Origin of the sequence: Rickettsia endosymbiont of Halotydeus destructor, from assembly GCF_049278075.1 — a bacterium.
In the GTDB taxonomy this organism is placed as follows: domain Bacteria; phylum Pseudomonadota; class Alphaproteobacteria; order Rickettsiales; family Rickettsiaceae; genus Rickettsia.
On sequence record NZ_JAPNPB010000004.1, the window covers coordinates 1 to 57,671 of the forward strand.

Consider the following 57,671-nt stretch of genomic DNA (forward strand, 5'->3'; position numbering starts at 1 on the left):
CTGCAAATTATAAGATTTTTTTGAAATATGAATAACTATTCCTGTAAAAATCTTATTAATTTTTGTATAAAAACACCTTAAAATATAAATAATTTTAATTTTGTTCACAGAACTTAGTTTTTCCTTTAAATTAAAATAGAAAGCTTCAAAAATGACATAAATTGGGCAAAAAATTTCTTTTTTATAAAATTTGTTCGATTTTTGTTGAATTAGTAGAAGTTATTTGCTATGAATTTCCTTGGATAGGTGGCCGAGCGGTTTAAGGCACTAGTCTTGAAAACTGGCGTGCGGGCAACCGTACCGTGGGTTCGAATCCCACCCTATCCGCCAACTTAGTTTAGGTTATTAGGCTCTTTTATTTTCTTTAGATAATGCGTATATTTATCTAATAAAACCCTAATCATTTTTTGATAAGGAACATGTGCGGTAGCCGCCTGATCTTTAAAAGCTTCTATACTTTCCTTGCTTAAAAATAGTTATTTTTACTGAATCATTCTTTAATAATAACTCTTTAGGGTGCAAAAAAATCTCCTATTATTTTTACTTCTTCTATTTCCTATTAATGTATTTTATTTTCTTGCTCATAAATCCTCGTGTATTTACGCCAATATCCTTTTTGAAGAGTTTGGAGTTAATCACAATTATAGTTATAAATGATATATAGGTTTAATATCATTCCTGCGCGGGCAAGAATCCTTACAAAAAACGCTGTCATTGCGAGCGAAGCGAAGCAAGCTAGCTATTTTTTCCTAGATTGTCACGTCGGCATAAATACCTCCTCGCAATGAAGGTTTTTTTTAATTGCTAGATTCTTCTTTTTCGTCTTCCTTGACTAATTTAGTAACGGCAGAAAGAGCTTTTTTTAGTACGTTCATTGCTTCGTCTACTTCTTCCAAAGCTTCTAGTGCTTCGGACTTACGATATAATACTGCAATATCGTCAGGATTAATCTTTAATTTTTCATCGCAATATTCTAATACTTCATTCATTCTGCTTAAATCATTTGTCTCTATTATTGTATCATAATAACTTGTATCGACTTTACCTTTGCTGGTCATGTTTAACTCACTATATAATATTATTAATAAATTTTTAAGTTATTTTGCAATAATGGAGTTTAAACATCATTAACAAAGTGCATGCTAGCAAAATAATAAAAATAAGCAAGAAAATTTAGTTGTTATTGAAGATAAAAATATAATTATTAGTAGTACAGCGTCATTTATAAAGCTTGATACAAGGGCATTTTTCTGGATTCGCTGTGCTTACATATTATTAACGGCTAGTGCAAGGTTCACTATTAAATTCACCTTGTCTAAATCTTTCTAAATTTAGCTGTATATGTTACTCTTAATAAAAATATTATATATTGTTGCCAAATTATAGGGGGGTGAATATATTAGGTATGTTTGAAGGCTAGCATCATAATTACGGCGCATTAATTTAGTAATCTTATAAAATAATTTTAATATGTTTAAAACCCTAACACAAAATTTAACAAAAATTTTTGACCGTATTAGAAGTTCCGGTACTTTATCGGAAGTTCAAATAGACGAAGCTATGAGAGATATAAGAGTTGCTCTTCTTGAATCGGATGTAGCATTGCCGGTAGTAAAAGATTTTATAGCGGAAGTAAAACGAAAAGCTTTAGGGCACGAAGTTATAAAATCTGTCTCACCCGGGCAGATGATAGTTAAAATCATTCATGAAGAAATGATAAATCTTCTCTCATCTGACTTAAATGAAGCAAAATTACAGTTAAATTCAAAACCGCCAGTAAATATCTTAGCCGTGGGCTTACAAGGTAGCGGTAAAACTACGGCAAGTAGCAAACTCGCCTTACGTCTTAAAAACCAGAATAAAAAAGTTTTGCTAGTATCGCTTGATGTTTATCGCCCTGCGGCGCAAGAACAATTAGCCATACTTGCAAAATCGATAGAAGTTGATTCGCTCCCTATTATACCGAACGAGAAGCCTCTTACTATTGCGAAAAGAGCGCTTGTCGAAGCAAAAATCTCTGCTTATGACGTTGTGATATATGATACGGCTGGTAGGTTACAGATCGATAACGAGATGATGGAAGAGGCATTAGCTATAAAAAGCTTAGTTGAGCCTACAGAAACGTTATTAGTAATTGATAGTATGACTGGACAAGACGCGGTAGTAACTGCTAATAGCTTTAATCAAAAATTAGAAATTTCAGGATTAATTTTATCACGTATTGATGGTGATTCTAAAGGGGGGGCCGCCTTAAGCGTTAAATATATTACCAAAAAACCGATAAAATTTCTGAGTAGCGGTGAGAAACTAACCGATCTAGAAGAATTTGATGCTGAACGTATAGCTTCAAGAATATTAGACATGGGAGATATACTTTCTTTTGTTGAAAAGGCAGCGGGTATAGTAGATAGAGAAGAAGCAGAAAAAACAGCCGCCAAGATAAAAAAAGGTAAGTTTGATTTAAATGATTATCTTCAACAAATGAAAAGTATAAAAAAACTCGGTGGTTTTGGTAGTATAGTTAGTATGCTGCCCGGAGCCGGTAAAATTATGGATCAAATTGATCAATCTAAATTAAGCGGTAAACTAATTGAGCATCAGGAAGCTATTATTTTATCGATGACGCCTAAAGAAAGAAAAAATCCTGATATACTCAATGCTTCACGGCGAAAGCGTATTGCCCAAGGCGCCGGAACAAGCGTACAGAAAGTAAATATATTGCTGAAACAATTTAAACAAATAAGCGATATGATGAAAAAAGCAAGTAATATGAATCCAAAAAGCTTAATGCGCCATGGGATAGGTAAGTTATTTTCTTAAGTTTATCGATACTCACACAACTCTCTTTTTTTAATTAAATGAATTCAATCATTTTGATATCTCCATGAATTTTTCGGAAACGGCGAATGGTGGGGGATAGTATACGATTTGCTAACCACCGCTATAAAAAGTCAGTGTATAAATGATGCTTTTATTATGCTACAGATTTATAACAGTATAAAAAATTTAAGGGGCGTGGAAATTACCCCTTTCTTTAGGTTCTGTGAACAAAATTTAAGTTATTTATATTTTAAGATATAATTTGCAGCAAAAAAGAACTAAAATAGATTAATTTAAATTTTGTTCACAGAACCTAAGTAAGAAAATCAGGATGATCTTGAGTTAATGTACCTATTAAATTCGGATCAATATTTTCTATATTTGAAATATGAGGCACAAAGTTAGGATAATTTTTTACCATCTCAAAAATTTTTTTATTTCTAATTGTCGGAAGATCATCTTCGTAAATTTTTCCTTTATATTCATTTAATAAAAAGTTTGCCCCAGCAATATTCCCGGTTTTACTCAAATGACCAATTACTCCTCCAATCTTATAACTTGCCAAAATATCTGGTAGATACGATAATAGTAATTTTATTAGTTCCGGCTGATCTATTGTCTTTATAAGTTGAGAATCATAAATATCATGTTTATATTTATTTAATAATAGTTCTAAGTTTTTGCTATTACCGGACTCAATAGCTTTATTTATATGGACTTCCTCAACTGATGCCGGTGAAGAAGATAATAATTTTTCTAGTTTTTGATTATCTTGTTCTTCTATGACTTTAGAAATTTCGTTACGAATTAACTTTTTATCTTGATTATCTTTCCAATTTTTCCACTCTTCCCAACCTTGTACGTACATTTCTCGATGTTTAATTAAAAAAGCTAAATTTTCTGAAGAAATATACTTAAATTCTAATCCTTCTTTTATATTATGTATTAATCTTATATATGGTTCTGGATAGCCCGACTGAATAAGTAATTGTTCTACTTTTTCTTTATTAGAATGTAGAAAATCTAAAATAAATTTTCTTTGCTTAAAGCCAGTTTTGAATTCAGCAAATTCTGAAGCGTTTGCGAAATTATCACCGTTTTCATAATTTTCTTCTAATATTTGTTTAAGTTCTGAATTAACGCTATTAAATAATTCAAATAAGAATGCCTCAATCAGATCCACAGGATGCATAGTAGCATCTATTTTTATCAGATTTTTGTCTTCAAAGTAAGCCGCGCCAGTAGGAACATCTCTATCCTTATTGTGCGTAAACTCTATAGTAGTAAGCCCTTCTGTGATTGCTTGGTCTAAAAGAGAAATAAAAGGAGAATAGTTATTAAATAATTCTTCCATTAATGACCAAGTATATTCCACTATTGATTTTTTTCCTTCACTAAGGTTATCCCTGAAAAAAACAGCCAAGTCTTTTATTCTTTTCATAATTTCTTCCCATTTTATTTAATTAAAAAATAAATTAAAACTTTATGTTGTATATATGTCTTTATGAAAAAATTATTATAAAAGAAATTTCTTAAAATGTCAATCAAATATTAATTTCTTAATAATATATTAATTTGATTAGGGAATGTGATACAGTAAAAAGCATTATGATATTGATTGAATTTAAAAATGAGCTTGAAGAGCGTATAATTAATACGTGAATATAAGCGAATCTTACAGAATTTGGTATCAAGGTCTTAATGATTGAAGCTGTAATAAAAAAGGAGTACGAAAATATATAATAGCGATTGGAGTTAGGAGAAAGAGTAAGAATTAAAAAATAGTCATGTATTAACAATAAATACGATAATTCAAGCGTGCTTTATAGGTTTAAGAGATTTAAATATATTCTGATTTAACAAAACCAGTTACAAGCTTCTAAAAAAAATATAATTTAAGGATGAAGAATGGTAGGCGGTAGTGGACTCGAACCACCGACCTTTACGATGTCAACGTAATGCTCTAACCAACTGAGCTAACCGCCCTTATAATTTTAAACTCTATATTTATTGTATTATAGACTAGATTTCAAGCTTTATTTGCGCTATTTATAATATTATTATTCCCTAAGCTATATAATATTCCAAAAATGACTTTAAAATCTAAAGCTTTTGATGTTACTCAAAATTTTGTAATTGCTCTTGATGGTCCTGCTGCTTCTGGTAAGGGTACGATCGGTCAAATGCTTGCTGAAAAATTTACCCTTATATATTTTCAATCAAGTCTTGTTTATAGAAATCTCGCTTTTAATTGTATTAAGCAAAGAATAGATATTGAGGATATTAAGACCATTATTTCTTTATCAAAATCTTTGGAAATCAACGAGAATATTGATTTAGAAGATGAATATATAGGAAATATTGCCTCACAAATCGCAGCAATAGCAGAAGTTAGGAATAACTTAAATAAATATTTAATAAATTTGATTAGCTCTACTCCTAGAATTATTATGGAGGGTAGGGATATTGGTACCGTTATTGCCCCAAAGGCCGATTTAAAAATTTTTATTACTGCAAGTGCTGAACTTCGGGCTCAAAGACGATATAATCAGTTGCAAAAAAAGGGAAAAGCTTGTATACTTACAGAAATTTTACACCAAATAAAACTACGCGATAAAAGAGATGAAGAACGCAAAACCGGACCGTTATTGCCGGCAATTGATGCTTTAGTAATCGATACTTCCGGTCTTACGCCCGGGGAAATTACAGAAAGAATAACAAAATTTATTTTTTCTGGCTTGGAATCATTACAAAAATCGTCATTGCGAGGAGATTCGTAGAATCGACGTGACAATCTAAACAACAAATAACTACGTGCACAGAGCCTAGATTGCTTCACTTTGCTTGCAATGACGAAGTTATTATTATAGTCTAGATTGCCGCGTCGCCTAGCGGCTCCTCGCAATGACGCTTAGGGTATCTACGCAATAACATCGGTGAGCCATAACATGTGGAGTGTCTACATGATGGATTTTTTAAGTAAAATAACTTGAAGTTTTAAAATTAATTATTTAAAGCTTTAGAGTGCTAAGTTATTTTACTTAATTTTATTAACTTATAAAAATTTTTATTAGTTTAGCACTGACTAATATTAATCGAGAAGAATATGTCGAAATTTAAGAAAAGATTTGTTCCCCAACTTGCAGAAATTAGCAATGATTTTAATAATGATTTTGCCGAGATGCTTGAAGAAATTTCTACAAGCATTAGTGAAGGCGGTGTAGTTAAGGCTCAAGTAATAGCTATTAAAGATGAAGTTATTATTGTTGATGCCGGAGGAAAATCTGAGGGTAGAATTCCAAAAAGTGAATTTGCAAACGCAATACCTGAAGTCGGTGATGTGGTAGATGTCTATATTGAGAAAATTGAAGGTCGGGGTGGTAAAACTATCCTGAGTCGTGAAAAAGCTCTTAGAGAAGAGTTATGGGGCCAATTAGAAATTGCGTGTAGTAAAGGAGACTTTGTTGACGGTGTAATTTTCGGCCGTGTTAAAGGCGGGTTTACTGTAGATTTATCAGGGGTAATTGCGTTCTTGCCAGGCAGTCAAGTAGATGTCAGGCCCGTTAAAGATATTTCTGCGTTGATGGATATAAGACAACCTTTCCAAATTTTAAAAATGGATAAGAAACTTGGTAATATAGTAGTTTCAAGAAGAGCTATCTTAGAAGAATCAAGATCGGAAGCCAGAGATGAGATGCTATCTAAAATCAAAGAAGGAATGGTATTAGAAGGAGCTGTAAAAAATATAACCGATTATGGTGCATTTATTGATTTAGGGAGTGTTGATGGTTTATTACATCTAACGGATATCTCCTGGAGTAGAGTTAACCATCCTTCAGAAGTTCTAACACTCGGTCAAAAAGTTAAAGTGATGGTCATTAAATTTAATGAAGATACCAAAAGAATATCTTTAGGTATGAAGCAACTTGATGATGATCCGTGGCAAAATATTAAGAAAGAATTTCCAATCGGTAAAAAAATGATTGGCAAAGTAACAAATATTGCCGATTACGGTGTATTTGTCGAACTAAAATATGGAGTTGAGGGACTCGTTCACTCAAGTGAAATTAGCTGGTTAAAATCTAATCAATATCCTAAGAAAATGCTTACTATCGGTCAAGAAATAGAATTTGTAGTTTTAGAAGTTGACACAGATAAGCATAGAGTCTCTTTAAGTATTAAACAATGTCAGGATAATCCTTTAATAAAATTTGCCGAAACGAATCCAATAGGAACTGTGCTTAAGGCGCCTGTTAGAAACGTTACTGATTTCGGCATATTTGTGGCTCTTGGTGATAATCTTGATGGGATGATCCATGAGGGAGATATAAGCTGGGAAGGTAACGGTGTTGAATTACTAAAGTCATTCAAAAAAAATGATGAGATAGAATGTAAAGTTTTATCAGTTGATATAGAAAAAGAACGTATTAGCCTTGGTATAAAACAACTTGGTGAAAATTCTATAGATGATTCTTCTGAAGGTTATAAAAAGAACATGGTAGTAAAAGCTGTTATAAAAGCAATTAAAGATGATGGGCTGGAAGTAATGATAGATAATGAAGCTCACGGTTTTATTAAAAAGTCAGAATTATCAGAGGAAAAAACTGAGCAAAAACCTGATATGTTTTCTTTAGAAGAAGAAATAGAAGCAAAAATTATCTCTATTGATAAATCAAATAAACTTTTATTATCAATAAAAGCACTTAAAATAGCAGAGCGCCAGAAAGCAGTTAAAGAACATGGTTCTAGTGATAATACTATGAATATCGGTGATATAATTGCTGGGGCTTTGGATAAGTAGTAAGAGGCGGTGTTGTTGTAAGGTGTCATGTGCTGTGGAGGCAGCATTTGCTGCCTGGGTCGGAAAACGCACGTGCTGTCATTCCCGCGCAGGCGGGAATCCAGAAAAACATAGTCATCCTGAATTTATTTCAGGATCTACTAAAAAAGATGCTGAAACGAGTTCAGCATGAAATAAGTAAGTCTGGATTCCTGCTTTTGCAGGAATGACATAAAACGAGCTATGCAACAACGCGCCGTTTTCACGGAAATAACATCAAAAGTGCTTTTCTACCTACTCGGGCAACGCCTTGTAAAAATAACCTCAAATGCAAAGTTTTAAATATCAGGAGAAAAATTAAATGTCGTATGTACCGATAGTGATTGAGCAAACCTCAAGAGGCGAGAGAGCTTATGATATATATTCAAGGCTATTGAAAGAGCGCATAATTTTTGTGTGCGGTCCTGTTGAGGATTATATGGCGAATGTCATAGTAGCGCAGTTGCTTTTTCTTGAGGCGGAAGATCCAAAAAAAGATATATATATGTATATAAATTCGCCCGGCGGTGTGGTTACGGCCGGCCTTGCTATTTATGATACTATGCAATATATAAAACCTAAAATTGCCACTTTTTGTATAGGGCAAGCTTGTTCTATGGGATCTCTATTATTATGTGCAGGCGAAAAAGAAATGCGTTATTCATTACCACATAGTCGTATAATGATTCATCAGCCTTCAGGAGGTTATCAAGGACAGGCGACCGATATACAAATTCATGCTCAAGAAACTTTGAAAATTAAAAGGTTGCTTAACGAGATATATAGTAAACACACCGGTCATGATATAAAACATATCGAAAAAAATATGGAACGTGATAATTTCATGTCACCGGAAGAAGCAAAAAAATTCGGTTTGGTAGATAAAATTATTTCCACGATGGATATTAAGTTGATAAAAAATAAAGATTGATTTATATTAATATTAGTGTATTTATAAAGATATAATTAATATTTATAGAGAGAGAGTATATGCCAAAAAAAGGTGGGCTTTTTCGAAACCCTAAAAAAGCAACAGGAGCTTTTTTTCATGATCCTAAAAAGGCTGTTGGTAATGATTTAAGTAAAATCTTTGGAGGGAATAACCAAGCTCAGGCGAATGCAGCAGCTCAAGCATTAGCAGCAGAACAGGCTCAAGCTCAAGCACTAGCAGCAGAACAGGCTCAAGCTCAGGCATTAGCAGCAGAACAGGCTCAAGCTCAGGCAGATGCAGCAGCTCAAGCATTAGCAGCAGAACAGGCTCAAGCTCAGGCAGATGCAGCAGCTCAAGCATTAGCAGCAGAACAGGCTCAAGCTCAGGCATTAGCAGCAGAACAGGCTCAAGCTCAGGCAGATGCAGCAGCTCAAGCTCAGACGGAAACTTTAGAAACAACAGCAGAGCCTATAAAAGAGGTGAATAAAGAAACTTTAATTTCTCAAGTTAGTTCATCTAATAATAATGCGTCTGTAAAGTCAGGGGAGTTAACTTCAAAAGACCAAGCTTGCGCAAAATTAATAATACAACGTTTGGAAAAAAAGGAAGACCCCGCGTCTATTTTTGATAAAGTAGAGAATAAAGAAGCAGTATTAAAGTTTCTTTTAGAAAATTCTGCTAAAATAAAAGATTATATAAATGAAGTAAAGGAATTAACTGAAGCAGGAATGAGTAAGGAAGATGCTTTAAGTGTTATCCCGCAGGAATTTAAAGAGTTAGTAAGTCAGTTCATAGAAAACGCATCTTCTCAAACATCTTATCAGAATGATAATACTGACATTAATGTAGGTATAAGGCATTATGATACTCAAGCAGAGGTGCCGGATGCTCTTAAATGTAGCGGTGAGAGTGGTGATACTAGCGGGGACCACATACAGGGTTAACAGTTTTCTAGGGTTTTCCTTTAGAAAAGTATTGTTTGTGGTTTGAAATCGTTACAAAAAACACCGTTATTGTGAGCGATCAAAGAGAGCGCAGCAACCTAGAACACCTTATGCGTCATTGCGAGGAGACATTGTTGTGTGGATACCAAAATCGTCATTGCATAACGCAATTTTTTATTGTCATTGCGAGAAGGCACAAAGTGCCGACGTGGCAATCCAAAGACAATAGATAGATTGCTTCGCTTTGCTCGCAATGACGGCGAGAGTCTTAAATTGCCGTGCTTCTTTTAGTCGCTTAGCTCAGGCGGTGTTTTGTATTTTTTTCCAAACAACTCCCAAGCTGAAAACTAAAAGGCTTACCATGGTACCGATAAAAACACCTTTAAAATAAAAATACTGCAAAGAAAAATGTTCCCACAATAAGAATGCAACTGCGCCGCTAATAGATGATAAAACCATCATTCTTGTCGATATAACAATACCGAATAAAGCCATTATTAACGGTATCAATATTACAGGGCCCCAAAAACCGGTAATGAATACTACCAGATCAATAACATTATTAAATTTTAAAGCTATAATTATAGCAAAACTACCGATTACAAAATTAGTAATTCTAGCAATAAGCAACAATTTTTGTTGGTTTTGAACCTTAAAAATAGGATTTAATATATCTTTTACTAAAGCTATAGAAGTAACGTTTAAATCGGAGTCTGCTGTAGACATAACGGCTGCAAGCAAACCTGTTATTACTATACCTTGCACAACGGAGGGTATTAATTGATTAATTAAATAAGGTAATACTAGATTTGCAGGCTGCAGTGGGTAAAGATTATAAGCAATTAAACCGTTTAAAGTGACGCATATTAAAAAAATTATGTAAATAACAGATTTTGCATATATTGCTTTAGTCGTTTGAGCAGGGTTTTTATTAATCAGGGCACGCTGAATAAAATTAGGATAAAGATTCATCACGCAAAAACTTAAAGCAGCGGCAATTGTTAAAGGAAGTAGGTTAGTTTTATCAAAATTTGTTTGTATACTAGATAATTGACTAAAGAAACTTACAGTACCTATTTTATTTAAGCCTACAAAGGTTATAATCGGTATAGCAATTATCATAGCAAAAAACTGTAATAAATTAGTAAATACAATTGATTGTAGCCCGCCGACAGTAGTATAGATAAGGACAATGCCATAGCTTAAAATTACGCCTTCAATATAATTTATCTCTAAAATATACTGAAAAATATAACCGCTGACACTAATTTGTGCGGCTAAAAATCCCATGGATACTATAATGGAGCTAATTCCGCTAATAAAACGACCAACGCTTCCATAATATTTACTCATTATATCTCCGACGCTCTCGGCTCCATAATGCGCAGCAATACGCGGTACTACGTAAATAGCGATTAATATATCTATAGGTAGCGTAAGCATTAGAGCGTAACCGTAATAGACATAACCGGAAAATGCTTTTTCCGTAATACCGAAAGTAGTAGCGCCGCCGACAGAGCTAGCAAATATTGTGGCTATTAAAAGCAATCTACTATTTTTAGCATTCCCTCCGACGTTAGCATAATTTTTAAAACTACTATGTTTAGCTCGATAATATATACCGATCAGTAAAATCGATATCAGATAGATGAAGACTATAATATTGTCAATTGAAATGCTAAACATCGGTTAAGTTTTTAAATTCTACATCAAATTTAAGTATAAGCTATTAGGTTCTATGAACAAGATTTAAATTAATATATTTCCGCTCTTTTTGTATTTCTTCCAATTATAAGATTTTTTTTTGAAATATTATTACTGGTTAATAAAATATGGCTTTATTACATCTATCTTAAAAAATATTAAGTAATTAATTAATATTTTTTAACTAACTAGTGTTTTTTATAATTAACTCTTTAGCCTTACTTATATAGATTTTTATTCTATAAAATTAATAAAAAAAATTTTTAAAGGAGGACTCATATGCCGAATGAAAAAAATAATAAAGTAACATTAACTACTTTTTGGGAAGAGACTAATAATTCATATTGGCGTTCTTGTAAATTTGTATTAAAAAATTTAGGAAATACTATTTTAATAAATCCAAGAATAGAATTTACAATATCCCCTGAAGCAATATATCAAAAAAATACTGGTTTTGATTTTACTCGAAATGGAAATATGATTGTAGGATATTTGGAGGATTATTTAAATATTCTTCAACCAAAAGAGAAAATAATTTTTAATATTGACGTTAGTTTTCCTGAAGGGACGCTAAAGCATTTACTTCCCACAAATTTTAAGGTTAATTATATAGATGCAGTTGAATCTACTATTGATCCGGAACCGCCAGTAAAAGATACAGAGGCACCTAGCATACCGGAAGGAATAGAATTGATTAAAGCAGGCACAACTTCAATTGAAGTCAAATGGTCACCATCTACTGATAATGTAGGAGTAAAGGGCTATACAATTATTTATAACTATGATGGGGTAGACGTTGAACTCTTTGTAAAAGTTAATAAAAATTTTGTTACTTTAGAAAACCTTAAACCTAATACCAAATGTGCACTTCAAATTTCTGCTTTTGACGAAGCAGGGAATGAATCCGATTTTTCTTATCCTCCGTTTGAGGTAGAGACTAAAGCTGAATATCTGGTAGAAAAACAAAATTTTACTAGCGGAGTCTATTTTGATAGCGGGGTTTACCCAACATTTGATTTTCTTGAATATTCTGAATTAACTAGTTTAAAAAGTTTGACAAATGGTTTTGCTGTCGGAGTTATAGTGAAAGGTAAAGCTAAATTAGCATTTGCAAGTAAGCTAGTAATATATGATTCTATTAAAGGAAAGAGGGTTAGCGGATTAGTGAGTGATGGAGAATATCTTATTGAAGATACAAAACGTTTACAAGAGCAAGGGAAAGAAATAAATTTTTTTATTGGAGGACCAATTGGCTTACCAATAGAAGCAATTACCGACAACATATTGATAATTGTTAAGGAATATAATGATGCTATACAAGCTTACAACTTTAAATCTATAGAATTTGAAGGAGGTTTCTTAGCTAATTCAAAAGTTCTTAAGCAACATATTAAAGCGATAAAGCAAGTAGCAGAAGATAATCCGGGCTTAAAGATTACTTATACTCTTCCAGTATATATTAACGGATTAAATTACCCTGGAAAAGAATTTATTAAAATATTAAAAGAAAATGAAATTGGCCCAAAAAAAATAACACAATCTAGTTTTAATCTTATGATTGTAGCATTGAGAGAAAATAATACTATATTTGATAATTATATAGGCTCCTCTAACTCTGGTAGCAAACAAATTGCAGAAATATATGAGATAGAGGACGCAAATCCTTTTATAAAATTATGTCCAATTTTTGGAAAAAATAATAATGGAAAAATTTATAATTTAGCAACCCACATTCAATTTTTAGAATATGCCAAAGCAAAAGGGTATGCAGGTATAAATGGCTGGAGCGCTAATAAAGATATGTCTGCTGCTGCGGAAATAGGATTACCTAATCATATATATGGTGATTTTGGGCGAATCACTTCAAAGTTTGACCAATATCAAAGTAATGAATTAAAAACACCTGAAGTAAAGGCGTTAGGCGGTATTAATACTCAATATGATGCTGCATGAATTTTAATATAAATAAATAAAAATAAAATCCCAAAAGAAATTAGAATACAAATTATTCTGACTTCACCTTTCTTGACAAACTCTCTAAATATCTATAATTTCTTTTTTTATAACTATAGATTTTTTTATATGACCACTAAAGTAAAAATTCAAAAACTTGTGAATTTCACTAACTTATTGCCAAGTTATGCGACAGAACATAGCGCAGGTATGGATTTATTTGCTGCAAATATAGAGCCTGTTACCATAAAAGCAGGAGAAATATCATTAGTTCCTACCGGTATTGCTATAGCTTTGCCTACATCGTATGAAGCTCAAATAAGACCTCGCTCAGGGCTTGCTGCTAAATACGGTATTACGGTTGCTAACTCCCCCGGTACTATTGACGCCGATTATCGAGGAGAGATAAAAGTTATTTTGATTAATTTAAGTAAGCAAGATTTTGTTATTGAAAGAGGAATGAGAATTGCTCAAATGGTAATTGCTAAATATGAACAAATATCATGGGAAGAAAGCGATTTTTTAGAAGAAACCACAAGAGGAGCAGGGGGGTTCGGTTCCACTGGTCATTAAGAGCGGCATTATTACATGGTTCGTGTCATGACATGCCTTGACCAGCGTTGTTGCATGGCTCGGAAATTATACCAAATTCTCCGATGTCATTCTAGCTAAAAGCGGGAATCTAGAAAAATTATAGTCATCCTGAATTTATTTCAGGATCTACTAAAAAGATGCTGAAACAAGTTCAGCATGACAAAAAAGACTGGATTCCCGCTTTTAGCTAGAATGACATCGAGCGCTTTTAAGAGCCATGCAACAACGCTGACTTGATCACGGTATGACACCATACTTATAATAACCATAATATAGTAAATTATAAGCCATGAATCGAAAGTATTTTAAATATATAGTTTAATAATATAATTCTTTGCCCATTGGAGTTATTTAATATTTCTCTAATATTGCTAAGATATTTTCTTTTGATTATAGCCGGATCATATTCAAAATGTATACCGCTTAGGATGGCTGTTCCCTTGCCATAAGTGCATTTTATTATTGCAGCTTCAAAATTTTCGTATCTTGCTATTATTTCTGTATTTTTAACGTTTTCAGCATCAACAAAATATCCGCCGCCATTATAAAAAGCATGACAATCTTTAATACTTAACCCGCTATTTGCCTCTATTGTAATATAAGCGGCACTTGCTCCTTTATTTGAATTATAATAATAAGGAGCTAAAACGGGTCCTTTAACTAATCCTTTATATATTGCAAGGTCTCGAACGCCTATAACTTCAATTTTAGTTGATTTAGCAAATTCTAAATAATTACCGCTATAATAGCTACCGGCGCATATTCCAAGGAAGTTACCGCCATTCATTAAATAATCTTGTATTTGTTTATCGCCTTTACCCTGTAATTTTTCTACATAACATAAATCACGGCCACCAGGTAAAACCAATAAACGGGTATTTTTTTGCCAATTTCCTTCTATAATCTCTTGTGCGGTAATATATTCTATCGAATAATTTTTAGAAGCAAGAAGCTTTAGAGTATATAAGCAATGCTTAATACTTTCCTTTGAAACGCCTAAATCGTTGTAAATTCTTATTTTCATATTATAATTATTTATTGACAGCTATATTATATAATTCTATTTAGTAAGTTTGTTAAATAAATTATAAGGTAATTTTATGCAACTTAATTCAATTTCTGCTCCGCTTACTAAAAAAAGAGTTATCGAAATATTTTTAGGTGTAGCTTTACTTGCTATTTGCTCACAAATAATAATACCAATAAAGCCGATATTTATTTCCTTGCAGACAGTGGCAGTTATGTTTATCGGTCTTACATATAATAGAATTAGCGGAGCTTTAGCAATACTATCTTTTATAACTCTTGGAGCTATAGGCATGCCTATATTTGGCGAGTTTTCCAATGGCTTACGAATATTAGTAGGTCCTACTGGTGGATATCTAGCTGGCTTTTTGATTGCTGTTTATACAATGGCAAGTTTAAAAGATAAAATTTTTATTCATAATAGGCTATTAAACCAGCTTTCTTTATGTTTAATCGGTAATATTATAATAATGAGCCTTGGTTGGTTATGGCTTTCTACGCTTATCGGAGCTAGTGCTGCATTATACGGCGGTGTATTACCTTTCATTATACCGGGTATAATTAAATCATTGTTATTAATAGGGCTTATCAATATAGTAAAACCAGGAGCAAATAAGCATATTAAATAAACATGAAAATGCCACATTTTCCGGTTCCAACCTGGAAAAATAACAATAAATATAATTTCGAAAATATTACTATTTTACTCAAAGCTTTAGGTAATCCTCACTTAAAGCTTCCTCCTATTATTCATATAGCTGGTACTAATGGTAAAGGTTCAAGCGCTGCCATGCTTAAAAGCATTTTTACGGCAGCTGGTTATAAAACACATGTTTATACATCGCCGCATTTGCTGGAATTTAATGAAAGAATTGTAATAGCCGGTGAGAAAATTTCTGATAAAGAGCTGTGGGATGTTTGTGAGCAAGTTAGAATAGCAAGTATAAAAACCGGCATTGAGCCGGCTTTTTTTGAAGGTACTACAGTAGCTGCTTTTTTAGCATTTGCAAATAATAAAGCCGATATACTTATTTTAGAAACGGGACTTGGAGGCCGTTTGGATGCTACTAATATAATTACAAATCCCTTAATTACATTAATTACGCCAATTTCGTATGATCATATGGACCGGCTAGGCGAAACATTGTCTTTAATTGCCAAAGAAAAAGCCGGTATTATTAAACCTAATGTACCTTGTGTTATTAGCAGCCAAGTAGAAGAAGTTTATGAAGTGTTATTTGCTAAAGCTGCAGAATTAAATTCGCCGGTTTTTTGTTATGAATATGATTTTGGAATAAAAAAGACAATCCAAGGTTTTACTTATTTATCTCAAAACTTTACTTATGAATTTCCTGCGCCATTGTTAGCGGGAGATCATCAATTAATAAATGCAGCTGCAGTTATTGCTGCAATAAGCCTAGTTAACAAACAATTTAATGTAAGTAATAAGACTATAGAAGAAGGGCTAAAAAATACTATTTGGCCTGCAAGAATTCAAAAAATCGATCAACAAAAATATTCTAAACTATTAGGATGTAATATATACTCAAATGATTTGAAGAATTGGAACGTAAAACAAGGGGTGAGCGAGCGGAGCGTAGTTAACCTACGTGAGCACGTGAATCCTCCGCAGTTTTATGGAGCCAATTCTTTAAAGCAGAAGAGTATACAGATTTGGGTAGATGGAGCGCATAATAGTAGCGGTGCGCAGGTATTGGCCGCTTGGATGCATGATAACCTTAAACCTCCGATATATTTAATTCTCGGAATGACAAAAAACAGAAATGTAGAAGAGTTTTGTTCGTACTTTAAGGGTTTGACAATTAAGGGTTATGCTGTTAAGGTATTATCCGAACCGTTAAGTTATAGCGCAGAAACAATTAGCCAAAGAGGAGAGATCAGCGGTATTAATTTTAACCCAGCTGATTCACTTGAGGAGGCAATTAAAGAAATAAGTAAATTAAGTGATAAGGCAAATATTATAATAACCGGTTCGCTTTTCTTAGCTGCCGATTTTTTTAAGTTGATTTAATTATTATTTGATATGAAAAATATTGAACTTGCAGCAAGAGTCGCCATAAAACTTAGAGAACTTGCCAAGGAAATTAATTTACAACCTGCTGATTGAGAAGAATGGAAGAAATATAAAGATATGGGGAAGAGAGGTGTTATTGCATGGCTTGACAAAAATGGCAATACCTGTCATTGCAAGGAGGCATTGGCTTTGTTGCATGGCTCGGAAATTATACCAAATTCTCCGATGTCATTCTAGCTAAAGGCGGGAATCCAGAAAAAGGTAAAATAATTTAAGCTTTTAGTTGTAAAATTTATAGTGTTTACGCCTTTTAGTTTCTAGATTCCCGCCTTTAGCTAGAATGACATCGAGCGCTTTTAAGAGCCATGCAACAACGCTGGAGACATTGTTGCGTAGATCGAGAAATAATAAAGTTCATCTTAACCATCTACCTACAGGAATTATTGTTATATAAATTAAATAGGAGAAAAATATATGGTTTATTGTACTAAATCTAATCAAACCTCGTATCCATTTGTTTTACCGAATTTACCTTACGCAAAAGATAGTTTTAAACCGCATTTTACGGCAGAGACTTTTGATTATCATCACGGTAAGCATCATCAAACATATGTTACAAATTTAAATAATTTATTAAAAGACAACATAGAATTACAAAAAATGGATTTAGAAGAGTTAATAGTTCATTCTTCCGGTAATTCAAATTATGCGGTTTTCAATAATGCAGCGCAAATATGGAATCATAGTTTTTTTTGGCATTCAATTAAACCTAACGGTGGCGGTAATCCGAGCGGTAAAATTTCAGAGCTAATCAATAAAGATTTTGGTAGTTTCGAAAATTTTTGTGAGCAATTTAAAACTGCAGCAATAGGGCAGTTTGGTAGTGGCTGGGCATGGCTTGTGCAGCATGATAATAAATTACAAATTATAAAAACTGCTAATGCCGAAACACCGATAGTTAATGGAATGAAACCTCTAATAGCTTGTGACGTTTGGGAGCATGCATATTATATTGATTATAGAAATAAACGCCCTGATTATGTGGATATTTTTATAAAATATATGATTAATTGGGAGTTTGCTGAACATAATTTAATAAAAATATAAATAGTCATGTCTAAAATCCAGGAAATGTGGGAGGCACAGGGAGCTCCAATCAAATATATGGCTTTTGGTGGCGGCGGAGCTAAAGGTACAGGATATTCAGGTGCTTATGCCGCTGTAAAAGAAGCAGGAATATTTGATGGTGTTAAAGCTGTTGCCGGATCTTCTGCCGGGGCTATAACTGCAGCGCTTGCTGCTACCGGTACCACTCCCAAAAAATTTGAGGAAATTTCTAAAAACACTAATTTACAATCATTACTTGGAAAAAAAGGGTTTTCTGCCGGACCGATTCAATTAAATAAGGACGGCAAACCATTATATGATTTGTTAGAAACTACTATAAAAGACAATATAGGAAATTTTTTGCAAAGATCGGATATTGTAAATGTAGCAGGTGATAAAGCGCTTGATGAGCTAAGAGAAAGATACAAAAACCAAGGGAAAATATATTTTAAAGATATAGCATTACTGCGGCAATATGACCCCATACAATATAAAGATCTAGTCATTACCGCAGTTCAACAAGATACCGGCAATTTAACCATTTTTAGTAGTTTTGAAACTCCGAATGTTGAAATTGCCTTAGCATGCCGAGCTTCTGCATCTATTCCTTTAGTTTTTGAACCTGTAGAAATTGACGGTCATTTATATGTTGACGGAGGTTATAGGGATAATATTCCAACAAAATATTTTAAAGATAACGAGCCGGATTTTGACGTAAAAGACGTGACTGATGATATGGAAGAAATTACCTTAACTAAAAAGCAGGGTAGAACACTTGCTATGGCTTTCGGTAGCGGTATGGAAGCTGAAGCAAATATTGCTATATATAGTACTAAAAAATTTACAAATCCAAGTGAAGCTGTAAAATTTTTAGTTGATGTGCTTTTTAAAGCAATGGCAAGGGTTGGAGGAAAATTTAAATATACAGAATCAGAGAAAGCAACTAGTGAAGAATTACGTGAAAATGCTTTAAATACAGTGGTTTTAGATACTAAAGGAGTAGGTACTCTAGACTTTAACGACGCACAAAAATATGCCGATTATTTACATATCAAAGGATATTGCCAAACTAGAGAGTATTTAGATAATCATCAATTAGGTAAGGAAGCTGATAAAACATTTGAGCATCAAAAATTTTTATTAAATGTCTATGAAACTTATAATAATAAAAATTTAAATAAGGCTTTCGGTACAAAGTTATTAGAGATGATAATTCCTGCGGGTGAGCAGAAACCTTCAAAATGGCAAGACGGTATTATTGAAAATCAAGTAGATAAAGCAAAAATGCTATTATCTTTTTGTAAACCTTCGGCGTTACCAGAACAGGAATTGCAATCAAAGCTTAGAGATTTTGTAATAACCGCCGGCGCTACACGTAACAATAAATTACCGGAGAATACAAAAGGTATTAAGGCGTTAATTCATGTCTTAAATGATCCCACAACTCCAGATAAAATAAAAGAAGATTTTATAAAATTACTTGCTGTTGATAAAAGTAAAGATATCAGATTTGAGCAAAGCAAATCTCCGCAAGAAAATATTTCTAAGTTTAAATTTACTAAAGAAGATGTGCGCTCATTTATTGCTATAAATACAAATAAAGCGTTTAAATTTCAAGGTAAAACTGATAGAAGAAGAGGGATAGGTTTATAAATTATTGTTATTACGGGTACGGTGTCATCTAATTGCTTGATCATATTATTTTTTAAAAAACCTTAATAAAAAACTGATGCCGTCAGGGTATGATACCAAAACGCTTTGTAAAGTAATACATCAGAATAACTATTTTGTTCTTTATATAACAACAATTCTTCAAACAGTCTACTAAATCAAATGCAAAGATTAGCTAAAGCAATTAGTAATGCCGGTATATGTTCACGGCGTGATGCTGAAGAATTAATCAGTGCCGGTAAAGTAAAAGTTGACGGTTCTATAATTATATCTCCTGCTACAAATGTTAATGACGATAATCAAATTGAGGTGTCGGGAAAGTTAATAAACCAGCAACAAATCGTGCGATTATGGATTTATTACAAGCCGGTAGGTTTAATTACTACTCATAAAGACCCATTAGCTCGAAAAACGGTATTTGAGGAGTTAATAGGTTTACCGCGAGTAATTTCAGTAGGGAGATTAGATTTAAACAGTGAAGGGTTATTATTACTTACTAATAGCGGTGATCTAGCAAGGCAATTTGAATTACCGGCAAGTAAAATAAATCGAGTGTATAAGGTAAGGGCGTATGGTAACCATGAATCTTTATTAAATAGTAATTACCGCAACATAAAAATTAACGGTATTTATTATAATCCGGAATCAATAAAGCTAATTCAGAACGGCACAACTAATTCATGGTTTGAAGTAGTTTTAACTGAAGGAAAAAATCGTGAAATTAGAAAAATATTTGAATATTTTGGTTTAAAAGTTAACCGTTTAATCCGTATTCAATATGGCGAATATATTTTAGACGATTTAAAAACCGGAGAATATAGAGAAGTTAATATATTAAATTTATTAACAAAAAAAATTATTGGTAAAGATACAATCGTACAAAATAAAAATCCTCAACAGAATTTTTTAAAAACAAGAAATGCAAAAATATTAACTAAAAGAATTGATAAGGAATAAACAAATCTTGGATAAGTTAAGGAAAAATAAGTGTTAAAAATTATAGCTGGTAAGTATAAAAATCGTTTAATCCCTACTCTAGAAAAAGCAAAATATAGACCATCTACCAGTAAATTTCGTGAAGCATTATTTAGTACTTTAAACTCAGGGGAATTCATTAACTATAAATTATTTGAAAATAACATCAATGTTTTAGACTTATTTTCCGGTAGTGGTAGCCTTGCCTTTGAAGCTTTATCAAGAGGCGCCGGAACAATTACCTTAATTGATGCAAATCTTGAATGTCTTAGAGTAGCGAAAGAATTCGCTAAAACTTTAGAAGAATTTGAAAAGTGTTATTTCGTTAATATAAATGCTTTAATTTTACCCAAAGCTAATAAAGTTTTTGATCTCGTTTTTATTGATCCGCCATATTACAATAATATAGTTCCTAAAGTAATGAAGGAACTCATAAAAAATAACTGGTTAAAAAGCGGTTCTGTTATTGTTATTGAAATGTCTAAAACCGATAATTATATTTTGGATAAAGAGGTAGAAATACTTAAAGATAAAGTATATGGCAAGAGTAGATTACTTGTTTTAAGATATGCTCCTATTACTCCTGTATAGGTAATAAAAATCCGTCATTGTGAAGTGATTCGAAGAATCGATGTGGCAATCTAGAAATAATAGGCATCCTGAATTTATTTCAGGATCTTTTTATTAGATGCTGAAACAAGTTCAGCGTGACAAGAGCTAGATTGCTTCGCTTCGCTCGCAATGACGAAGTTGTTATTATTTCTAGATTGCCGCATTCACTTGCAGCAATTATTATCTATGGGTTTCTTCCTTATTTTTATTAAGTATTTTAGAAGAAGTAGGAGTAATAGTAGGAGGTGTAATAGTGTCAGATGATTTAGAATTATTTAACTTGACCTTATTTTCTAAACTTAAGACTATGTTTTTTGCTTTAACCAACATAAATGACTCCGCACTTTTTTGAAATTCATTTTTTAAGTTATTTTTTAACTCTTCATTAAAAATTTCTTTAGGTAAATAACTTCCACCAGTACCAAGGCCGGCTAAAGTATATTTAGATTTAGATTTTAAGGTAGCTTCGATATTGTTAATTAAATCTTTTTGATTTTTGGGCTCTAAAAGATTATCTACATTATTGGGGTTTTCCTTACTATAATCAGAAACTACTTGTTTTAACATCTGACGAGTCATATAAAAATCCTCACCACGATTATCTCCTTTACTGAAAAGCTGAGATATAACCTGTTCACTTATTATATTTGCTACTAAATTAGCTTTAACATCTTGATTCTTTACTATATTTTCATATAAAGGGTTAAGTACTTGCAGCGGGGAATCTATATGGTTTGTGGCATGTTTATGTTGATTTACTTTGGGACTCGATACATCCCCAACCATATTAAGAGGAACTAAATTTAATTTTTCTGTAATATAATCTTTAAGCTCAGGATTCTCTTTACATAATATTTTTATTTGCTGACCAAATTCTTTTTTATCAGGTAAATCTCGCGTGCCTTCAGATTGTGCTTGCAGCCATACTTTATCTACTGCTTTATCAATTAATTTATCTTGCTGTGCTTTAATTAATGCCGAATCTAAAATAGGAGTAGTTTTATCAAGATTATAGGTATCATTAAGTAACGTTAAATTACTTGGTAATATTGCTCCTTCAAGATTAGTATCTTTAAGATTACAATCTTTAAGTGATGTTACATTACTTAAATCTACATTTTTTAATGATATTCCTGTAAAATCAATATTAGACAAATCACCTACTAATTTAGCCCCCTCTAAATTAACTTGGTTATTTTTTACTTTATCAATCATAGTTCTAAGAGCAACGCCGTCAATGGTTTGATCTTTAAAAGCAACTTCACTGCTAAATATATCAGTGACTTTTTGAGCTGCATAGTTAAGACCTGCATCAATTACTGCTTTTGTAAGACTTGGCACCTGACCTTCAAAATAATTTGTTTTTTGAGCTAAACTATATATATTCGTAGCAATACTGCGATAATCTCCCTTTTCAACTCCATCTATAATTTTTACTAATTCATCCGGATGATTTAACATAGAAGGAAGTATATTATATAATTCTTTTTTATTAAGTTTATTTATTCCAGGTACTTCTACTAAAGTTTTATCTAAAATATTAGCAAATATTTCTTTATTATTGTTTAGATACTCCTTAATTTCAGGGTTATCTTTAGTCAAAATTATCAATTCTTTTGCTACTGCGGTATAATCACCTTTAATAAAACCGCTAAAAACTTTTTGCAATGATTCCGGTTTATCAAGTAATATAGGCATCATACTAGTAAGTTTTGTAACATCTTTTGCTTCTAGCCCATAATTTGTAAGCTGCTCTTTAATAATTTTATTTCCTTTTTCATCCTGCTCTAAAACTCCCTTTATTAAATTATCAAATAAGCCATTTTTGCTTTGTTCTACTAATATGTCTTTTAGCTTAAATGAAGGATCATTCAGAGCAGCAATTAAGTCACTTGTTACGCTCATATAATCACCCTTATTCATATCTGTAATAATAGCTTGCGCGACATCCGGTTTTGACATAACTTCGCCTACTATACTCAGCATTTGCTTGTCAAAACCGTATTCTTTGGTCATATTTTGCAAATTAGGAGTATTTTCAATAACACCTAAAGCCATATTAGGTAAAAACTCCTTATTATTAGCAAAAAAATCTTTTAATTTTTCATCTTTAGTGATCATTTCTAAAGATTTCTGAACTGCTACCATCACCCCTTGATTTGGATTATTTAGAGTGTCAAAAATTTCCTTTGCTTCCGGAATTTTACTTAATAGCGTTGGAACAGTATCTAAAACTTTAGTATCAATTTTGTAGTTTTCAAAATATTCTTTTAAAGAAGGTGCCGCTTGTTTTTCAACTTCCGTTAAAAAAGCTTCTACTGCTATTTTCTGATCAGGGTTTAAATTGAATTTGCTTAGAGCAGCAGGGTTATTTATATTTTCAGCAAGCGTTTGTTTTAAAGTTGGGTTTTTATCAAATATTTTTATAATCGTTGGATAAAGATTTTTATTTTCAGGTTTTTGTAATATATCATCAAAAGTTCTAATATAATCATCTGCAAGTATGGTATTAGCTCCGACTTTAATATAATTCTTAATACCATCACCTTTTGCACTAAAAAATTTCTGAAAATTTTTATCAGTATTTAGCATTTCTAATGTTTTAGAAGTGACTTTCGACCAATCAGGTATTTCCTTTCTTGTTTCAATAGCAATTTCCTGAAGGTTTTTAAGGGTTTCTTCGTTATTAAAACTATTTTTTAATATTTCCAATCCTTTCTGATCTAAAAAGTTACCGTCCTGAAATTCTTTAAAACCAGCTTTTGCTAATATCTGACCGATTTTCGGTAAATCATCGGCATGTTTTTTTAAAAATTCCCATATTTCAGATTTTTCGAGAAGTGATTGTTGAAATTCTTGATCAAGATATGTATCAGAAGATTTTGCAAGTTTATAAATATTCCAGGTATTTACCGGATTACTCAATATAAATTTTGCTCCTTTTAGCATGGTTTTAAAGCTTATGGAAAAGCTCTCTTTCTTTGGAGAAGCAAGATCCCTAATTAAGCTACTAACTACCTTATCAGTTTTAGAAGAAGATAAAGTTCTTTTTATAGCTTTTCTGAAATTTTCTTGTAATTTATTATTTTTAATAGTGCGCGTGGTTGCCATAACATACATACATTTATTCAAATATAAAATACCTTAAGCTATTTTTTAAATAAAAGAAATAAATTTTTAGAAATTACCGAGATATTTCAGTTTGGGTATTTGGATAAATATAGAAGCTTCATTCCTAATCGTTTGATACAAGTAAATTTTTTAGAATTTTTATACATATTATAATTACGTTTCTAATAAATGAAGAGTAGAAAAAAAGTAGAAAATATGATAATAAGAAGAAATAAAATATAGCATCATAATATGAGCAAGGAAAAAAAGCATTATATATGTTCAAATTGCGGGAATATTAGCCTTAAATGGTCAGGCCAGTGTTTTGATTGCGGGGTGTGGGGAACGATTGTCGAAGAAATAATAAATACCAATAAAGCCTCTGTTAAAATAGGAAATAAGCAAAATATAGAAAAACTTTCAAATGCAGCGACCGAGCAACTACGTATCCCAACTCCTATCCAGGAATTAAATAGAGTGCTTGGCGGCGGGCTTGTTCTTGGTTCGGCTGTTTTACTTGGCGGTGACCCGGGAATCGGTAAGTCCACACTGTTACTACAACTGGTAGCTAGTGCATTTCCTATATACTCAAATGATTTGGATAATTGGAACGTAAAACAAGAGGTGAGCACGCAGAGTTTAGACTTACTAAATGAGCATGCGAATCCTTCGCAGTTTTACGGAGCCAATTCTTCAAAGCAGAAGAGTATGAATATCAACTGCTTATACATTACAGGTGAGGAGTCTCTTGATCAGATAAAACTCCGAGCTTTAAGGTTAGAACTTGGAAATAAAGACACAAATATTTTAGCTGCAACTAATTTAGAAGATATCATTTCTACTATTGAATCAAATAAAGAGAATATTGACCTGGTAGTTATTGACTCTATCCAAACCATCTCAACAAAAGAATTATCCTCTCCGCCGGGTACTGTTTCTCAAATTCGTGCTTGCGCTCATGAGTTAGTTAATTATGCCAAACAAAATAATATTATTCTTTTACTTAGCTGTCACGTAACAAAAGACGGGCAGTTAGCAGGACCTAAAATATTAGAGCATTTAGTAGATACGGTATTATATTTTGAAGGAGATCATAATAACCATTTTCGTATTTTGCGTTCTTATAAAAATCGTTTTGGTGGGGTAGGGGAGATTGGGGTTTTTGAGATGAGTAGCACAGGTTTGATAGAAGTATCCAATCCTTCAGAATTATTTTTAATGAAACGTGATAAAAACGTAACCGGCATCGCAATTTTTGCAGGTCTTGAAGGATCAAGACCACTACTTATGGAAGTTCAAGCGTTAATTGTGCCGTCAAATATGGTTACTCCCAGACGCTCCGCAGTCGGGTGGGATTTAAATCGGTTATCGATGATACTTGCAGTGCTTAGTAGCAGGATAGGGCTTAACTTGGCTTCCCATGAAGTATATTTAAGTGTTGCAGGAGGACTTAAAATTACCGAACCGGCTTCAGACTTAGCAGTAGCAGCCGCATTAATTTCAGCTGCAACGAATATAGCAGTACCTGAACAAAGCGTATTTTTTGGAGAAATAGGTTTATCGGGAGAAATAAGAAAAACATCTCAGGCAAATGCCAGAATAAAAGAAGCAGTTAAGTTAGGATTTAATAGAATTATCTGCTCTAAGTTAGAAAATTTGCAATATGATTTTATTTCTTCTGTTACTCATTTAAGGGAGTTAAAAGAAATAATAAAATAATGTATACTATGGTTATTACAAATCCAGAAAAATATTTATTCTGTCATTGCGAGGTGATTCGCCACGCCATGGCAATCTAAAGCTCTCACCGTCATTGCGAGCGAAGCAAAACAATCTATTTTTTAGATTGCCGTGTCGAGACTATGTCTCTCCTCGCAATGACGGTGTTTTTGTAAAGAAGTTATTATGAATACTAAGCAGCCATTAGTTTATGAAATAGAAAATCTAGAGGATGCTAGAGATTTTTTATTATCTTGTGATACTCCGGTTGTATTAGCAAATACGCCCGGTACTACTAAATATTATGGGATGTTAGTAATTGACTATATGTTTAAAAAATTAACTGAGGAATTTTCGGAGAAAATTGTGAAAATTATTGTAAATGTTGAGGATAACCACCCGGCATTATTTACAGCAATTAAGCTTAACTATAAAGATATAATATATACCGGCAATTCAGCTGAAGCAATAAAAATATATGAACTTCAAAGACATAGGAATAGTAATTGCTAAAAAGCCTTTAAAAGAAAATTCTTTTATTCTTACGGTTTTTACCAAAAACCATGGGTTATATTCAGGTTTTACTAAAGAATCATCTAAAAAAACTAAAGCTATTTATCAAGAAGGAAATATTATAGATTTTTTTTGGCAAGCAAGATTACATGAGCATATCGGCATAGCAAGAGGCGAACTTATTAAAGCTTATAGCGGTCTGATATTAAGTAATAAATCTAAACTTTACGCTTTCAACTCCGTTATTTCGTTAATTAAACTTGCTTTTCATGAGCGAGAAAGCCATCCTAATTTTTTTACTTTTTTATTAGAATATTTAAGTAAATTAACTAAAGATTTTTGTTTTAATAATTATATTAATTTTGAGTTAGCAATGCTAGCCGAAGCAGGTTATGAATTAGCTCTTGATAGATGCGCCGTTAGCGAAGTAGCAAGCAATTTAAGTTATGTATCTCCTAAATCAGGGCGAGCATTATGTGAAAAAATAGGCTTACCTTATCACGATAAGCTATTGATTTTACCAAAATTTTTAACTTCGAATGCAAAAAATATTACTAAAGAAATTACTTTAGCAGAAAAAAAACAAGCTTTAACTTTAACGACTTATTTTTTTAGTAGGTATTTTTTCTATAATAACCAGCAACCTTATGCAAGACAGGCTTTTATTGAGTATATACTAGATAACACGGGAAGCTAGAGTAAGGATAATGGGTTGCTTGAGTAATATTTTTGATTCATTCCCGTGAAAAAGAGACGTTGTTGCCTGGCCCTTAAAAAGCGGTTAGTGTCATTCCTGCGAAAGCAGGAATCCAGCCTTTTCTACCTTCGTCATTGCAAGGAGGCATTTATGCGACGCAGCAATCTAATAAAATTTAAGAGCGATTGCCGCGTCGCTACGCTCCTCGCAATGACAAGTATAAGTATTTTTTGGATTCCCGCTTTCGCGGGAATGACACCAAGGGCTTCGAACCATACAATAACGCCAACGTCATTGGAGTATAGATACTAAATTAATAACTTAAATCAATGAAAATTTTAGCGTTTGATACGACAAATAATACTGCATCCGTAGCACTTTCCGAAAACGAAAATATTTTAGCCTATCAAGAAGAACTTGCATCTTCTAAACAAGCAGAAGCTATATTACCTATGATAGAGAAGGTGCTTGAAAGCGCAAAATGTAAATATGAGGATATTGATTATTTAGCAGTAACTAACGGACCAGGGAGTTTTACCGGTATTAGAATCGGTTTATCGGTTGCTAAAGCTATTTTATTTAGTACAAAAATCAAAGGGTTAGCGGTAAGTAATTTTGAATTTACATATTTTAGAGCAATAGAACAAGTTAAAAATTATAATAAAATTTATGTATTCTTAAATGCTTATAGGGGGCAGTTATATAGCCAAGTTTTTGATAAAACCGGTGCAGATAGCAAACCGGTACTTATAGATTATGAGCATGCTATTAAATTATTAACAGAAGACAGCGGTAATATAGCCTGTGCTGGCAGCGGTGTAGAATTTATTTATCCACAAATCAAGCATTTACCGAATTTAGTAATCCTTCCACGCTTTGCCAGAGTTAAAGCGTTTATTATTTGTAGATATGTTACTGATAGGCTAAATAGGGAACAATATATAAATAATTCTATAGAGCCTCTTTATATCCGCCCGCCTGATGCTAAAGTTTCTAAAAATCATTCAAACAATTTTCAATAATTTCGCCTCCGGCTTTCATTTCATCATTGTTTTTTAGGTCATTAAAAATTTTAATATCCCCATCTGTGTCAATCATTTTAGATAATCCTTCTAATCCTTGACGATCAGTATCAGGCTTTTCAAAAAACTTCATAAAATATTTTATTATAGACATAGGGCTTGAGTCTTTTTTTACATTCTCATCCCAGATTTTATTAAAAATTTTATTATAATTTTTACCAATTATTTGGTTTAATTTTTCTAATCCTTCTTGATAAGTACTGAATTTTGCATATATGTGATGCGCAAGATATTTTATTGTATTATAACTATCTAATTCAAGTAATTTTTTAAAAACATTACTTTTACTATCGTTAATTTGCTCTTTATTATAAAATATTTTTACTAAATCTGAAATAGTTTTTTCATCTAGTTTTTCACTCTTGATAACTAATAATTCTAATGTATTCTTCATTTTATTAGTAAGCGAATCTCCTATACTTTTACTTTCATTTTCTTCACGATGCTTTTTAAAAATATTATAATTTTCAGTCATTTTGATGGTGTATTGAACAAGAAGCTTTATATTATAAGAATTGTTTAAATTTATTAATTTATAATATTTTTCATATATCTCATATGCTTTTTTTTCATATATTGTTAAATCAAATCCTTTTATTTTGGAGATCAATAACTTAAAAGACTCATAATAATCAGTATCTTTAATAACATTTTCTAAATCCATTTTTTCTATTGTTGAAGTTTTTAAAAACTTATCTAGTAATTTTAAATGTTGCCCTTTTATAAGTTTACCAAGAATGACTTTATTATTATAATTTGTATTATCTATCCATATCTTTAATATATTTTCTTGTAATTGGTACTCATTTTTTAAACCTAAGACATACTCAAGGTAGTAATCTTCTTTTATATTATTAGTACTTGGAAATAAATTAATAAATATTTTGTGATTTTTATTATCCTGTTTTAAATGTTTTAAGATACATTCTTCATAAGGTTTGTTCTGTAATACTTCAGGAAATCGCGTTATTATATTTGAAGCTAATGATTTAATAAAAGATTTAGCTTCAGTATTTTTTAAATTATCTATTAAAGCTTCTTTCTGAATTTCATAACTTTCGTTTTTTTATAGGTATAGTAAAGGGGAGGAGCAGAAGCAACTACATTATCTTGTGACATAAATTTTTCTTTTTAATTTTTAAATATTTTAAACTAAATAATTCTAATTTATAAAATTTATTAGAATTGAATAAATAAATGTCAATATAAAGAAAGTTAAAAAGAAAGCAATCTAAAAGATTAACAAAACTTAACCTTTTTGATAATGAATTTTATAATATTGTAATAAAATTTTGAAAAAATGAGTGTAATATTTCTGAAATAAAATTCAAAAATTTTTTTAGATAATTACAATATCAATTTAAGGTAACAATAAATAAACTATTTGCTAAGCTCTTCATTGTTTTTAATAATTGTTGAGGGTAATTTACTATGAATTTAGATTATAAAACGTTCTATCATTTAAAATTACTTGATCTTAGGTTGTGTAAACCTCAAGAAATTATTCTAACAACGGTGAAAATCTAAAAAAATATTTAAATAATAATAAAAAATTATCATCGCGCCCTGCTGTAAGCACTCTGGAAATTAAGGTTATTTCAATGTAATAAGGAATTAATTAAAATACTAAACAAGTTTAGTATAGGACTATATTTATAATTAATTGTCACCTCGAGACTATCTCACTGCGCAAATTGTAAATATCCATGTAACAATACTTTATGGACATGAAATAAAAAAATTTGAGTCATAACGACATTATTATAAAAACAAACTCAATCACCCATATTTAATTTTAGCTTGTGCGGCAGCGATCCTGGCGATAGGTATGCGATAAGGTGAGCAGGATATATAATCTAATTTCATTTTGTGGAAAAAATCTATAGATGCAGGATTGCCCGCATGCTCTCCGCAAGCACCTAACTTTAAACTAGCTTTACTAGCCTTGCCGCGTTTTATAGATATCTCTATTAGTTCCCCGACTCCTTCTTCGTCTAAAGTAGTGAAAGGATCAAAATCAAAAATCTTTTCTTCTAGATAATAAGGGAAAAAGGAAGCTACGTCATCCCGAGAAATGCCATAAGTGGTTTGAGTTAAATCATTAGTACCGAAACTAAAATAATCTACTTCTTTGGCTATTTTATTGCTATTTAAAGCAGCTCTAGGTAATTCAATCATAGTGCCGAGTATAAAAGAAAATTTATGTTTATAACGATTTTCTAATTCATTCACTATTTCGGATATATGAGACTTTAATTTTTTTATTTCATTAACATTGCTTATTAAAGGAATCATTAATTCTAAAATGCAATCTATATTTTCTTGCCGATGTAATTCATAAATAGCAGTCAAAATCGCTTCTATTTGCATTTGATAGATCTCTGGTGCGGAGATACCTAAACGGCATCCACGATGCCCAAGCATAGGATTTACTTCATGCATTGCATATAAACGTTGATGAATTAAAGATAGAGGTAAATTTAAATTATCTGCTAAATCTTGTTTATCGACCTCAGTTGTCGGTAAAAACTCATGCAAGGGCGGATCGAGCAACCTAATATTTATCGGCTTACCTTGCATAATACGAAATAATGATTTAAAATCTTCAATTTGCAAAGGTAATAGTTTATTTATTGCGTGTTTTCTTCTTTCTATGTCCGGAGCAATAATCATCTCCCTAACTAATGGAATTTTATTCTTATCAAAAAACATATGTTCCGTACGACATAATCCTATCCCCTGAGCACCGAATCTTAAAGATACTACTGCATCCGTGACCGTTTCAGCATTTGCTCGAACTTTCAGATGACTTATTTCATCTGCCCAGGTTAAAATTAATTCCGATTCTTCAGTAAAAACTGGCTGGATTAACGGTACTTTACCTAGAAAAACTTTACCGGTTCCACCGTCTATGGTTATTGTTTCCCCTTGTTTAATAGTTATATTTCCGGCTTTCAATAATTGATTTTTTTCATCTATTATTAAATTATTCGTACCGCAAACACAGGGTTTTCCCATCCCTCTTGCAACTACTGCTGCATGGGAAGTCATGCCGCCCCTAACGGTTAAAACTCCGCTTGAAACATGCATACCATTGATGTCTTCGGGGCTGGTATCATGACGTACTAAAATTACTTTATGATGATGAGACAGTTTTTCAGCGTCATAAGGAGAGAAAACGACAATACCTGTTGCAGCTCCTGGAGATGCAGGTAGGCCTTCGGTTATAGAAATAGGGTTTTGGCTATAATCAATTCTTGTATGTAATAGTTGATTTAGTGATTCCGGATCGATTCGCATTACGGCTTGTTCTTTGGAAATCAAGCCTTCTTGCATCATTTGAACGGCAATTTTAATGCTTGCAAGGGCCGTTCTTTTTGCATTGCGAGTTTGCAAAATATATAGCTTATTATTTTCTATAGTAAATTCTATATCTTGCATATCAAGATAATGTAATTCAAGTTTTTTACATATCTCTTCTAATTCTGCAAAAATCTCCGGCATGACTGTTTGCATTGAAGGAGCAGAATTTGTACCGTTTGAAATAATAGGGAAGGGTGTACGTATACCTGATACAATATCTTCCCCTTGAGCATTTATTAAAAATTCGCCGAAAATTCCTTTTTTACCGGTAGAAGGAGAGCGAGTAAATGCTACACCGGTAGCAGAATTATCCCCTAAATTACCGAAAACCATCGATTGGATATTAATAGCGGTACCAAACGTCTCGCTAATATTATGAATTTTTCTGTATATGACCGCTCTATTACTCATCCACGATTGTAAAACAGCCTTAATTGCTGATTCTAATTGTTGGTAAGGGTCGCTAACCAATTGATTTTTATGCTTTATAATTATTTTTTTGAAATCTTCTACTGTTTTTTCTAAAATTTCTATCGTTACGTCATTGTCTCTATAAATATTGGCTTGAATTTTATGTGCCTCATATACTTGCTCAAACAAATCATTTGGCATAAATAAAACGGTCGAGCCGTACATTTCCAAAAAGCGTTTATAACTATCAAGGGCAAAGCGTTTATCATTACTAGAAATAGCTAGTGCTTCGCAAACTTCATCATTTATACCGAGGTTAAGGATAGTATCCATCATACCTGGCATAGAAACGGTTGAACCTGAACGTACCGATAATAGTAAAGGATTTTTACTATCGCCAAAAATTTTACCAGTAGTTATTTCAAGTTTTTTAATAGCGTCTTTTAAATCAGTACTAAAATTTTTAGGAAAAGTATGGTTATGTTTATAAAAATAACTACAAAGATCGGTAGTAATAGTAAACCCGTCAGGGATAGGGAGGTTTAAATTAGACATCTCCGCAAGTCCTGCGCCTTTATTACCGAGTATATTTTTCATATCGGCGTTGCCTTCGCTGCCTTTGCTACCGAAATAGTAAATTAATTTTTTCATATATAAGATAAAATGAATTTTGTAAGTATAAACAGTATAGCAAAAAGCATTAAGGTATAGACATTAAATTTCAGAGCGAGTTTGCGCAGCGTACACTTAGTACGTGAGCACAAGCGAGCCTTACAAAATTTAGTGTATAGACCTTAATGGTTGAAGCTATAACTTATAATATAGTATGAGGGTAATAGTCGCAATAATAAATTTTTTTATTATTGACTAACAAAGGAAAATTAACCATAATTAACACGGTCGTGCAGTTGCGTGTTTATTCTTCAGAATTTCACGAGGAAAGTCCGGACTCTATAGAGATATGGCGCTGGATAACGCCCAGCGAGGTAGAACACCTAAGGGATAGTGCCGCAGAAAATATACCGCCGATTTTTCGGTAAGGGTGAAAAGGTGCGGTAAGAGCGCACCGGTAGGTTGGTAACAGGCTACGCATGGAAAACCCCGCCAGGAGCAAAATCAAATAGGCGTTACAGAACTTATCAAGTTCCCGGGCATCTCTAACCGGTTGTAACGCGGGTGGATTGCTTGAGGTAAATGGTAACATTTACCCTAGATAAATAACTGCAATGGATGAAATAGCTTAACCGCTCTATAATCCATACAGAATCCGGCTTATAGACCATATGTACGGTGGTGTCATACCGTGGCTTGACCACGGTATCCAGAAAAAATCTTAACAAAAAGATAAAGATTGGATACCGTGGTCAAGCCACGGTATGACACTGCACTTTTTGCTATATATTCCCTATCAAATGAAAAGTAAGATGCCGACTAAGACTGAACAGTCATGAAATAATGAAAAAATTATATCACTATCCTATCTGCCCTTTATCAAGACAAGCAAGAATATTTTTAAAAGAACTGGACATCCAGTTTACAATGATTAAAGAAGAATACTGGCAGTTTAATAAAGAATTTTTAAAAATAAACCCTGCAAGTAATTTACCTGTTTTAGAAGAATCTTATGGGTTATTTATAAGCGGAATTTATCCTTTTATTGAATATCTTCATGAGAAATATCCAAATTTTAATTTTTTAGATGAAGATGTAAATATACGCTCGGAAACTCGGCGATTATTTTTTTGGTTTAACGATAAATTTTATCGTGAAGTAACAAAAATTATTATTGATGAAAAAGTGATTAGATCGATCTCAAAAATGAGTAGCCCAAGAACGGAATTTTTAAGGGCTGCTAAAAATAACTTAAATCATCATTTGGAATATATAACAAGGCTATTTGAACAAAGAAGCTTTATTGCCTCAGATTCTTTAAGCGCCGCAGATATTGCTGCTGCCTGCCATTTATCGGTTCTTGATTATTTCGGTGAAATTTATTGGGAAAAATGGCCTCATATTAAACACTGGTATTCGTTAATAAAATCAAGACCGTCTTTTAGGTTGTTATTACAGGATAGAATTCCCGGTTTTTCTCCTCCCCAGTGCTACGCAGACTTAGATTTTTAAGTATACTCAAACATTTCATTGCGAGCGAATATGGGCGTTATTGCATGGATCGATTTTTTAGTTGTCATTGCGAGGAGATTCATAGAATCGACGTGGCAATCTAGGCTCTGTGAACAAAATTTAAATTAATCTATTTTAGTTCTTTTTTGCTGCAAATTATAAGATTTTTTTGAAATATGAATAACTATTCCTACAAAAATCTTATTAATTTTCGCTAAAAAATATCTTAAAATATAAATAACTTAAATTTTGTTCACAGAACCTAAAAAAAAGTATTTAGATTGCTTTGCTTCGCTCACAATGACGGAGGTAGATAAAGTCTGGATCCCCGTTTTCACAGGGATGACATCGAGAGCTTTTTAAAAATTGTCAGTGCTATAAGCCGCTGTTGCTATCCTCATTAATTATTCCTAAAACCTCGGTGTTATGGGTAACAGTAATATCTGGTCCACTAAATGTTACTTGACCAGATATAAATTCTTCCTGAAAAGTAACCAGTCGCTGTAGATCATTGTTGCCCCCAATCCGGGCAGCAAGATTTTCAATATCTTTCATAACAGAAGCATCATTAATAATAAAATTACCATTTGCATCTTTTCCTACCTCTCCTTTGGATACGAGACGATATAATTCATTTAATTCGGCCTGTGTATCTGCTTTTAATTGAGCTTGTTTATTATTAGTATATTATATTTGCTCGAGATTGTAACATATAATTTTCCTTATATTAATTTAATGTAAGCGAAAATATAAACAATAATATTTAAAAAGTCAATAAAATTAATTAATTTTTTAATAATTAATTAATAACTCATATTTTTTAAGATATCTATTAATTGTAGCTGTTATTTTCTCTAAACCATTCTCACTGATTGATTCAGCTCTTGCTATGATTGCTGGTTCGGTATTTGAGCTTCGCAGCAACCACCAACCTTGTTCGGTATTTACTCGTACACCGTCTATATCGTTAAACTCTACTCCTTCTTTTAATAGCTGTTCTTTTATTTCGGCAATTATTTTAAATTTCATTGTATCGGAAACAGCAATTTTAATCTCCGGCGTACTATACGATTTCGGTAAGTTTTCTATAAACTCGTCTAACGACTTATTTGAGCGAGATAATAAATCAAGGAAACGTAAAGCTGCATAAACTGCGTCATCGTAACCATAATATTTATCGGCAAAAAATATATGTCCGCTCATTTCTCCGGCAAGTAAAGCGTTTGTTTCCTGCATTTTGCTTTTTATAAAAGGATGACCCGTACGCCATATTAAAGGTTGCCCGCCATATGATTTAATTTGATCGATCACTAATTGACTTGCTTTAACGTCAAGTATAATTGTTGCTTTTGGATATTCTTTTAAAATATCTTCTGCAAATAAACATATAATTTGATCACCGAATAATATTTGCCCCTTGCTACTAACAATACCTAATCTATCTCCGTCACCGTCAAAAGCTATACCGATATCACAATTTTCTTGCGTAACAATTTCTATTAATTGCTTGAGGTTTGAAGGTTTAGTAGGATCGGGGTGATGGCTTGGAAAATTTCCGTCAATTGTACTATTTATAACTATATTATTATTTGGTAGTCGCTTTTTCAAAGCTTCCGTAATATCTCCTGCTGCTCCATTTCCCGGATCCCAGGCTACTTTTAATTTAGGATTAATAGATATATTATCTAAAATTCGATCGAGATATTTAGATTTTATGTTATTGTTATATTCTATGCTATTACCACTGTCATTCCTGCGAAAGCAGGAATCCAGTTTATTATTTATTGTTTTCTGGATTCCTGCCTTCGCAGGAATGACATAGGGGGATGCAGGCGTGACAGTGGGGGAGGCAGGAGTGACATAAGAGGAGGTAGGAATAACATTGAAGCTGCTATCCAAAATCCTTATTAGTAAATCCTGTATTTGAGAGCCAAAAAACGATTTACTTCCTACGACCATCTTAAAGCCGTTATCATCCTTAGGATTGTGAGACCCCGTAATCATAATACTTGCTGCCGGTGATAGTTTTTTATCAGCAAAATATAGCAGCGGCGTTGGTACGACTCCTATAGAAATTACAGATGCCCCTCCGTCTATTAATCCTTTAACCAGGGAATTATAAAGGGTAGGGGAGGTAAGCCTACCGTCACGGCCGACGCAAATCTTGTTATTACTATTGCTTATGGTAATTTCGGCAAAACAAAAACCGATTTTATAAGCTACGATTTCAGTTATATCTGTAGAGCCGTTGCCTCTTATATCATAAGCTCTAAAAATTTCTTTATTAATGGGCATTGGTTTTTTAAAAATATATTTGATTGTTTTTTATTAAGAATCGTTGCGAGGAGGGACATAGTCCCGACGTGGCAATCTAGAACTCTACCCGTCATTGCGAGCAGAGTGAAGCAATCTAATCATAAGATTGCCACGTCGCCTAGCGGCTCCTCGCAATGACGGTTGTTGTATGACAGTGACATAATAATACTTTGCAAGAACAACATCCTATGCCTCATAAACCTTAGTAGCAATTTCTGCAAGTTCTTTTTCTACCTTGGGTAAATTGGCCCTTTTTGCCATTGATATATAAACATCTAAAGTTTCTTTAGCAATTCTTCTTTGTTTTTCGATTGGTTTTATATTAGTAATAGTTCTCATATTATGTAAACGATCTATAACCTTAATAGTACAGGCTTTACGTTCTATGTCAGGGAAGTTATTGATTTTATAAAAAGTTTCTTCTTTGGATAACTGATGCCCCGTAGTTAATTTAGTTACAATATCAACTATTTCGGCTATTTTTTTATTAAAAAGCAATTCAATTTGTTTCAAAGAAGAAGAAGTATCTTCAACTACATCATGTAAAATAGCGGCAATAATAGTATCAGTATCAAAAAGATAATCTGAAACCATTGAAGCAACTTCCATAGGATGGGAATAGTAAGGTTCTCCAGAATGTCTTTTTTGCTCGCCGTGAGATTTTTTTGCAAAATAAATCGCTTTTTCAATTTCAATAAGATCTATTTTACTTTTTGCAATTTCATTTTTTTTGGTAAGTTTGTTAAATAGTTCTTTAGCATAATAATTATCTGCTTCACTTTCCTCTTTCATACTAACTCTATCATAAACTAAAATTATTTCCGAGATATACTTTTTTTACCTCGTTGCTACTAGCTATTTCTTTTGAAGTGCCTTCTAATAGTACTTTGCCGTCAAAAATAACGTAAGCTCTATCCACGATATCTAAAGTATCACGTACGTTATGATCGGTAATTAAAATACCAATATTAAATTCACGTAAATAAGTAATTAGATTTTTTATATCTGCAATAGCTATGGGATCAATACCAGCAAGTGGCTCATCCAACATAATAAATTTAGGATTGATAGCTAAAGTTCTAGCAATTTCAAGCCTACGCCTTTCACCGCCTGATAATCCTACTGCAGGGAAATTTTTCAAATGAAAAATGGAAAATTTCTTTAATAAATCATCTGTTTTTTGCTCAATTATTTCTTGATCATTTTCAGAGATTTCTAATATCGCTTTAATATTATCTTTGACCGATAACCCACGAAAAATTGAAGGTTCCTGAAGAAGATAAGCAATTCCAAGTCTCGCTCTTAAATATATAGGTAAATTAGTAATATTTTTATTATTTAGTAATAATTGTCCCTTGTCAGGTTTCATTAATCCAATAATAATACTGAAACATGTGGTTTTCCCTGCGCCGTTTGGACCAAATAACCCTACTACTTCACCTTTATTTAACTTAAGAGAAATATCGCTTAATATAATCCTTTTTTTATAGGATTTTGATATATTTCTAATTTCTAATTTATCCATTAATTTATAAAATATTCTTATTTTTGGCTACGGGGATTTCATATCGATATAATAAACAAATTTATCGGTTTTTAAAATACTATCCTTATATTGTAGTATTACGTTGCCTAGCAAAATAAGTTGTTTATTATCTAAAAAATATTTAGCTGAGTCAGCAATTAATAATTCATCATGCTTTGTTTTTTTTATCGTTAATTTCGTTGGAATAATAATATACTTAACAGTTTTTTCATTCCCTTCTATATTAAAAACAATTTCTAATGTTTTTGTTTTTAATATTGCATCTTCAAAATATACTATTACATTTCCTATATATTTTATTTTTTGTTTTATTCTATCTATAATTAAACTATCAGATTCTATATATACAGCGTCATCTCGATCGCTTGATCCAAGCAATATATTACGCTGCGCAGCCTCTTTCTTCAATTCATTTTGCCTGAAGCTTTTTGAATTTAGCTGTAGGTTAGAATGCAGAGCTTCAGCTTTTTTTTTCTTTGCAGCCACTTCTGTATTAAAATTTGTTAAATCAATAACAGTAGAAACATTTCCATTAAAAATTATAAGGTTATTATCGTTTTGAGTACTAAAGTTATTTGAGGTAACCTTAGAATTTTTATAAGATAATGTGACGTAAGAGTTACTTATTATATTTTTTCTAGCTAAATCAATTTGTGCCTCATTAGTATTAAATAATATATCTTCTAAAAAAACATTTACATCATTTTGTAAGTCTAAAATATTTGATTCTTCATTTAAAAAACCGTTTTTTGCGTCAATAATAAGTAAGCTATTTTCATTTAATTTATACAATACGTTTATTTTATCTAATTTGTATTTATTATTTGAATCTTTTATAGCTTGCTCCGCTTTAATTGTATATGAATTTAAGTTTTTATTCAGCCCTTCAAAAATTGAATCTTTTAATATAATTTTATATTCTACATCATGATTAACCTTAGGGGAAGAGGAGAGGGGAGTATTTTTACTTTCATGTTTTTCAATAACATTAGAGGTATTTTTTATTAATATATATCCAATATACAAAACTCCTATTATACATAGAAAAGAAAAAACCTTTAAGAAAGCATTTTTTATTTTATAAGATAACATATTGATTTATATATATGAGGGTTGTGAGGTATTATCGCGTGTTGATGCCCACGACGTTACTATAAGTTTATTTTCAAATTATCGGACTTTTTAATTGCTGTTTTTGGTAAGCCTTAACTAACTCCATTTCTTAGTAAATCATGAATATGAATAATACCCTTTACCTTATTGTTAAAAACTACCGACATGTTAGTGATTTTCTGCTCTTTCATTAAATTTAATGCTTCTTTGGCAAAGATTAACGGTGAAACATAAGTAGGATGTTTAGTCATTATATCTGCAGCAAATTTTGCTTTTACGCTATCATTAATATGACGACGCAAATCACCATCCGTTATCATTCCTATTAAGTGTAAGTCTTTATCGACTACTAAAGCACACCCTAAGCATTTTTCATTCATTATAATTATGGCATCGGTAAAAGGCGTATCTTCATATACTAAAGGTATTTGCTCATTAACACGCATTAGATCAGCAATTTGAGTTAGATTTGCACCAATCTTGCCGCCCGGATGATATACTCGAAAATCATCTTGTGTGAAGCCTCGCTCTTCATGTACTGCAGTTATTAAAGCATCACCGAGTGATAGCATTATTAAAGAAGAAATAGTCGGTGCATCAATTAACGAAGCTTCTGCATATTTCGGCACTATTAATAAAAAATCACTTTTTTGTGCTAAATTAGAGTTAATATTCATGGTCATTGCCGCAATTTTTACTGAAAAATTTTGACAATATGCAATTATATCATCTAATTCTTTAGTTTCACCAGAATTGGATAGCATAATAACTAAATCATCAGTAGTTATCATACCTAAATCTCCATGACTTGCTTCTGCAGGATGAAGATAAAAAGCCGGCATACCGGTAGAGGAAAAGCTAGCAGCTATTTTCCTAGCAATATAACCGCTTTTACCTATACCGGTTAGAATTATTCTACCTTTAAAATGCAAAAGATAATCTATGATTTTATCAAAATCATCCGGTATATTATCGGATAATTTTTGCAACGCACTAGCTTCAGCAGAAATAACTCTTTTAGCAATAGCCGAATAACTATTATTAATGTTTTTAGTCATAGTTATATTCAAAACATGCCTTCTTTAAAAGTTCTATAATCTATATTATGGAAAATAAAATTATATCTAAAGCAAAAAGGTTATTATAAGCGACCTTCGACCTATGACGAATCTACTTATATACCTCTGCTCTAAAACCTTACTTCTCCCTTATATTTTTAGAAGATTGACTTAAGGTTTTTATACTTCTGCCGGGTTCTTCATTAATTTTACCTTTAGCCTCTGCTAAAAAATTTCTTATTTTTATATCATCTTTAACATTAACCTTATCTGTAACAACTTCTCTCCGTGATTTTTCTATACCTGAATCATCCATATTCAGTGGCTTTAGCTCTGTTTTTTCTGATGAAACTCTGGTAGCTGCAGTTTCACCTTTTAAAGTACCTTCAAATACTGCTGATCTTCTTTTATTTTGTTGTTCACTTAACTTATCTATTACACCTAAACGCTCTTCTTTAGATAAAGCTTTATTGTTAACTAATTTTTTTTCAATAAAATCTTTCTTTTCATCAAAAGTATTTTGCTTATTATATTCATCAATTATTTGTTGTGATGAATTTTTTAAGCTTATGATAGGAGCTGAACTAGAGAGAGTATTTCTTATGGCCTGCACTTTTTCATGTATTTGATTGCGTACTTGGCTAGGCGGTGGAGGTAAATCATCATCTTGCCACAAACTTTCTAAAATAAAAGGTTTTTTAGTAGGCGGAACTGAACTAGTAGATTTTTCCGGTTCTTGCTTAGGAGCTTCAGGCGATTCATCAGCAAACGGCAATTCTGAAAAAAGTTTTGCTTTAGCTTCCTTTTCTCCTTGTTCTTTATAAATTGCAGATCCTTTTAATTCATTCATCACACTTTCATGCGTGATAGGTTTACTCTCTCCTGCTTGCCCTAAAGTTATAGGCTTGGGAGGTAGAGGGGGTACCTGGTTAGTAGAAATAGGAGCAGCAGTAGGTGCAGCCTCTTCTCCCTGTCCTGAAGCCTTAGGTCTAGGAGGCAGAGGCGGCGGACTAGCAGGCGTTACTGCAGGCTCTACTTTATTATGCTGCACTCCGGAAATTTCATTCTCCTTCTTCGCCCCGATATGATAATCTTTAGATATTTCCACTATTTGAGATAAATCAACACTCTGCCCTTTATTTAAGGCAACTTCCTGTATCATTTCTTTATATTTGCCGCGTGTTACTGGCATCGTATAAATTTTTCCGCTATGTTCAACATATCCTATAGCATCTTCACCTGGCCCATTAAATTTTATTGGCATCGGTGAGCTTATCTCTTTAAGTAATGGTTTTCCTCCTGGCCCTTCTTCGTAATGAGCGGTAAAGTAAATTGCCTGATCCACGGGCGGTCTATTACCGTTTGCGTCTAATGCTCCCATCGATAAATGCATTGAACCTTTAGAATTATCATCAAATTTAGTAGGAAAATCTATTGTACGATAAGATTTAATCGTTATAGGGTTATTACTTCCATCTAAAACAGTTATAGGTTTAATTGCATGCGTTGTTTCAATTAAAGTACAAATTTCGCCACCAACGTCATTTGTAATTTTTTGAGATTGAGTAGTGGTCTTATTATTATTTTCTCCTTTAGGTCCATCCCATTCTATTATTTTAAAGTTATCCTTAAAATCTAAATGGATCTTTTGGTAGCCTTTTAGTTCAATTTCTTCAAGTTGTTTTTTAATTTTTTCATTTTTTAAAGCTTCATCAATTAGTTTTTTTTGCTCTGCATTTAAAGTACGTAAAAATTCTCTAAATTTTTCATCATTCTCTAATTGTTGCGCTAACTCAGGATTTTTATCGACCATCCCCAATCGCAATATTTTTCTTTGCTCTTCAAGGATTTGTTCTCTGATAGCTTTAGTAATAGGGTCAACGGCTTCTTCGCTACTTATAGAAGAAGATAAGGTAGAAATTTCTGGAGAAATTATTTCTTTACGAGAGGAAGCATTAACAATAATAGTATCTTGACTAACACCTAAAGAAGGCGGAGCTTTTTGGTTCAAAAATTCTTGTTCTTCTTTTTTAAGCGCTTCGTTATCAAGTATTTTGTTTGTAAGAGGATCAAATTCTTGTAATATCTCACTATTTGATACTATTGTTTCCTGCGGTTTTAAATTAGGACTCTTTTTACGATTATTATCACTTACTGTTGATTTTGTCATTTTTCCTCCTGGTTTTATTTCTTTCCCCGGTTTAACAGAGAATATTTTTTTCACCGATTGTCTGCTTTAATTCGCTTTATAGTTTGGATGCTTACTTTTTCTTCCTATTTTCTACCGATTCCTTACTTATGCTAATATTTCTATTTAATTATTTAATATCCTTTACTGCTTCAGTATATTCCTTATTCAATTCCTTTGTTGCCCAAATCCATATAGAGCAAGTAATAATAAATATTATCATCAAACACAACGAAATTGACTGATAACTTGCAGAAGGTAGAATAATAAAAACCATTGATTGTAAAAGTGCACTAGCGGATTTACCAAGTTTTGTACCTATTACGTCGGCAGCAGCTTTACCTTTTATTTTTAATTCATTTTCAAGAGGAATGTAAGACATTTCTTTTGTTGAATCAAATAAAGTATATTTACTAGATTTGCTAAGCACATTTTGAATTGCGCCAATTATAACGGCAATTAAAGCCGGATCGGTTAAAATGAAACTTGTCGCTATTATTAAAGCAAATCCTTCAAAATTATTGACGGAAAAAAATAATAATCCGGTAGTAAAAACCATTACCGGAGTAATGATAGCCGCCGTAAACCAGCCAAGTTTTCTAACAATATTGGAACCTAAAATGACAAATACTAAAGTAAATACTCCAGTGTAACTTAAATAACTACCGATAAAAGCCGCATATTCCGTAGGAGTTTTATAAATCTTTGTTGCTGCGGCTTTCCAAGGTCCCTCGACTAAATTTATCGCTACCCCGTAACAAATAAGTAAAGTAGCAATTAGCCTTATATGCCTTGACGATAAAATCATTTTAAAGCTTTCTACAATTGTCATTGATTGCTTTTTTACCTTGAATTTTAACAATGCTCTATGTTGCTTATCTAATATTTTATGATTTAGTAACCAAAAAGTTTTAATGGCAACAAAACCTAGAATTAAAACTATAGTTAATATGACTTGTATTGAAATAGTATTATAAGATGCTTGTAAAGCGAATTTATTGGTAAAATATTTATTTATATGTTCCAAATTTGTTAAAAACTGTCCTGCTAGATAGAGTCCTGTTTGTCCAAGTAAACCAAATAATGGATAAAATCTTTTTGATTCTTCAACTGTTGTAACATTATTAACAAATTGCCAGAAAAGCAAGGCAAAAACTACATTCGGCCATAATTCGGCTATAATATAAAATAAAGAAAAACTCCAATTTGATAAAAGTAGGATAAACCATTTAAAATTAGGGAAAGAATGAATTAATGATTGTGCAGTATTAGTATTTAAATGCAGTATTTCATGATTCGGAAAAATAACAAAAGCAAATAGTGCAAAGAATGCCAAAAAAATTGACATAATAAGGTAAAAAATATTCTCCCCTTTCATGTTATTAACAAGCTTAACATAAATAGCCGTGACTAAAAAAGCTGCCGGCATTACCCCCCAAAATTTAAGAAAAGAGATAGTTTCTACACCAATCATGGTATTAACTATACTATCTTTTAAAGCTCTGATTAAATTCTGAATGAATAAAATACAAAACATTAATAGAGTTATAGCCAGGAACTTAGAAAGTTCAATACGCTCTATCGGCCAAAGATAGTCTAAAAGTTTATTGATTTTGGTAGTAGATTTGTCTAGATTAGTTTCTAACGAGGAAGAAGAATTTTTTGAAATGTCCGGAATAATTGCCATCTTTTAGCCTAACCTACTATTGCTTGGTTAGGATTCTATGCTAAAGATTTTTCTTATTTAAGTCAAGAGGAAATTATTTTTTCTGAATTCCCGCCTTCGCGGGAATGACATAAAGAAGCAATATAAATAACATCAAATACTTTTTATAATCTATTAAAAATATATGAACAATATACGTGAAGTATTTCGAGAATTGAATTTTATTTCGAGGGGTGAGCAAGCGCAGCTTATACTTAATAAGTGCTAAAATATAATAACTTTAATGGGCAAATCCCTGATGAAATGAAAAAGCAATTCTTGAAAGACGAGCGGTATAATTATTGGTTAAATATCTATAAACCTAAAGGTATAAGCTCCGCAAAGGCTGTTGCTATAATAAAGCAGCTACTTGGCAAGGTAAAAATCGGTCATGCAGGTACTCTGGACGTAGAGGCAGAAGGCATTTTACCTTTAGCAGTCGGTGAAGCAACAAAGTTAATGCAAATATTAATCGATGCCAGAAAGACTTATATTTTCACTTTGCAATTTGGTGCACAAACCGATAGTGGAGATTATTCAGGAAAGATAATAAACACTACCAGTTATATACCCGCGAAAAAAGAAGCTTACGATGTTTGCTCTAAATTTACCGGTTTAATCTCACAAATTCCGCCGGCTTTTTCGGCTATTAAAGTTAACGGGGTAAGATCTTATAAGCTTGCGCGGCAAGGACTTGCTACAGAGTTAAAAGCACGAAATATAACGATTTATAATTTACACTGTATTAATTTTGATGAGGAAAAAGCAACTGCTACTTATCAAGTTGAATGTTCCAAAGGTACTTACATAAGGACTTTAGCAGAAGATATGGCATTATACTTGCAAAGTTTGGCATTTGTGATAGAATTGCGCCGTACTCAGGTTGGGCCGTTTAAAATGGAAAATGCTATTATAATGTCTAAGCCTGAAGAATCAACGCAAGAAATAACAAAAGAATTTCTTGAAGCGAATAGTATAAGAATTGAGGCAATACTGGACGACATCCTGGTTTTTGATGCTACTTTTGAGCAAGCACAACAAATTAAATACGGACAGAAATGTTATTTTAATTATGAAAAAAACGTTACCTTATTATGGGTACGTTATCAAGGTGCTTTGCTTGCTATCGGTAGTTTAAACGAGAATTGCTTTAATTCTATGCGTGTATTTAATTTATAAAATAAGGAGATTTATCGATGTCGATTACAGCTGAACGTAAACAACAATTAATTAAAGAATATGCTCTTAAAGAAGCAGATACCGGTTCTAGCGAAGTACAATGTGCTATTTTAACCGAAAGAATCAATAACTTAACGGAGCACTTTAAAACTAATCATAAAGATTTCACTTCTAGAAGAGGTTTGTTAATCTTGGTAGGTCGCCGTCGTAGGTTACTAAATTATATTAAAAAAAGAAATATCAATAATTATTTAGAACTAATAAATAAACTAGGAATCAGGAAGACACGTTAGGGATTTAATGTAGAACACTTTGCGGCGTCATTCCTAGCTAAAAGCGGGAATCCAGTCTTTTTTTTAATTATTTTCTGGATACCGTGGTCAAGCCACGGTATGACAATCCAAAGAGCTGGATTCCGCACCAGAGCAGGAACGACACTGAATTTAACGCTAACAAATAAAACCAATTATAATTGTGAGATGAAAATGTTTAATGAAATAACGAAAACGGTAGAATGGGGTGGGAAAATTCTTGAACTAAGTACCGGTAAGATTGCAAGACAAGCGGATGGTGCAGTAATGGTAAAAATGGGTAACTCCGTATTATTATGTACGGCAGTAAGTGCTAAGGAAGCAAAAGAAGGTATAGGTTTTTTCCCTTTAACTATTCATTATAGAGAAATGGCAAGTGCAGCAGGTAAAATACCGGGGGGTTTTTTTAAACGCGAAGGTAAAGGATCGGATAAAGAAGTTTTAATATCTCGCTTAATCGACAGACCAATTAGACCGTTATTTCATCCGGCTTTTGTTAATGAAACGCAAGTAGTTTGCACTGTTTTTTCATATGACCCTGATGCTTGTAGTACTGATATTCTCGCGGTTATTGGGGCTTCAGCAGCATTAGCCCTATCCCCTGCTCCATATACCGAAATAGTTGCAGCTAGTAAAGTTGGCTTTATCAACGGCGAATTTGTATTAAACCCGTCCTTTGAAGCCTTAAAATCCAGTCAACTAGAGCTAATTGTTGCAGGAACCGAAACTTCCGTAATGATGGTTGAGTCAGAAGCTAATTTGTTATCTGAAGATCAAATGCTTGCAGGCGTAAAGTTTGGATATGACGCATTTCAGCCGGTAATTCAGATAATAAAAGAACTTGCTAAAGAAGTTGGTAAACCAAAATTACAAATGAACGATTTATATCCTATAGATTTAAAAGTACAAATCGAACAACTAGTAGGAAAGGAAATAAAAGAAGCTTTTACCATAACATCAAAGCAGGAACTTAGTACTACCCTAGATGCTATCCCTGCTAAAGTTCTTGGACATTTTGCTGAGGATATTGCTAATAAAACTTATAATAACTACCAAATTGAGTCAGCACTTAAAAAAGTTGAAGCTGACATATTGCGTAGCGATATTTTACAAAACAATCATCGTATTGACGGACGTAAATCTACCGATATCAGACAAATTGCTTGCGAAGTAGGAATATTGCCAAGAACCCACGGTTCAGCTTTATTTACTAGAGGTGAAACACAAAGTTTAGTAACCGCAACTCTCGGTACTACTCAAGATGAACAAATTGTTGATAGCTTGGAAGGTGAGTATAAAGAGCGTTTTATGCTTAACTATATTTTTCCCCCTTATTGCGTTGGTCAGGCAACACCAATGAGAGCACCAGGACGTCGTGAAGTCGGACACGGTAAACTCGCATGGCGTGCTATTAATTCCGTTTTACCTACTAAAGCACAATTTCCTTACTCGATTAGAGTAGTTGCAGAAACTACTGAATCTAACGGTTCTTCTTCAATGGCAACGGTTTGCGGTACTTCACTTGCTTTAATGTCCGCAGGTGTTCCTATAAAATCTCCAATTGCCGGTATTGCAATGGGGCTCGTTAAAGAAGGGAGTAAATTTGCTGTATTATCCGATATTCTCGGTGATGAAGATTATTTAGGCGATATGGATTTTAAAGTAGCAGGTAGTAGCGAAGGAATAACCGCATTACAAATGGATATAAAAATATCCGGCGTAACTTTTGAAATAATGAAAGAAGCACTTGAGCAAGCAAAAAATGCACGCTTACACATTCTTGAGCAGATGAATAAAGTAATTACTTCTTCTAATTCGGAAATTAGCCGGTATGCACCTTGCACTCAAAGTATAAAAATCGATAAAGATAAAATCAGAGAAGTGATAGGTACCGGCGGTAAAGTAATAAAAGAAATTTGTGAAATTAGTGGTGCTAAAATCGATATTAGCGACGACGGTACAGTTTCTATTTATGCTTCAGATAAGGAAAAATTAAAAATTGCGATGGATAAAGTCAAATCAATTGCTATTGAACCTGAGATTGGCGAAATATTTAATGGCACTGTAGTAAAAGTATTAGATTCTGGAGCGTTTATTAACTATCTCGGTAGCAAAGATGGCTTTGTACATATTAGTGAAATTTCTGAAGAAAGAGTTGAATCGGTAGCTAGTGTTTTAAAATACGGTGATATAGTAAAAGTTAAACTTATCGGCTTTGATAATAAAGGTAAAGCAAAATTAACGATAAAAAATGCTGAAGCTTTAAAACAAGCAGTAAAAGTTGACACAAAGCCAAAAAGCAGTTTTAAAGAAAATTCAGAGAATGATCGTGAGATCAATAAAAAACGCCCAAAAGATGAAGAAAATATTACTGAAGACGGCAAGGTGATTAAAGAACGTAAATATTTTAATTAAGTAAATATTTTGTTGTATACAACAATGCACTTTTTGTTATCCTGAATTTATTTCAGTATTTACTATAAGAGATGCAGCAAAAACCTTGTTTAATATGACAAAATAAGGCCTAGATTTCTTACCTGGAAGCAGAGATACGTCTAAACGTTATTGCGAGGAATTGCGATAGCAACGACATGGCAATCTGAAGAAGATTACTAAATATGCTAAAAGTTTATTATTTTCTAGGCTCTGTGAACAAAATTTTAATTATTTATAATTTTAAGGTGTTTTTATCTCAACCGTCATGGCTCACGACTGAAAGGAGCGCGGCAATCTAGAAATAATAATTTCATAGCATTTTTTGCTATTTTTTCCCGGCTTTTAGCTTTATCATTAGATTGCCACGTCGCTAACGCTTCTCGCAATGACGGTAGAACACCTTGTGGCGTCATTCCCGCGAAAGCGGGAATCCAGTCTTTTTTAATTATTTTCTGGATACCGTGGTCAAGCCACGGTATGACAATCCAAAGAGCTGGATTCCGCACCAGAGCAGGATTTCGATTTACACAAACAACCTATTCTCTTGATTACGTTTTTAGTACAGCATATTTCAGATAGCTTGATACAAGCGAATTTTTTAGGTCTCGCCTGTGCTCACATACTTGTAGTACGCGTAGCTAGCTCGCCTTTAAATTCATCTTGTCTGAAGCTATCTGAAATGTGCTGTATCCAAACAATGACACCAAATTTTTGTAAAAGTTACAAATAATATAAGATTAATAAAAATTAATCTTCACGTGATATAAAAATTGCTATTTTTTTAATAAAAATAACTTTTATGTATTAATAAACAAATAAAAGAAATATTGAAATGAAAACATAGGATATATCATAATAATACCCTACCCGATAATATACCCAAAAATGATTTAGGAAATTTAGAGGGAGTAATTAGGGGCACAGAACCTAGATAAATGTTAAGAGAGCGGATAAAAATAATTGGTTCATATAACTTGATGGCAAATAGAAATCGTCTTTATAATTTTTGTACCAATCACTTTTCGGGCTCAAATTTATCTTTTGGAATTGATGATATTTGTGAGGTTAGTATAAAGTGGGAATTCGCAACAAGACGATAGCGTTTTATAGATCAATTCTGTAATATTTTCATGAGCAAATTTATTTCTTCACGTAGCTCTATATCTGTTTCCGATAATTTTTCTATCTGCTTTATAGCATGCATAACGGTTGTGTGATCTTTCTTACCGAATTTTTTACCAATATCGGCAAGACTTTTAGGGGTAAGAGCTTTACTAAGATACATGGCAATTTGCCTAGGCCTTGCCACCGAGCGTTGCCTTGTTACCGAAGACATATCGGAAAATTTAATATTATAACGGCTTGCCACCTTTTTTTGAATATCTTCAATGGTAATTATTCTTTCATTGGAACGTAACAAATCTCGCAAAATATTTTGCGTATTTTCTAAAGTTATTTCCTTGCTGACAAGATTGGAATGAGCAATAACTTTATTCAAAGCTCCTTCTAACTCTCTGACATTTGAGATTATTTTAGCAGCAAGAAATTCAATAACATTTTTTGGAATATGAATATTCATTTGTTCAAGCTTAGACTCTAAAATACCTAAGCGTAATTCATAAGTAGTACTGTGTACATCTGCAACAAGCCCCCACCCTAGACGTGATTTAATTCTATCTTCAATATTATCCAAATCTGATGGCGATCTATCGCAAGAAATAACCATTTGACGATTATTATCGATCAAAGTATTAAAAGTATGGAAAAACTCTTCTTGCGTACTATCTTTTCCGCAAATGAATTGAATGTCATCTATCATTAATACATCAACAGAGCGAAATTTTTCTTTGAAAGACATTACATCTTTATTACGCAAAGACTTAACAAATTGATACATAAATTTTTCCGCCGACATATATATAACTTTACGGTTCGGGTTATTTTGCTTTATATACCAACTAATAGCATGCATTAAATGTGTTTTTCCAAGCCCTACCCCGCCATATAAAAAAAGTGGATTCGACTCGGACACTACATTACTCGATTCGGCAACGGCTCTTGCTGCCGCATAGGCTAATTCATTAGGCGCTCCAACAACAAAATTATCGAAAGTAAAACGAACATCTAGTGTTGAAAAAATATTTTCTGAATTAAGGTCATTCGTTTCTAAACTTGCAAAAGATTTGGTAGGTAATTCTAAAGTAGTTTTTTCTAATAATGGTAATTCTTTGGTAATTATTTCTATCGATTTTATTTTTTCGTTATAATGCTGAAATAATTGTAATATAACAACAGAATATTTTGATCTTACCCAGTCTCGAATAAAATTTGTCGGTGCACAGAGTATAACATTGTTAACAGAAAATTCTATGAAATTGATTTTGCTAAACCAACTATTATAAAGTGCTTCACCATAATATTTATAAAGATCCTGAGCTACCTGCCCCCAAATATTTATAAAATTATCAGGATGATTTTCTAAAATTATCTGACTTTGATTAGTATTCACTTAAAGTTGCCATGGTAAGTTATTTTGTTTCCAGCCGATATCACGGTTATTTCCTTCAAATCCATCAATAATATTATAACAATTTTTATATCCCCCGTTTTCACAGTTTACTTGAGCTATAAAAGTTGCTGCCGAAAGTGATCTGTAGCCAGAACGACATAAAAAAAATATATTACTCTTAGTATTTTTAATAGATGAGATAAACTGCGGTTCAAAATCTTTATTTAATAACATATTAGGGGCTAATTGCCAACTTAAAAAAACTACTTTATTATTATCGCTTAAACAGGGCACACCTGTTGTTTTCCACTCTTCTTGAGTTCTAACATCTATAAGAACAGCATCTTTATCGGCCATAATTAAACTATAAGCTACTAAAGAATTTATATTTTTAACATTCATAATTATATATATTTTGATCTTTCTAATTTCAATTTTATCCCTGCAAAAGCATCGTTGCAAACGATTTGAAGGAGCATGGCAATTTACGATTAGAGCCACATCGTTTGCCATCGTAAATCCTTGCAATGACGGTGTAAAATCGTTTTACGCAACAATGCTGTACTAAAATAACATCAAGAATTATCTTGGTATTTTATAACTTTTATAATATTATTATAAAAAATTTTTGCAAGATTAGTTTATGAATAAATTAAATAAAAAAGATTTTCAAAAAAAACTTTTTTATCGAAGCAAAAATCGAGGTTGTAGGGAAACGGATTATATATTTAGCAAATTTACCGAACAATTTCTATTTAAACTAGACGAAAAAAACCTTGAGGATTTTGCTTTAATACTTGATCAGGATGATAACGATCTTTATAATTGGCTTACTGGCAAAGCTCTTGTTCCCTTTTATTTAAATATTAAAATAATAAATTTATTACGTGAATTTTCAAAAAGTTAAAAATCAATAATGTTGACGCAAAAATTTCCATCGGTGGCAAAAAGTTTTTTTGCTAATCGGTATTCTATAAGCAACCCACGTAAAAATATTATTTTACTGGCGAGTAATGAAGAAGAAGCAATAAAACTATATAAACAGGCTTTGTTTTTTTCTTCTACTGATAATATATTATATTTTCCTTCTACAGATACTCTTCCTTATGACCATATCTCGCCCAATCAAAATATTTTATCGACTAGAGCAAATATTTTAACCAGGTTAGTAACAAATGACAATAAGAATATAATTATTACTCAAGCTACTAATTTGCTAGATAAATTACCTCCCCCGGATTTTTTTGTCAAATCATCTTTAAAACTTTCTCTTAAAATGGAAATTACTACCGCTTCACTTGCCGATTTTTTAGTAAGTAATAGTTTTACCAGAAATGCCAGTGCGGTCGATAGCGGTGAGTTTGCAGTGAGAGGTGAAATTATTGATGTAATTTTATCAGGCCCTAAAGCTTACAGAATTAATTTTAGCTGGGATCATATTGAATCGATTAAGGAATTTGATATTGATAGCCAAATCTCTACTAAATCTCATACGGAATTAATGATCAGTCCCGCAAGTGAAATAATCTTAAATTCTGAAACAATCAGTAATTTTAAAGATAATTACTTACGAAATTTCGGCGTAAATCATACAAACCTTCCATTATACGAAGCAATAATGGAAGGGCGAAAATTTCCGGGTTATGAGCAGTTATTACCACTATTCTATGATTCCTGTTATAATTTAATCGATTATTTAGACAACTCAATAATTATTTTTGATAACTTATCCAAACAGGCTATTTTAGAATTTGAACATAGCTATAATGATTTCTATCAGGCAAGAATAGAATCTAATAAGCTTAAATTTAATAATTTCTACCCTGCTCCTGAACCTTCACAATTATACTTTACCTCTGCTGAAGTAATAAAATTACTTGCACAGGAAGAAAATATTTTATTCATTTCAGAAAATTCTGATCAGGCCGGTTTACTTGAGAATATCACTTCTACTAGCTTTACCGAGAAAAAAACAGTTTTTGATAAATTATTTGAAATAGTAACTGCTAATTATTCTAAAATTCCCATAATATGCTGTTCTTCAGTTAGTGGTTTAGAAAGATTAAAAAGTATAATAGAAAGTTACGATCATAAATATAATGAAGTTAGCGGACTGAATGATGCAAAAACCGGGCTCATAAACCTTGCTCGCATTCCTCTTAATTATAGTTTTTATACCGAGCAATATTTATTTATCGCCGCTAGTGACGTACTTGAAAAAAAATTAGTTAATAACTCCCCCTCAGATACAAATCGTAAGCTTAAAAATATCTTACTGGAACTGGATAATTTAACTGAAGAAGAGTTTGTTGTTCATAAAGATCATGGAATAGGGCAATTTTTAAAAGTTGAAACCCTGGAGATTAGAGGTAAAGCGCATGATTTCCTAAAAATCTTATATGCTGGTAATGATAAGTTATATATCCCTGTTGAAAATATTGAAGTTATAAAAAAATATGGCAATAGCAACGCTGAGCTTGATAAGCTTGGAAGTTCTTCATGGCAAAGAAATAAGGCTAAATTAAAAAACCGTATTAAGGAAATTGCTCTGCAATTACTACAAATAGCCGCTAAAAGAAAGCTTAATCTTTCGTCTGCAATAGAATTTGATCTTGATGAATATAATAAATTTTGTAATAAATTTCCCTTCACTGAAACTGAAGATCAATTAAATGCTATAAATGATATTAAAAACGATTTAAGCTCCGGAATATTAATGGATAGGCTAATATGCGGCGATGTTGGTTTTGGGAAAACGGAAGTTGCATTGCGTGCTACCTTTATGGTAGCGAAATCTCTAAACGAGCATCTACCTCAAATCGCTGTGGTAGTACCTACAACTATTTTATGCAGTCAACATCATTTAAGGTTTTTAGAAAGATTTAAAGATTTAGAGCTAAATATCAAACAGTTATCTAGTGTTGTTAATACGAAAGAAGCTAAAATTGTCAGACAGCAAATTGAAAATGGAGAAATAAATATAATAATTGGTACTCACTCATTATTACATAAAAATATCAAATATCATAATCTCAAATTATTAATAATCGATGAAGAACAACATTTCGGCGTTAGCCAAAAAGAATTTTTAAAGGAGCTAAAATCCTCTGTACATGTCTTAGCAATGTCGGCAACGCCGATTCCTCGAACTTTACAAATGTCGATGAACGGCCTTAAAGAGCTGAGCATTATAGCCACGCCGCCAATGAATAGGCTAGAAGTTCGCACCGCTGTTATGCCTTTTGATCCCGTTATTGTTAGAGACGCCTTACTGCGTGAGCATTTCCGAGGCGGTAGAAGTTTCTACGTAGTACCACGAATCAATGATATTCCAGAAGTTGAAAAGCAATTAATACAAATTGTGCCTGAGCTAAGATATAAGGTAGCTCACGGCAAAATGGCAGCGAATAAAATTGATGAAATTATGAGTGAGTTTTATCTCGGTAAATTTGATATACTGATTTCGACAACAATAATTGAATCGGGTATTGATATAGCCGACGCAAATACTATGATTATTCACAGGGCGGATATGTTAGGGCTTAGTCAATTATATCAGTTAAGGGGAAGAATCGGACGAAGTAAAGTTAGGGGATATGCTTATTTAACGGTAGGTGGTAATAAAAAAATAACCAAACATAGCTTAAGGCGTTTAGAAATTATCCAAAATAGTTGCGCTTTAGGATCAGGCTTTACAATTGCTAGCCATGATATGGATTTACGTGGTTTCGGTAACTTAATTGGGGAAGAACAATCGGGGCAAATTAAGGAAGTTGGCACGGAGCTTTATCAGGAAATGCTAGAAGAGCAAATAGCTATTTTAAAAAATGAGCCGCAGAATTTAGAACAAAATTTTATACCGACAATAAATTTAGGGCTACCGGTATTTATTCCGGACAGCTATATATCGGATTCTGTTCTTAAACTTGGGTTGTATAGAAGGATAGGCAGCTTAAGCGATAATACAGAAATAGAAAAATTTAAAGATGAAATGATTGATAGGTTTGGTTTGATCCCTACTGAATTTAATAATTTACTTGATATAGTAAAAATAAAATTGGTATGCTTTAAGCTAAATATCGAAAATTTGGATTCAGGTGAGAATGGTTTTGTAATAAGATTTTATAAAAATGCCGATATGGCAGAAAAGGTTATAAAATTCGTAAGCCAATATCCACAGCAAACTAAAATAAAACCTGATAACAAGTTGATATTCACCAAGAAATTAACGGACAAAAATATTATTACGGAAACGAATCAATTACTGGAGAGATTATTAATGGTTTAAAGACACTGTCATTCTGTACCTACGTTGTTGCATGGCCCCAATGTCATTCCCGCGGAGGCAAGAATCCAGAAAAATAACAGTCATCCTGAATTTATTTCAGGATCTACTAAAAAAGATGCTGAAATAAGTTCAGCATGACAAAAAAAGCCTAGATTCCCGCCTCCGCGGGAATGATATAAAAAATGCAAGAATGATATCAAAAAATAAAAAACTATATGCCCCACTCCTCGTTATCACAGAAATTACAAATATTATTTAAACAACATAATATTGCCAGCTTATCTGTTGATTCTCGCAGCGTTAAAGAGAACGAAGCTTTTTTTGCTACCAAGGGAGAAAATTATGACGGAAATAAATTTATTTCCGATGCTCTAAATAATAAAGCGGGGCTTATTATCACCGATAATAAAGAAAGCTTAGCAATTGATCTTAAAAAAATAATATATGTAGCAGATGTAAAAGCAGCTTTATATGAGTCTATAGAATATTTTTATCCTAACACACCTAAAATTATGATAGCAGCAACCGGTACTAACGGTAAAAGCTCAGTAGTATCATATATTGCTCAATTATATTCTTTACTTGGAGAAAATGCTGCATCTATTGGTACTCTAGGCGTAGAAATTTTTGGGTATAATAAATTTATACATGAAGAAGTACCTAAGTTAACTACGCCGGATTATTTAACATTTCGAAAAATCGTTCATAAACTAGCAGAGAATGAAATAGAATGTTTAGCATTTGAAGCTTCTAGTCACGGACTAGACCAGAATAGACTTGGAACAATAAAAGTGCAGGTAGCATGTTTCACCAGCTTTAGTCAGGATCATTTAGATTATCATCAGACAAAAGAGGCTTATTTGCTTGCTAAATTAAAATTATTTACTGACAATCTACTACCGCAAGGGATAGCAGTACTAAATTCTGATATAGCAGAAATAGATTTTATTAAGGATTATTTAAAGAAATATAATATTAAATCTATAACAATAGGCTCAAGCGGATCTTTGAAAATAAATAAAATCATTAGTTCTATTCAGGGACAGAATATTAATTTTACTTTTAATGATAAGGATTATGAATTTAATACCGAGATAATCGGTAGCTTTCAGGCAAGTAATTTATTAATAGCTGCAATAGCCGTGCATAATACCGGTTTTGCTTTTGATAAAGTTATAAGCGCTTTGGCAAAAGTTAACCCGGTGAAAGGTAGGATGGAGCGTATAGAAAACACTAATATATTCATTGATTATGCTCATACTCCCGATGCGTTAGAAAAAACTTTAAGCGAGTTAAAAAATATTAAATTAAAAGGGAGCAAACTAATTGTAATTTTCGGCTGCGGTGGTAACAGGGATAAGACTAAAAGAAGTTTAATGGGAGAAATATCAGCAGGAATTGCCGATAAGGTAATTATTACCAACGATAATCCACGAAATGAAAATCCTGGCGATATTAGAAAAGATATTATAAGTAGTATAAGTAATACAAGTTATATTGAAATAGCCGACAGAGAAGAAGCAATTAAATACGGAATAAATAATTTGGGTGAAGATGATATTTTATTAATAGCCGGTAAAGGACATGAAAATTATCAAATTATAGGTGATAAAAAATTACCTTTTGACGATATTGAAATTGCAAAGAAATATTTATGATATGGAATTCTGAAACTCTAAGTAAAGCACTCGGTGTAGTGGTCCCCTCCTCTATTGAGGCTAATGAAGTACAATTCAATTCTAACGATGTACGGCCAGGTGATTTATTTATTGCTTTAAAAGGCAATAGAGACGGTCACGATTATGTAACTCATGCAATTGAGCAAGGCGCAGGTGCAGTAATTATTAATAGAAATATCCCGGAGGTACCAAGGCATAAGACTATTATAGTAGATGACACATTTGTTGCTCTACAGAAAATGGCAAAATATAAACGGGAAAATTCAAAAGCGATATTTATCGGGATTACTGGCAGCGTCGGTAAAACTTCTACTAAAGAAGCGCTTAAAATTATACTAAGCATGGATAACGTTTTTGCTAGTAGAGGGAATTTTAACAATTATCTTGGAGTATTGTTAAATCTCGCTTCCATGCCTGATGATGTAAAATACGCTATTTTTGAGCTTGGTATGAATCATGTGAGGGAGATAAGGGAAATAACTAAAATACTACCTCTTGATATTGCAATTATTACTAATATATCAGAAGCACATTTAGAGTTTTTTAGTTCATTAGAAGAAATTACAGAAGCTAAATGTGAAATTTTTGAAGGATTGAAAAAGGAGGGAGTAGCGATTGTTAATAAAGATACTCTATATTACAATAATATTTTAGCAAACCTTAAAAAACTATCTGTTAATAATGTATATAGCTTCGGCGATGTTGCTAATGTAAATGCAAAATTAATATCATATGAACATCAAGGAGATACAGTCCATTTAAGCTATTTAATAAACAATAATAAAGTGGGAGTAACTGTATCTTTCATCCCTGAGCATTATGCCAAAAATTTTGCTGCTGTTCTTTTAGTAGCTTCGCTGCTCGGTAAAAATTTAGAAGAAGCCTCAGAACAACTTGCAAATATCCCTTTAACTAAAGGACGTGGAGAAATAATTACCGCACAAATCGGTGCAAATAGCCATCACATAATGTGTGACTATTATAATGCAAGCCCGGAATCCATGAAAGCCGGTTTAAAATATTTAAAACAACTGCCTAGTAATAGTAAAATTGCTATAATAGGAGAAATGTTAGAGCTTGGACAAAATTCTAAGCAGCTACATCAAGATTTAATACCCTATATTTTAGATGC

General features: G+C 32.4%; 42 protein-coding genes, 2 tRNA genes, 1 other RNA gene and 3 pseudogenes (1 of these 48 running past the window's edge). 28 read left to right on the forward strand and 20 right to left on the reverse strand.

The features are described 5' to 3' along the window. Positions 1–240: 240 nt before the first annotated feature. Positions 241–330, forward strand: a tRNA-Ser gene (locus tag OTR29_RS04695). A gap of 467 nt (positions 331–797) precedes the next feature. On the opposite strand, the gene OTR29_RS04700 is transcribed toward OTR29_RS04695, so the two are convergent. Further along, positions 798–1,058, reverse strand: a complete 261-nt coding sequence (locus OTR29_RS04700; RefSeq protein WP_422229540.1) for a hypothetical protein — start codon at positions 1,056–1,058, stop codon at positions 798–800. Between the two features lie 412 nt (positions 1,059–1,470). On the opposite strand from OTR29_RS04700, the gene ffh reads away from it, so the two are divergent. Next, positions 1,471–2,820, forward strand: coding sequence for a signal recognition particle protein (ffh, locus tag OTR29_RS04705; protein WP_422229541.1), 1,350 nt, complete (start codon positions 1,471–1,473; stop codon positions 2,818–2,820). A 313-nt stretch (positions 2,821–3,133) separates the two neighbouring features. On the opposite strand, the gene OTR29_RS04710 is transcribed toward ffh, so the two are convergent. Together OTR29_RS04710 and OTR29_RS04715 are read right to left on the reverse strand one after the other, a co-directional pair. Beyond that, the gene (locus OTR29_RS04710; RefSeq protein ID WP_422229543.1) at positions 3,134–4,261 is read right to left on the reverse strand and encodes a hypothetical protein; all 1,128 of its coding nucleotides are present in this window, start codon (positions 4,259–4,261) and stop codon (positions 3,134–3,136) included. Between the two features lie 468 nt (positions 4,262–4,729). Then, positions 4,730–4,806: transfer RNA gene (locus tag OTR29_RS04715), tRNA-Val, on the reverse strand. Positions 4,807–4,910: 104 nt separating this feature from the next. Between OTR29_RS04715 and cmk the strand changes: the two genes are divergently transcribed. From cmk to OTR29_RS04740, 5 genes are all read left to right on the forward strand, one after another. Further along, positions 4,911–5,600 carry a (d)CMP kinase gene (gene cmk, locus OTR29_RS04720; RefSeq protein WP_422229545.1) on the forward strand — a complete coding sequence of 230 codons (690 nt, stop codon included), beginning with the start codon at positions 4,911–4,913 and terminating at the stop codon, positions 5,598–5,600. Positions 5,601–5,926: 326 nt separating this feature from the next. Then, positions 5,927–7,621, forward strand: coding sequence for a 30S ribosomal protein S1 (locus OTR29_RS04725; RefSeq protein WP_422229547.1), 1,695 nt, complete (start codon positions 5,927–5,929; stop codon positions 7,619–7,621). A 34-nt stretch (positions 7,622–7,655) separates the two neighbouring features. Further along, positions 7,656–7,793 (forward strand): hypothetical protein, encoded by a 138-nt coding sequence (locus OTR29_RS04730; protein ID WP_422229549.1) that lies wholly within the window; start codon positions 7,656–7,658, stop codon positions 7,791–7,793. Positions 7,794–7,961: 168 nt separating this feature from the next. Further along, positions 7,962–8,570 carry an ATP-dependent Clp endopeptidase proteolytic subunit ClpP gene (clpP, locus tag OTR29_RS04735; protein WP_422229551.1) on the forward strand — a complete coding sequence of 203 codons (609 nt, stop codon included), beginning with the start codon at positions 7,962–7,964 and terminating at the stop codon, positions 8,568–8,570. 59 nt (positions 8,571–8,629) lie between these two features. Continuing rightward, on the forward strand, positions 8,630–9,514 hold the full coding sequence (locus OTR29_RS04740; RefSeq protein WP_422229553.1) for a hypothetical protein: 885 nt from the start codon (positions 8,630–8,632) through the stop codon (positions 9,512–9,514). A 300-nt stretch (positions 9,515–9,814) separates the two neighbouring features. Here the strand turns inward: OTR29_RS04740 and OTR29_RS04745 are convergent, their stop codons facing one another. Beyond that, entirely contained in the window at positions 9,815–11,200 is a 1,386-nt protein-coding gene (locus OTR29_RS04745; RefSeq protein ID WP_422229555.1) for a sodium:solute symporter family protein, read from the reverse strand. 297 nt (positions 11,201–11,497) lie between these two features. Between OTR29_RS04745 and OTR29_RS04750 the strand changes: the two genes are divergently transcribed. Then, on the forward strand, positions 11,498–13,171 hold the full coding sequence (locus tag OTR29_RS04750) for a fibronectin type III domain-containing protein (RefSeq protein ID WP_422229557.1): 1,674 nt from the start codon (positions 11,498–11,500) through the stop codon (positions 13,169–13,171). A 129-nt stretch (positions 13,172–13,300) separates the two neighbouring features. Then, on the forward strand, positions 13,301–13,744 hold the full coding sequence (gene dut, locus OTR29_RS04755; protein ID WP_422229559.1) for a dUTP diphosphatase: 444 nt from the start codon (positions 13,301–13,303) through the stop codon (positions 13,742–13,744). A gap of 301 nt (positions 13,745–14,045) precedes the next feature. Here the strand turns inward: dut and OTR29_RS04760 are convergent, their stop codons facing one another. Then, on the reverse strand, positions 14,046–14,789 hold the full coding sequence (locus tag OTR29_RS04760) for a BPL-N domain-containing protein (RefSeq protein WP_422229560.1): 744 nt from the start codon (positions 14,787–14,789) through the stop codon (positions 14,046–14,048). A gap of 76 nt (positions 14,790–14,865) precedes the next feature. Here OTR29_RS04760 and OTR29_RS04765 point away from each other — a divergent pair, with 76 nt between their 5' ends. From OTR29_RS04765 to rsmD, 6 genes and pseudogenes are all read left to right on the forward strand, one after another. Next, on the forward strand, positions 14,866–15,420 hold the full coding sequence (locus OTR29_RS04765; protein ID WP_422229562.1) for a biotin transporter BioY: 555 nt from the start codon (positions 14,866–14,868) through the stop codon (positions 15,418–15,420). 2 nt (positions 15,421–15,422) lie between these two features. Next, positions 15,423–16,823 (forward strand): bifunctional folylpolyglutamate synthase/dihydrofolate synthase, encoded by a 1,401-nt coding sequence (locus tag OTR29_RS04770; protein WP_422229564.1) that lies wholly within the window; start codon positions 15,423–15,425, stop codon positions 16,821–16,823. Between the two features lie 477 nt (positions 16,824–17,300). Beyond that, a complete protein-coding gene (locus tag OTR29_RS04775) occupies positions 17,301–17,933 on the forward strand; it encodes a superoxide dismutase (RefSeq protein ID WP_422229566.1) in 633 nt (210 codons plus the stop codon). Between the two features lie 6 nt (positions 17,934–17,939). Then, on the forward strand, positions 17,940–19,586 hold the full coding sequence (locus tag OTR29_RS04780; RefSeq protein ID WP_422229568.1) for a patatin-like phospholipase family protein: 1,647 nt from the start codon (positions 17,940–17,942) through the stop codon (positions 19,584–19,586). Between the two features lie 180 nt (positions 19,587–19,766). Further along, positions 19,767–20,465 (forward strand): annotated as a pseudogene (locus tag OTR29_RS04785) (pseudouridine synthase); the annotation flags it as partial. A 126-nt stretch (positions 20,466–20,591) separates the two neighbouring features. Continuing rightward, entirely contained in the window at positions 20,592–21,170 is a 579-nt protein-coding gene (gene rsmD, locus OTR29_RS04790) for a 16S rRNA (guanine(966)-N(2))-methyltransferase RsmD (protein WP_422229570.1), read from the forward strand. Positions 21,171–21,371: 201 nt separating this feature from the next. Here rsmD and OTR29_RS04795 read toward each other — a convergent pair whose 3' ends face one another. Continuing rightward, positions 21,372–24,302: a pentapeptide repeat-containing protein gene (locus tag OTR29_RS04795; RefSeq protein WP_422229681.1), complete on the reverse strand. Its 2,931-nt coding sequence runs from the start codon at positions 24,300–24,302 to the stop codon at positions 21,372–21,374. A 252-nt stretch (positions 24,303–24,554) separates the two neighbouring features. Between OTR29_RS04795 and radA the strand changes: the two genes are divergently transcribed. The 4 genes from radA to tsaB all read left to right on the forward strand — a co-directional run bounded on the left by radA (position 24,555) and on the right by tsaB (position 28,253). Then, entirely contained in the window at positions 24,555–26,021 is a 1,467-nt protein-coding gene (radA, locus tag OTR29_RS04800; RefSeq protein ID WP_422229572.1) for a DNA repair protein RadA, read from the forward strand. A 186-nt stretch (positions 26,022–26,207) separates the two neighbouring features. Next, on the forward strand, positions 26,208–26,534 hold the full coding sequence (locus OTR29_RS04805) for a hypothetical protein (protein WP_422229573.1): 327 nt from the start codon (positions 26,208–26,210) through the stop codon (positions 26,532–26,534). Then, on the forward strand, positions 26,500–27,231 hold the full coding sequence (recO, locus tag OTR29_RS04810; protein ID WP_422229575.1) for a DNA repair protein RecO: 732 nt from the start codon (positions 26,500–26,502) through the stop codon (positions 27,229–27,231). The genes OTR29_RS04805 and recO overlap by 35 nt, the downstream gene beginning before the upstream one ends. 329 nt (positions 27,232–27,560) lie before the next feature. Continuing rightward, entirely contained in the window at positions 27,561–28,253 is a 693-nt protein-coding gene (tsaB, locus tag OTR29_RS04815) for a tRNA (adenosine(37)-N6)-threonylcarbamoyltransferase complex dimerization subunit type 1 TsaB (protein WP_422229577.1), read from the forward strand. On the opposite strand, the gene OTR29_RS04820 is transcribed toward tsaB, so the two are convergent. Further along, complete coding sequence (locus OTR29_RS04820; RefSeq protein ID WP_422229579.1) at positions 28,225–28,977, reverse strand: hypothetical protein; 753 nt, start codon at positions 28,975–28,977, stop codon at positions 28,225–28,227. The genes tsaB and OTR29_RS04820 overlap by 29 nt on opposite strands. A gap of 1,115 nt (positions 28,978–30,092) precedes the next feature. After that, complete coding sequence (gene ppdK / locus OTR29_RS04825; RefSeq protein WP_422229581.1) at positions 30,093–32,738, reverse strand: pyruvate, phosphate dikinase; 2,646 nt, start codon at positions 32,736–32,738, stop codon at positions 30,093–30,095. A gap of 241 nt (positions 32,739–32,979) precedes the next feature. Between ppdK and rnpB the strand changes: the two genes are divergently transcribed. Continuing rightward, positions 32,980–33,378, forward strand: an RNA gene (gene rnpB / locus OTR29_RS04830) — RNase P RNA component class A. A gap of 164 nt (positions 33,379–33,542) precedes the next feature. Next, the gene (locus OTR29_RS04835; protein WP_422229582.1) at positions 33,543–34,211 is read left to right on the forward strand and encodes a glutathione S-transferase family protein; all 669 of its coding nucleotides are present in this window, start codon (positions 33,543–33,545) and stop codon (positions 34,209–34,211) included. Positions 34,212–34,586: 375 nt separating this feature from the next. On the opposite strand, the gene OTR29_RS04840 is transcribed toward OTR29_RS04835, so the two are convergent. The 9 genes and pseudogenes from OTR29_RS04840 to OTR29_RS04880 form a co-directional block, all read right to left on the reverse strand. Beyond that, positions 34,587–34,766, reverse strand: a complete 180-nt coding sequence (locus tag OTR29_RS04840; protein WP_422229584.1) for a hypothetical protein — start codon at positions 34,764–34,766, stop codon at positions 34,587–34,589. A 237-nt stretch (positions 34,767–35,003) separates the two neighbouring features. Then, positions 35,004–36,506: a phosphomannomutase/phosphoglucomutase gene (locus tag OTR29_RS04845; RefSeq protein WP_422229586.1), complete on the reverse strand. Its 1,503-nt coding sequence runs from the start codon at positions 36,504–36,506 to the stop codon at positions 35,004–35,006. Between the two features lie 207 nt (positions 36,507–36,713). Continuing rightward, positions 36,714–37,319 (reverse strand): HD domain-containing protein, encoded by a 606-nt coding sequence (locus tag OTR29_RS04850; protein WP_422229587.1) that lies wholly within the window; start codon positions 37,317–37,319, stop codon positions 36,714–36,716. A 10-nt stretch (positions 37,320–37,329) separates the two neighbouring features. Next, a complete protein-coding gene (lptB, locus tag OTR29_RS04855) occupies positions 37,330–38,052 on the reverse strand; it encodes an LPS export ABC transporter ATP-binding protein (RefSeq protein ID WP_422229589.1) in 723 nt (240 codons plus the stop codon). Positions 38,053–38,079: 27 nt separating this feature from the next. Beyond that, on the reverse strand, positions 38,080–38,481 hold the full coding sequence (locus OTR29_RS04860; RefSeq protein ID WP_479685394.1) for an LptA/OstA family protein: 402 nt from the start codon (positions 38,479–38,481) through the stop codon (positions 38,080–38,082). Between the two features lie 87 nt (positions 38,482–38,568). After that, a pseudogene (gene lptC / locus OTR29_RS04865) lies at positions 38,569–39,165 on the reverse strand (LPS export ABC transporter periplasmic protein LptC); the annotation flags it as partial. A 113-nt stretch (positions 39,166–39,278) separates the two neighbouring features. After that, positions 39,279–40,244, reverse strand: coding sequence for a KpsF/GutQ family sugar-phosphate isomerase (locus tag OTR29_RS04870; RefSeq protein WP_422229591.1), 966 nt, complete (start codon positions 40,242–40,244; stop codon positions 39,279–39,281). Positions 40,245–40,383: 139 nt separating this feature from the next. Further along, positions 40,384–42,414 (reverse strand): Sca4 family spreading effector, encoded by a 2,031-nt coding sequence (locus OTR29_RS04875; RefSeq protein ID WP_422229592.1) that lies wholly within the window; start codon positions 42,412–42,414, stop codon positions 40,384–40,386. Between the two features lie 148 nt (positions 42,415–42,562). After that, the gene (locus OTR29_RS04880) at positions 42,563–44,119 is read right to left on the reverse strand and encodes an Npt1/Npt2 family nucleotide transporter (protein WP_422229594.1); all 1,557 of its coding nucleotides are present in this window, start codon (positions 44,117–44,119) and stop codon (positions 42,563–42,565) included. 282 nt (positions 44,120–44,401) lie between these two features. On the opposite strand from OTR29_RS04880, the gene truB reads away from it, so the two are divergent. From truB to pnp, 3 genes are all read left to right on the forward strand, one after another. Then, positions 44,402–45,316, forward strand: coding sequence for a tRNA pseudouridine(55) synthase TruB (gene truB, locus OTR29_RS04885; RefSeq protein ID WP_422229595.1), 915 nt, complete (start codon positions 44,402–44,404; stop codon positions 45,314–45,316). Between the two features lie 17 nt (positions 45,317–45,333). Then, the gene (gene rpsO, locus OTR29_RS04890; RefSeq protein WP_422229597.1) at positions 45,334–45,609 is read left to right on the forward strand and encodes a 30S ribosomal protein S15; all 276 of its coding nucleotides are present in this window, start codon (positions 45,334–45,336) and stop codon (positions 45,607–45,609) included. Between the two features lie 192 nt (positions 45,610–45,801). Continuing rightward, positions 45,802–48,042, forward strand: coding sequence for a polyribonucleotide nucleotidyltransferase (gene pnp / locus OTR29_RS04895; RefSeq protein WP_422229685.1), 2,241 nt, complete (start codon positions 45,802–45,804; stop codon positions 48,040–48,042). Positions 48,043–48,614: 572 nt separating this feature from the next. Here pnp and OTR29_RS04900 read toward each other — a convergent pair. From OTR29_RS04900 to OTR29_RS04910, 3 genes and pseudogenes are all read right to left on the reverse strand, one after another. Further along, positions 48,615–48,762, reverse strand: a pseudogene (locus OTR29_RS04900) (palindromic element RPE3 domain-containing protein); the annotation flags it as partial. A gap of 412 nt (positions 48,763–49,174) precedes the next feature. After that, positions 49,175–50,572 (reverse strand): chromosomal replication initiator protein DnaA, encoded by a 1,398-nt coding sequence (gene dnaA, locus OTR29_RS04905; protein ID WP_422229598.1) that lies wholly within the window; start codon positions 50,570–50,572, stop codon positions 49,175–49,177. Beyond that, a complete protein-coding gene (locus tag OTR29_RS04910) occupies positions 50,573–50,974 on the reverse strand; it encodes a rhodanese-like domain-containing protein (RefSeq protein ID WP_422229600.1) in 402 nt (133 codons plus the stop codon). 241 nt (positions 50,975–51,215) lie between these two features. On the opposite strand from OTR29_RS04910, the gene OTR29_RS04915 reads away from it, so the two are divergent. The 4 genes from OTR29_RS04915 to OTR29_RS04930 form a co-directional block, all read left to right on the forward strand. Next, on the forward strand, positions 51,216–51,479 hold the full coding sequence (locus OTR29_RS04915) for a succinate dehydrogenase assembly factor 2 (protein WP_422229602.1): 264 nt from the start codon (positions 51,216–51,218) through the stop codon (positions 51,477–51,479). A gap of 9 nt (positions 51,480–51,488) precedes the next feature. Continuing rightward, on the forward strand, positions 51,489–54,860 hold the full coding sequence (mfd, locus tag OTR29_RS04920; protein ID WP_422229604.1) for a transcription-repair coupling factor: 3,372 nt from the start codon (positions 51,489–51,491) through the stop codon (positions 54,858–54,860). A 215-nt stretch (positions 54,861–55,075) separates the two neighbouring features. Then, a complete protein-coding gene (locus tag OTR29_RS04925; RefSeq protein ID WP_422229606.1) occupies positions 55,076–56,518 on the forward strand; it encodes a UDP-N-acetylmuramoyl-L-alanyl-D-glutamate--2,6-diaminopimelate ligase in 1,443 nt (480 codons plus the stop codon). Next, on the forward strand, positions 56,515–57,671 hold the 5' portion of the coding sequence (locus OTR29_RS04930) for a UDP-N-acetylmuramoyl-tripeptide--D-alanyl-D-alanine ligase (protein ID WP_422229608.1). It continues 205 nt past the right edge of the window; only the first 1,157 of its 1,362 coding nucleotides appear in the window; its start codon is at positions 56,515–56,517; the stop codon falls past the right edge of the window. The genes OTR29_RS04925 and OTR29_RS04930 overlap by 4 nt, the downstream gene beginning before the upstream one ends.

What these genes read in the sequence shown, in the direction of transcription:
- OTR29_RS04700 (WP_422229540.1), bottom strand. Translation starts at nt 1,058, where the DNA reads ATGACCAGCAAAGGTAAAGTCGATACAAGTTATTATGATACAATAATA.
- ffh (WP_422229541.1), top strand. Translation starts at nt 1,471, where the DNA reads ATGTTTAAAACCCTAACACAAAATTTAACAAAAATTTTTGACCGTATT.
- OTR29_RS04710 (WP_422229543.1), bottom strand. Translation starts at nt 4,261, where the DNA reads ATGAAAAGAATAAAAGACTTGGCTGTTTTTTTCAGGGATAACCTTAGT.
- cmk (WP_422229545.1), top strand. Translation starts at nt 4,911, where the DNA reads ATGACTTTAAAATCTAAAGCTTTTGATGTTACTCAAAATTTTGTAATT.
- OTR29_RS04725 (WP_422229547.1), top strand. Translation starts at nt 5,927, where the DNA reads ATGTCGAAATTTAAGAAAAGATTTGTTCCCCAACTTGCAGAAATTAGC.
- clpP (WP_422229551.1), top strand. Translation starts at nt 7,962, where the DNA reads ATGTCGTATGTACCGATAGTGATTGAGCAAACCTCAAGAGGCGAGAGA.
- OTR29_RS04740 (WP_422229553.1), top strand. Translation starts at nt 8,630, where the DNA reads ATGCCAAAAAAAGGTGGGCTTTTTCGAAACCCTAAAAAAGCAACAGGA.
- OTR29_RS04745 (WP_422229555.1), bottom strand. Translation starts at nt 11,200, where the DNA reads ATGTTTAGCATTTCAATTGACAATATTATAGTCTTCATCTATCTGATA.
- OTR29_RS04750 (WP_422229557.1), top strand. Translation starts at nt 11,498, where the DNA reads ATGCCGAATGAAAAAAATAATAAAGTAACATTAACTACTTTTTGGGAA.
- dut (WP_422229559.1), top strand. Translation starts at nt 13,301, where the DNA reads ATGACCACTAAAGTAAAAATTCAAAAACTTGTGAATTTCACTAACTTA.
- OTR29_RS04760 (WP_422229560.1), bottom strand. Translation starts at nt 14,789, where the DNA reads ATGAAAATAAGAATTTACAACGATTTAGGCGTTTCAAAGGAAAGTATT.
- OTR29_RS04765 (WP_422229562.1), top strand. Translation starts at nt 14,866, where the DNA reads ATGCAACTTAATTCAATTTCTGCTCCGCTTACTAAAAAAAGAGTTATC.
- OTR29_RS04770 (WP_422229564.1), top strand. Translation starts at nt 15,423, where the DNA reads ATGAAAATGCCACATTTTCCGGTTCCAACCTGGAAAAATAACAATAAA.
- OTR29_RS04775 (WP_422229566.1), top strand. Translation starts at nt 17,301, where the DNA reads ATGGTTTATTGTACTAAATCTAATCAAACCTCGTATCCATTTGTTTTA.
- OTR29_RS04780 (WP_422229568.1), top strand. Translation starts at nt 17,940, where the DNA reads ATGTCTAAAATCCAGGAAATGTGGGAGGCACAGGGAGCTCCAATCAAA.
- OTR29_RS04795 (WP_422229681.1), bottom strand. Translation starts at nt 24,302, where the DNA reads ATGGCAACCACGCGCACTATTAAAAATAATAAATTACAAGAAAATTTC.
- radA (WP_422229572.1), top strand. Translation starts at nt 24,555, where the DNA reads ATGAGCAAGGAAAAAAAGCATTATATATGTTCAAATTGCGGGAATATT.
- OTR29_RS04805 (WP_422229573.1), top strand. Translation starts at nt 26,208, where the DNA reads ATGAATACTAAGCAGCCATTAGTTTATGAAATAGAAAATCTAGAGGAT.
- recO (WP_422229575.1), top strand. Translation starts at nt 26,500, where the DNA reads ATGAACTTCAAAGACATAGGAATAGTAATTGCTAAAAAGCCTTTAAAA.
- tsaB (WP_422229577.1), top strand. Translation starts at nt 27,561, where the DNA reads ATGAAAATTTTAGCGTTTGATACGACAAATAATACTGCATCCGTAGCA.
- OTR29_RS04820 (WP_422229579.1), bottom strand. Translation starts at nt 28,977, where the DNA reads ATGGATTTAGAAAATGTTATTAAAGATACTGATTATTATGAGTCTTTT.
- ppdK (WP_422229581.1), bottom strand. Translation starts at nt 32,738, where the DNA reads ATGAAAAAATTAATTTACTATTTCGGTAGCAAAGGCAGCGAAGGCAAC.
- OTR29_RS04835 (WP_422229582.1), top strand. Translation starts at nt 33,543, where the DNA reads ATGAAAAAATTATATCACTATCCTATCTGCCCTTTATCAAGACAAGCA.
- OTR29_RS04840 (WP_422229584.1), bottom strand. Translation starts at nt 34,766, where the DNA reads ATGAAAGATATTGAAAATCTTGCTGCCCGGATTGGGGGCAACAATGAT.
- OTR29_RS04845 (WP_422229586.1), bottom strand. Translation starts at nt 36,506, where the DNA reads ATGCCCATTAATAAAGAAATTTTTAGAGCTTATGATATAAGAGGCAAC.
- OTR29_RS04850 (WP_422229587.1), bottom strand. Translation starts at nt 37,319, where the DNA reads ATGAAAGAGGAAAGTGAAGCAGATAATTATTATGCTAAAGAACTATTT.
- lptB (WP_422229589.1), bottom strand. Translation starts at nt 38,052, where the DNA reads ATGGATAAATTAGAAATTAGAAATATATCAAAATCCTATAAAAAAAGG.
- OTR29_RS04870 (WP_422229591.1), bottom strand. Translation starts at nt 40,244, where the DNA reads ATGACTAAAAACATTAATAATAGTTATTCGGCTATTGCTAAAAGAGTT.
- OTR29_RS04875 (WP_422229592.1), bottom strand. Translation starts at nt 42,414, where the DNA reads ATGACAAAATCAACAGTAAGTGATAATAATCGTAAAAAGAGTCCTAAT.
- OTR29_RS04880 (WP_422229594.1), bottom strand. Translation starts at nt 44,119, where the DNA reads ATGGCAATTATTCCGGACATTTCAAAAAATTCTTCTTCCTCGTTAGAA.
- truB (WP_422229595.1), top strand. Translation starts at nt 44,402, where the DNA reads ATGAAAAAGCAATTCTTGAAAGACGAGCGGTATAATTATTGGTTAAAT.
- rpsO (WP_422229597.1), top strand. Translation starts at nt 45,334, where the DNA reads ATGTCGATTACAGCTGAACGTAAACAACAATTAATTAAAGAATATGCT.
- pnp (WP_422229685.1), top strand. Translation starts at nt 45,802, where the DNA reads ATGTTTAATGAAATAACGAAAACGGTAGAATGGGGTGGGAAAATTCTT.
- OTR29_RS04910 (WP_422229600.1), bottom strand. Translation starts at nt 50,974, where the DNA reads ATGAATGTTAAAAATATAAATTCTTTAGTAGCTTATAGTTTAATTATG.
- OTR29_RS04915 (WP_422229602.1), top strand. Translation starts at nt 51,216, where the DNA reads ATGAATAAATTAAATAAAAAAGATTTTCAAAAAAAACTTTTTTATCGA.
- mfd (WP_422229604.1), top strand. Translation starts at nt 51,489, where the DNA reads ATGTTGACGCAAAAATTTCCATCGGTGGCAAAAAGTTTTTTTGCTAAT.
- OTR29_RS04925 (WP_422229606.1), top strand. Translation starts at nt 55,076, where the DNA reads ATGCCCCACTCCTCGTTATCACAGAAATTACAAATATTATTTAAACAA.